The sequence below is a fragment of the Methanoregula sp. genome, from assembly GCF_028712425.1.
GTDB lineage: Archaea > Halobacteriota > Methanomicrobia > Methanomicrobiales > Methanospirillaceae > Methanoregula.
Map to the genome: position 1 here is coordinate 1 of NZ_JAQTQD010000021.1, position 45869 is coordinate 45869.

General features: G+C 53.8%; 43 protein-coding genes, 1 tRNA gene and 2 pseudogenes. 28 read left to right on the top strand and 18 right to left on the bottom strand.

The window, feature by feature from the left end:
• The coding region (locus PHF39_RS10915) for a hypothetical protein (RefSeq protein ID WP_300223869.1) at positions 1–209 on the top strand (209 nt) is incomplete at its 5' end.
• 947 nt (positions 210–1156) lie between these two features.
• Here the strand turns inward: PHF39_RS10915 and PHF39_RS10920 are convergent.
• Positions 1157–1909: a heparan-alpha-glucosaminide N-acetyltransferase gene (locus PHF39_RS10920; RefSeq protein ID WP_300223872.1), complete on the bottom strand. Its 753-nt coding sequence runs from the start codon at positions 1907–1909 to the stop codon at positions 1157–1159.
• 114 nt (positions 1910–2023) lie between these two features.
• Here PHF39_RS10920 and PHF39_RS10925 point away from each other — a divergent pair, with 114 nt between their 5' ends.
• The 7 genes and pseudogenes from PHF39_RS10925 to PHF39_RS10950 all read left to right on the top strand — a co-directional run bounded on the left by PHF39_RS10925 (position 2024) and on the right by PHF39_RS10950 (position 10714).
• Positions 2024–2884: a methanogenesis marker 8 protein gene (locus PHF39_RS10925; RefSeq protein WP_300223875.1), complete on the top strand. Its 861-nt coding sequence runs from the start codon at positions 2024–2026 to the stop codon at positions 2882–2884.
• Between the two features lie 159 nt (positions 2885–3043).
• A pseudogene (locus tag PHF39_RS13975) lies at positions 3044–3118 on the top strand (hypothetical protein); the annotation flags it as partial.
• 7 nt (positions 3119–3125) lie between these two features.
• Positions 3126–3323 carry a hypothetical protein gene (locus PHF39_RS10930; protein WP_300223878.1) on the top strand — a complete coding sequence of 66 codons (198 nt, stop codon included), beginning with the start codon at positions 3126–3128 and terminating at the stop codon, positions 3321–3323.
• 121 nt (positions 3324–3444) lie between these two features.
• Entirely contained in the window at positions 3445–3822 is a 378-nt protein-coding gene (locus PHF39_RS10935) for an MscL family protein (protein ID WP_300223881.1), read from the top strand.
• A 618-nt stretch (positions 3823–4440) separates the two neighbouring features.
• Positions 4441–5958, top strand: coding sequence for a PKD domain-containing protein (locus PHF39_RS10940; protein ID WP_300223885.1), 1518 nt, complete (start codon positions 4441–4443; stop codon positions 5956–5958).
• Between the two features lie 215 nt (positions 5959–6173).
• A complete protein-coding gene (locus PHF39_RS10945; RefSeq protein WP_300223887.1) occupies positions 6174–9995 on the top strand; it encodes a PAS domain S-box protein in 3822 nt (1273 codons plus the stop codon).
• A 233-nt stretch (positions 9996–10228) separates the two neighbouring features.
• Entirely contained in the window at positions 10229–10714 is a 486-nt protein-coding gene (locus PHF39_RS10950; protein WP_300223889.1) for a GNAT family N-acetyltransferase, read from the top strand.
• 194 nt (positions 10715–10908) lie between these two features.
• Here the strand turns inward: PHF39_RS10950 and PHF39_RS10955 are convergent.
• The 3 genes from PHF39_RS10955 to PHF39_RS10965 all read right to left on the bottom strand — a co-directional run bounded on the left by PHF39_RS10955 (position 10909) and on the right by PHF39_RS10965 (position 14792).
• Positions 10909–10993: transfer RNA gene (locus PHF39_RS10955), tRNA-Leu, on the bottom strand.
• 133 nt (positions 10994–11126) lie between these two features.
• Complete coding sequence (locus PHF39_RS10960) at positions 11127–12989, bottom strand: AMP-binding protein (RefSeq protein WP_300223891.1); 1863 nt, start codon at positions 12987–12989, stop codon at positions 11127–11129.
• Between the two features lie 135 nt (positions 12990–13124).
• Positions 13125–14792, bottom strand: coding sequence for an AMP-binding protein (locus tag PHF39_RS10965; RefSeq protein WP_300223894.1), 1668 nt, complete (start codon positions 14790–14792; stop codon positions 13125–13127).
• Between the two features lie 227 nt (positions 14793–15019).
• Here PHF39_RS10965 and PHF39_RS10970 point away from each other — a divergent pair, with 227 nt between their 5' ends.
• Positions 15020–15574, top strand: a complete 555-nt coding sequence (locus tag PHF39_RS10970) for a TATA-box-binding protein (protein ID WP_300223897.1) — start codon at positions 15020–15022, stop codon at positions 15572–15574.
• Between the two features lie 36 nt (positions 15575–15610).
• Here the strand turns inward: PHF39_RS10970 and PHF39_RS10975 are convergent.
• From PHF39_RS10975 to PHF39_RS10995, 5 genes and pseudogenes are all read right to left on the bottom strand, one after another.
• A pseudogene (locus tag PHF39_RS10975) lies at positions 15611–18307 on the bottom strand (DEAD/DEAH box helicase).
• Positions 18294–19049 (bottom strand): metallophosphoesterase, encoded by a 756-nt coding sequence (locus PHF39_RS10980; RefSeq protein WP_300223900.1) that lies wholly within the window; start codon positions 19047–19049, stop codon positions 18294–18296. The pseudogene PHF39_RS10975 and the gene PHF39_RS10980 overlap by 14 nt, the downstream one beginning before the upstream one ends.
• Positions 19046–19816 (bottom strand): hypothetical protein, encoded by a 771-nt coding sequence (locus PHF39_RS10985; RefSeq protein WP_300223903.1) that lies wholly within the window; start codon positions 19814–19816, stop codon positions 19046–19048. The genes PHF39_RS10980 and PHF39_RS10985 overlap by 4 nt, the downstream gene beginning before the upstream one ends.
• Before the next feature lie 107 nt (positions 19817–19923).
• Positions 19924–20475: a tetratricopeptide repeat protein gene (locus tag PHF39_RS10990; RefSeq protein ID WP_300223905.1), complete on the bottom strand. Its 552-nt coding sequence runs from the start codon at positions 20473–20475 to the stop codon at positions 19924–19926.
• 82 nt (positions 20476–20557) lie between these two features.
• Entirely contained in the window at positions 20558–21592 is a 1035-nt protein-coding gene (locus tag PHF39_RS10995) for a DUF3821 domain-containing protein (RefSeq protein ID WP_300223908.1), read from the bottom strand.
• A gap of 148 nt (positions 21593–21740) precedes the next feature.
• On the opposite strand from PHF39_RS10995, the gene PHF39_RS11000 reads away from it, so the two are divergent.
• The 13 genes from PHF39_RS11000 (at position 21741) to PHF39_RS11060 (ending at position 33041) form a co-directional block, all read left to right on the top strand.
• Complete coding sequence (locus tag PHF39_RS11000; protein ID WP_300223911.1) at positions 21741–22709, top strand: replication factor C small subunit; 969 nt, start codon at positions 21741–21743, stop codon at positions 22707–22709.
• A 21-nt stretch (positions 22710–22730) separates the two neighbouring features.
• On the top strand, positions 22731–24842 hold the full coding sequence (locus tag PHF39_RS11005) for a minichromosome maintenance protein MCM (RefSeq protein ID WP_300223913.1): 2112 nt from the start codon (positions 22731–22733) through the stop codon (positions 24840–24842).
• Positions 24843–24851: 9 nt separating this feature from the next.
• Positions 24852–25190: a dihydroneopterin aldolase family protein gene (locus PHF39_RS11010; protein ID WP_300223916.1), complete on the top strand. Its 339-nt coding sequence runs from the start codon at positions 24852–24854 to the stop codon at positions 25188–25190.
• Positions 25177–26007 carry a TatD family hydrolase gene (locus PHF39_RS11015; RefSeq protein WP_300223919.1) on the top strand — a complete coding sequence of 277 codons (831 nt, stop codon included), beginning with the start codon at positions 25177–25179 and terminating at the stop codon, positions 26005–26007. The genes PHF39_RS11010 and PHF39_RS11015 overlap by 14 nt, the downstream gene beginning before the upstream one ends.
• A 43-nt stretch (positions 26008–26050) precedes the next feature.
• Positions 26051–26344: a DUF424 domain-containing protein gene (locus tag PHF39_RS11020; protein WP_300223922.1), complete on the top strand. Its 294-nt coding sequence runs from the start codon at positions 26051–26053 to the stop codon at positions 26342–26344.
• Positions 26341–27381: a 60S ribosomal export protein NMD3 gene (locus tag PHF39_RS11025; protein WP_300223925.1), complete on the top strand. Its 1041-nt coding sequence runs from the start codon at positions 26341–26343 to the stop codon at positions 27379–27381. Before PHF39_RS11020 ends, PHF39_RS11025 begins: the two co-directional genes overlap by 4 nt.
• Before the next feature lie 3 nt (positions 27382–27384).
• The gene (locus PHF39_RS11030) at positions 27385–28263 is read left to right on the top strand and encodes an SAM-dependent methyltransferase (RefSeq protein ID WP_300223928.1); all 879 of its coding nucleotides are present in this window, start codon (positions 27385–27387) and stop codon (positions 28261–28263) included.
• On the top strand, positions 28260–29414 hold the full coding sequence (gene coaBC, locus PHF39_RS11035; RefSeq protein WP_300223930.1) for a bifunctional phosphopantothenoylcysteine decarboxylase/phosphopantothenate--cysteine ligase CoaBC: 1155 nt from the start codon (positions 28260–28262) through the stop codon (positions 29412–29414). The genes PHF39_RS11030 and coaBC overlap by 4 nt, the downstream gene beginning before the upstream one ends.
• A 115-nt stretch (positions 29415–29529) precedes the next feature.
• Positions 29530–30396 carry a pantoate kinase gene (locus PHF39_RS11040; protein WP_300223933.1) on the top strand — a complete coding sequence of 289 codons (867 nt, stop codon included), beginning with the start codon at positions 29530–29532 and terminating at the stop codon, positions 30394–30396.
• Positions 30393–31124, top strand: coding sequence for a 4-phosphopantoate--beta-alanine ligase (locus PHF39_RS11045; RefSeq protein ID WP_300223936.1), 732 nt, complete (start codon positions 30393–30395; stop codon positions 31122–31124). Before PHF39_RS11040 ends, PHF39_RS11045 begins: the two co-directional genes overlap by 4 nt.
• Positions 31111–32106, top strand: coding sequence for an AAA family ATPase (locus PHF39_RS11050; protein ID WP_300223939.1), 996 nt, complete (start codon positions 31111–31113; stop codon positions 32104–32106). Before PHF39_RS11045 ends, PHF39_RS11050 begins: the two co-directional genes overlap by 14 nt.
• Positions 32103–32834, top strand: coding sequence for a methyltransferase domain-containing protein (locus tag PHF39_RS11055; RefSeq protein WP_300223942.1), 732 nt, complete (start codon positions 32103–32105; stop codon positions 32832–32834). Before PHF39_RS11050 ends, PHF39_RS11055 begins: the two co-directional genes overlap by 4 nt.
• Positions 32835–32837: 3 nt before the next feature.
• A complete protein-coding gene (locus PHF39_RS11060; RefSeq protein WP_300223945.1) occupies positions 32838–33041 on the top strand; it encodes a hypothetical protein in 204 nt (67 codons plus the stop codon).
• A gap of 969 nt (positions 33042–34010) precedes the next feature.
• Here the strand turns inward: PHF39_RS11060 and PHF39_RS11065 are convergent.
• Together PHF39_RS11065 and PHF39_RS11070 are read right to left on the bottom strand one after the other, a co-directional pair.
• On the bottom strand, positions 34011–35339 hold the full coding sequence (locus tag PHF39_RS11065; RefSeq protein ID WP_300223948.1) for an AIR synthase-related protein: 1329 nt from the start codon (positions 35337–35339) through the stop codon (positions 34011–34013).
• Positions 35340–35380: 41 nt separating this feature from the next.
• Positions 35381–36337 carry a tetratricopeptide repeat protein gene (locus tag PHF39_RS11070; protein ID WP_300223951.1) on the bottom strand — a complete coding sequence of 319 codons (957 nt, stop codon included), beginning with the start codon at positions 36335–36337 and terminating at the stop codon, positions 35381–35383.
• A gap of 776 nt (positions 36338–37113) precedes the next feature.
• Here PHF39_RS11070 and PHF39_RS11075 point away from each other — a divergent pair.
• On the top strand, positions 37114–37674 hold the full coding sequence (locus PHF39_RS11075; protein WP_300223954.1) for a hypothetical protein: 561 nt from the start codon (positions 37114–37116) through the stop codon (positions 37672–37674).
• Here PHF39_RS11075 and PHF39_RS11080 read toward each other — a convergent pair.
• Entirely contained in the window at positions 37655–37846 is a 192-nt protein-coding gene (locus PHF39_RS11080) for a rubredoxin (RefSeq protein ID WP_300223961.1), read from the bottom strand. The two genes, PHF39_RS11075 and PHF39_RS11080, sit on opposite strands and share 20 nt — an antisense overlap.
• Positions 37847–37917: 71 nt before the next feature.
• The gene (locus PHF39_RS11085) at positions 37918–38511 is read right to left on the bottom strand and encodes a DUF99 family protein (protein ID WP_300223964.1); all 594 of its coding nucleotides are present in this window, start codon (positions 38509–38511) and stop codon (positions 37918–37920) included.
• 38 nt (positions 38512–38549) lie between these two features.
• Between PHF39_RS11085 and aglJ the strand changes: the two genes are divergently transcribed.
• Complete coding sequence (aglJ, locus tag PHF39_RS11090) at positions 38550–39479, top strand: S-layer glycoprotein N-glycosyltransferase AglJ (protein WP_300223967.1); 930 nt, start codon at positions 38550–38552, stop codon at positions 39477–39479.
• 78 nt (positions 39480–39557) lie between these two features.
• On the opposite strand, the gene PHF39_RS11095 is transcribed toward aglJ, so the two are convergent.
• The 5 genes from PHF39_RS11095 to PHF39_RS11115 are packed head-to-tail and all read right to left on the bottom strand — an operon-like array spanning position 39558 to position 43436.
• Positions 39558–40094 (bottom strand): aldolase, encoded by a 537-nt coding sequence (locus tag PHF39_RS11095; RefSeq protein ID WP_300223970.1) that lies wholly within the window; start codon positions 40092–40094, stop codon positions 39558–39560.
• Positions 40095–40152: 58 nt separating this feature from the next.
• A complete protein-coding gene (npdG, locus tag PHF39_RS11100; RefSeq protein WP_300223973.1) occupies positions 40153–40803 on the bottom strand; it encodes an NADPH-dependent F420 reductase in 651 nt (216 codons plus the stop codon).
• 1 nt (position 40804) lies between these two features.
• Complete coding sequence (gene trxA / locus PHF39_RS11105; protein WP_300223976.1) at positions 40805–41077, bottom strand: thioredoxin; 273 nt, start codon at positions 41075–41077, stop codon at positions 40805–40807.
• A gap of 53 nt (positions 41078–41130) precedes the next feature.
• Positions 41131–42588, bottom strand: a complete 1458-nt coding sequence (locus PHF39_RS11110) for a preprotein translocase subunit SecD (protein ID WP_300223979.1) — start codon at positions 42586–42588, stop codon at positions 41131–41133.
• Positions 42585–43436 carry a protein translocase subunit SecF gene (locus PHF39_RS11115; protein WP_300223982.1) on the bottom strand — a complete coding sequence of 284 codons (852 nt, stop codon included), beginning with the start codon at positions 43434–43436 and terminating at the stop codon, positions 42585–42587. The genes PHF39_RS11110 and PHF39_RS11115 overlap by 4 nt, the downstream gene beginning before the upstream one ends.
• 216 nt (positions 43437–43652) lie before the next feature.
• Here PHF39_RS11115 and PHF39_RS11120 point away from each other — a divergent pair, with 216 nt between their 5' ends.
• The 4 genes from PHF39_RS11120 to PHF39_RS11135 form a co-directional block, all read left to right on the top strand.
• The gene (locus tag PHF39_RS11120; RefSeq protein WP_300223985.1) at positions 43653–43964 is read left to right on the top strand and encodes a DUF2551 domain-containing protein; all 312 of its coding nucleotides are present in this window, start codon (positions 43653–43655) and stop codon (positions 43962–43964) included.
• Between the two features lie 122 nt (positions 43965–44086).
• Entirely contained in the window at positions 44087–44302 is a 216-nt protein-coding gene (locus PHF39_RS11125) for a hypothetical protein (protein ID WP_366144236.1), read from the top strand.
• Positions 44302–44709 carry an archease gene (locus PHF39_RS11130; RefSeq protein WP_300223989.1) on the top strand — a complete coding sequence of 136 codons (408 nt, stop codon included), beginning with the start codon at positions 44302–44304 and terminating at the stop codon, positions 44707–44709. Before PHF39_RS11125 ends, PHF39_RS11130 begins: the two co-directional genes overlap by 1 nt.
• Positions 44710–44730: 21 nt before the next feature.
• Positions 44731–45869, top strand: a 1139-nt coding sequence (locus tag PHF39_RS11135; RefSeq protein WP_300223992.1) for an RtcB family protein, incomplete at its 3' end; no start/stop codon positions are given.

Below are 45869 nucleotides of genomic sequence, written 5' to 3' on the forward strand. Positions count from 1 at the left end.
GAGCGGATCTGAAAGCTCGGTTATACCAAATGCAGAGGAAGGAAATCTCTTGCAAGATTATCCTTGCTAACCTTGACAGATTCATTCAATTTATCTTAATTGAGGATTTCTACAGAGCAAAAAATTTCGAGCAAGTTCTGATTGATCCGGATCGCAAAATCAATCACGATCCGGACCGCGCTGAAATTTTTTCAAGCAGGGTCCGATAAAAAATTTTCAATCGAACCCTGCTGCAATTCTCCATCAAGAGTCACGACCAGGACGAGATCCTGGATTGAGGCAGCACCTCGTATTTCACGACATATACTGTCGATACTCCTCCAGAACCCCCCTATATATTAGTGCGTTTCCGGACCAGTCGAAGAACGACATTCGTCGTTCTTCTTCAGTCGGATTTTGCCCTATATTAATAGTGCAAAATCCTCCTCTTCAAAAAAACCCGTCACGGGTCAGTAACCTGTCACGGGTATCTGACCTGTGACAGGTTAGTTGACCCGTATAAGGGAATCCTAAATCTGATGAACTTCTCCCGTCGAAGAAATGAGGACTCATGTTCCCCAAACCCCTTTTCTGGAATGTAACTTCCCATAAAAACTATCTCCCCGTAAATCGCTCCTTTTTCGGATCGGAGCCCAATTTGAAAAACCGACTTTTTGGAAGTCGCATTTTTTCGCGAATTACAGTACACCATTTTTAAAATACGCCCATTGCGTTGATAGTATCCCCATTCAAGACCATATTAGCCTCCAAAAACTACCTAATTGGTGCCTTTTATTTCAACGATCGTCATTTTTTCTGGGCATGAGCACGCGAAATCAACCGGGAGGCGCCGGCGATCCGGGGCACACCGTCGGAGAATGAGATCTCCCATCGTAGACCGTTACCTGAAAAGGGGGGTTTCCCCATATCTCACCATCCACAGCCTGATCCGGCAGGAGATCGGCCAAAAGAATGTGGCTAAAATTTACCTCTGGTTTTCAGACGTGAAAATGGTTGTCGGAACGTGAATTATTCCCCCATTTTTGAGAATTATTCCCTCTGGTTCCGGAAAAGGGAGAAATCCGGGCCCTATACGTGCCCGTATTGGAGCACCTCAAAAAAGGGGATTCCATCCGGGAGCGGATTCCCGAAAAAGGGTATCTCCTGGACAAAATTCTCACAGAACCTTCGTCCCGGTCACCGCAGCAAGCAGTAAAATAATCACCGGCTGGTGGACGAGATAGATCACGAGCGAATGCCGGCCGAGAAACGAAAGGGGCCGGACAAAATATTCCGGCAGGGGTTTCAGGGCAAAATGCCGGGTCCCGCCCGCGTATAAAAATGCCCCGGCCCCCATCCCGATCAGGACAACGCCCAGCCACGGGAAGAGCGGCGTGTAATCGACCGACCAGAACGATGGTGTATGGATCCCAAGCGGCAGGAGGAAGAGCGGAGGCGACGGAAGGCTGATGCGGCTCGTCACGAACCACCCGATGAGGATACACAGAATTCCTGCAGGAATATTCCAGGCCTTAAGCCGCAAGAAGAGCGGCGAGAGCATCACCGAGACGCCGATCAGGTGCAGGATGCCGAAGATGACATAACCTTGGGGAAGATAGAACCAGGTTGCGAGCGTGACCAGCAGGCCGAGCGCAAAAATACCGGCCCCGCGGAGAATAAATTTTTTCGTAAGCGAAAAGCCCGATAATTTCACCGCAGCACGGTCATGGCTGATGACAAGCGAGACCCCGACAATCAGGAGAAAGAGTGTCGCGGTTGCATACGCAAAGTACCGCCAGAACCCGGTCGCGACATCGACCGGGAATATCGCAAAGAACGAGAGGTCGAAGACAGTGTGGAAGACGATCATCATGAGGATCGCGATCCCGCGGGCGCAATCGATCTCCCACAGCCGCGACTGCCTGCCCATGCACAGATATCGTCGTTGTTGCATCATATGTATTGCCATGAACGCGGGCGGGAACCTGCCTGCATGCAATAATCCTATATCCCCTGAAACAAACAGGTGTTGGGAAGATCCATCATGACGCAGGGAAACGACGAGCATGTCATCGAAGCGATCGGCCAGTGCCGGATCGTGATCCACAACGGAAAGGTTGTTGAAGTCGGGGAGCCCCTGATCCGCGACTGCCCGCTTGCGAAAAAATTCGCGTACCCGATCCCGGATATCACGAAAGAGTCGGTGAAAGCAAACATTGAGCACCGGATCAAGGCATTCGGCATGTGCACACCGGACCGGGAGGTCATCGACAACCGGGAGTTTGTCGGGTTCGGGGCATCGGAACTGATCAGTTTCGGGATCCTGGCCGGGCTGCTCGATGCAGCCGTCATTGCCTGCGACGGGGCCGGCACGGTCGTTGCCACAAAACCGGCGCTGGTACAGGGGATCGGGGGGCGGATGTCCGGCCTTGCTTCCACCTGTCCCTACCCGCAGGTGATGGACCGTATCGAGAAGGAAGGTGGATTTGTCCTTGACCGGAAGCTGGCCACCATGGACGCGGTTGCCGGTGTCGCACTTGCCGCATCGAAAGGATTCAAAAAGATCGCCGTCACGGTTGCAGGGCCCGGGGCTGCAATGATGATCCGTAAAATCCACCCGGATTCATTCATCGTCGGCGTCCACGTCACCGGGCTCACAAAACAGGAAGCCCTTGACCTGGTCGCGGCCTCTGATCTGGTAACTTCCTGCGCATCAAAAACGATCCGGGAGGCGGTTGCGCAAAAAGCCCTTGTCCAGGCAGGAGTTGCCATACCGGTCTTTGCCATGACTCCCCGCGGGAAAGAGCTGATCATTGAGAAGATCCGGCAGGGAAAAGAACCGGTCCTCATCAAGCCGACAAAACTTCCGGCGCTTGCGGATCAGCAACCGGGACCACTGGTCTGAATACTCCCCGTTTCCCTCTTTTCACCAAAACTCTTTTCATGCAGCAATTATGAGCATAGATTACGTGCCCTGTTTGAAGGTGTTTCCATCATGGCGGACACCTATTCCGTTCTTTACGTAGACGATGAACCGGATCTCCTCGAACCGGGGAAACTCTTCCTGGAACACGATGGCCTGTTCACGGTATCTACTGCAGAGTCCGGGACCATTGCGCTGGAGATGATGAAAGAGCAGCAATTCGATGCCATCGTTTCCGATTACCAGATGCCCGAGTGCAACGGGCTCCGTTTCCTATGGCATTGTCAGCTCGGAACGGTACAAGGTCCGTGCCCGGCACCAGGATGGGTCCCTGTTTCCCGTCATCATCCATGGATCCCTGGCACGGTACAAGGGTAAGCCGGCGATCATCGGCTCGCTCACCGCAGGCGACAACACCTGATCCTGCATCATCCGTTTTTATTCTGCTTCCTTGCGCTTCATTCGGGGTGATGGTAAGTCTAATGAAGATGCAGGTTCATGATACCACTCAGGGACACGGATGTCCTGACTGGTGTTTCATTATGGTTGACAAAACACTTGGCGATGCCGAGAAAATGATCGGCAGCGGTGTATCAAGCCTGGGCAAAGGAGCCCAGGGATTCAGCAAGGAGTTCATGGACTTTTTGAACAAGTACCAGGTCATAGGGCTTGCGGTTGCGTTTGTCATCGGTTCTGCCGCAACGAAACTGGTCAATTCCACCGTGGCTGACATCATCATGCCCATCATCGCGGTCCTGATCCCCGGCGGGGACTGGCGGATGGCAACCCTGGAGATTGGCCCCCTGAAGTTCCTTGTCGGCGACTATGTCGGTGCCATCATCGACTTCACCATCATCGCACTCGTGATCTTCCTGTTGGTGAAATATATCATGAAAGGAGACACGACACAAAAGATCTGATGAATCCGAGACCTTCATATGAATCCGAATTGTTCTTCAGAACTATGAGGATGAGAAGAACTCATAAGAGTTCTTCGAAGGTCGAGGAAGAGAAGAACCGCAGGTTCTTCGAACCCCTCGCAAGTCGAAGAACGCCTTTTGGCGTTCTTCTCCAACCCGGGGATCGGAGAGGTCGGAGAATCTGAAGGGTTCATCAGAATCCTGAGGATGAGAAGATTTCAACAGAAATCTTCGAATCTCGACGAGCTGAAGGGAGGCATCAGCCGACCTTCAGGTCTTAAGACCCCTCGTTCATCGTAGAAGATTTGAGATTCTTTTTTGCGTTCAGGGACTGACGTCCGCTCATAAAAATCCACACTTATTTTCTCATACCCGGGATTGAAGAGCATACGATTCTTTTGTTTTCCTGGATTCAGCTAACCGCGGGGATCGCAATAATTCATCAGCATGTGCAGCGAACTGTTGGAGAATGAATTAAACGATTCGTCTGCTTTGACAGCCGCGAGAAAGAACCGTGCTGAAGACAATCCCTTTATGATTCCGAAGAGAAAACAAAAACAGATACGAGCTAATCAATCACCTCCACCAGTGTGTACCACTTCAATCGGGTGAACAATCATGCACAACAAACAATTCCTCCTGCTTGTCCTGATCCTTACGGCCGGGCTGCTTACCGTACCCGCTTGTGCGGCAGCAGCCGAGACATCGGGTCCGGGCTACATAACGGTTACCAATCCCCCGGTTGCTGAATTTTTCTCCAGCACCCGGCTTGGCCCGGCGCCGCTTACGGTCAGTTTCGCGGATACATCACGGGGCTTTTCTCCGATGGAGTATCACTGGGACTTTGGCGACGGGTCAACCTCTGACCGGGAGAACCCGACGCACACGTACACTGCAGATGGTGAATATACCGTCCGGCTCACGGTCACCAATATCTACGGCACCGATACCCGGAGTGAACCTGTGTATATTCAGGTCGGGAATCCCCCTGTTGCTGGCTTTTCCGCATTCCCGGTGGAGGGGATTGTCCCGTTAAGCGTATCGTTCTCTGACACCTCGGTAAACCGCCCTGTCGCATGGCAGTGGGAGTTTGGTGACGGCGCAACATCTAAAGAACGGTCCCCGTTGCATTCCTACGCCGTACCCGGGACCTACACAGTCCGGCTCAGGGTATCCAATGCATTTGGCAGCGACACCCTGTCCCGGACAGACCTCATCAGCGCAGGAAGCATTATTCCTGTCGAGTCGGCCAGCGACACCGGGGGACCAGTGCGAAAAGAAGGGATCATCGGCCTGATCCAGGAAGCAAAAGGTCCTGCGGCAACGAACCTTCCGGCATCTGCATACATCCCGGCACAGTTCATGGCGCTTGCCGCAGTCATCACGAGCATTGCGGTTCTCGTCATCCAGGTCATCGTCGCAAACATCGCGTTCATCTGGCAGGTAATCCTGAAGTTCATGAAGTTCTTTGCAGACCTTATCGGGGGGCATGCGATCGAGAAGCTGAGCGAGAAGGAGATTGCTGCACGGAAGATTGCCGCAAGGAAGATGGAGCAGCATTATTTCGGGCTCTCGGCAACGGAAGTCCTTGTCATCGAGATCGCCATCATCGTTGTCGCGCTGGCATTCATGCTTGCGGACCGGGCCGAACTCACCCTTGACATGGTGCTCATTTACATTGCTGTTGGTGCGGTATCCGTGCTGCTCCACGATTTTGCACACCGGTACATTGCCACACAACACGGGCAGGATGCAGACACCCAGTTCTGGGGCCTTGGAACCGTCATCATGTTCGTCACGGCATGGCTCTTTGGCAATGCATTCGGCGCCTCGTACCGGAACCTCGTGAACCGGAACGATGACGAAAACCCCCGGACGATAGGGATCGAGATGGTGGCCGGGCCGGTTGTATCCATCATCCTCACGTTCGTCTTCCTGGCTATGGTGATGGTGGGAGGGATCTGGGCTGTTGCCGGAGGGATCGGGTTTACCATCAACCTTATCACTGCAGTCTACAGCCTGATGCCCATCGAGACCATGGATGGTCTTGCGATCTGGCGCTGGAACAAATCGCTCTATCTCGCGCTCTTCATCCCACTCTTCGCATTCTACTGCGCGGTGTTTTTGCTGATATAGAGTATGTATATGTTGGTATTGGGGTTTCAGACGGAATTTTTTTGATATTTCCCCGGAAAAAGGAGCTGAATCCGTTGGATTGTCTGCATTTGCAGGAAAATACCGACAGATTTTTTCCTTTTTTTACAGAATAAAACCGAGTTGTATATCAGCCCCTGCGAGAAAATGTACATTGTTACAGCCCGGGGCATCGTCTCGTGCCAGGACGCCTGCATATGATTTCAGTCCTCTATGTAGATGATGAAGAAGTGCTCCTTGACATTGGCAAGACGTACCTTGAGCGGACGGGCAAACTCAAAGTCGACATAACAACCTCTGTTTCACGCGCACTCGAACTCCTCTCGACCTCCCACTACGATGTGATCGTATCCGATTACCAGATGCCGGAAATGGATGGCATCGAATTTTTGAAGACCTTACGGAGGCAGTTCCCAAAACTGCCATTCATCATTTTTACCGGCAAAGGACGGGAGGAGGTAGCGGTTGAGGCATTCGAGTACGGTGCGGACTTCTACATGCAGAAGGGGGGGGCTCCCAAGCCCCAGTTCACAGAACTTGCGCGGAAGATCATCACCGCCCACGAGCACCGGCAGGGGGAGTTCCATATCTACCGGCTCAACCGGCTCTACTCCCTCCTGAGTGCAACCAACAAGGCCATCGTGCGGAACACAAAAGTGCCTGACCTGCTCGAGGAGATCTGCAGGATCTCGGTTGAGAGCGGCGGGTTCCGGATGGCATGGGCCGGTATCGCCGGCGGATCCGATACTATTGGTCCCATTGCCTCGTACGGGCACACGGACGGCTTTCTGGAGACCCTGACCATGGCACCCGAAACGGATGATCCCGAAAGCAGCCCGACGATAACTGCATTCCGTTCGGGGAAATGCACGATCTGCAACTCCCTACCTGAAGATCCGGAATCCTGCCCATGGAAAGATGAGGCCATCCGAAGGGGATACCAGGCAATCGCGGCGATCCCCTTTGCACGCGGCACGCGCTATGCCGGCGCCCTCACGCTCTGCGCCCCCGAGACCGGGTTCTTTGATGACCAGATTGTCTCCCTTCTGGAAGAGATGGCCCATGACCTGACCTTTGCCCTCCGTGTCCGTGAAGATGACGAGCGGAGGAAACGGGCAGAGGCTGAACTGCACAGGACAAACGTGGAACTTGCGGCAGCATACGAACAATTGACAGGGCAGGAAGAGGAACTTCGGGCAAACTACGATGAACTGAAACGGAGCGAAGATGCCCTGCGCCAGAGCGAGGAGAAATACCGCAGGATCGTAGAGACAGCAAACGAAGGTATCTGGGCACTGGACAAAGACTTTTCCATCTCCTTCATCAACCGGAAATTCGCCGAGTTCCTCGGGTATTCCGAGCAGGAACTGATCGGGAAGAAGATCACAAGCCTCATGGGTGCGGAACATGCGCGGGATTACGGTGTCAGAAAGAAGAGCTGGAAGGAGGGGAAGAGCGAGCAGTTCGAATGCCGGTTCATCCGTAAAGACGGAAGTACCTGCTGGCTCCTTGTCTCCGGCTCTCCTTCTGTCGACACGACGGGCAATTTCACCGGCTCGTTTGCCATGGTCACGGATATCAGCAACCTCAAGGCTGCCGAGAACAAACTGGCAAGAAACGAGAAGAAGTTCCGGCATATTTTCGATGCCGCACCCTACCTGATCATCTCGGTCAACCGGCAGGGCATTATTGTCGACTGCAACCGCAAGATCCAGGACGTGCTGCAGTACGACAAGAGTGAGATCCTCGGAATGCCGTTTGACTCCCTCCTGCATGACGATGATAGTGCCGAAATGCAGGAACATTTCCGGCAGACACTGACAACCGGTTCAGCAAAAAACCAGACATTTTCCATGCTGAGGAAAGATGGGACAAAGATCGGCGTCAGCCTTAGTTCCAGCGGGCTTAAAGACCAGCACGGGACCTTCTTCCGGGTTGTCTGCATCATCGAGGATATCACCGAACTCCGGGAGATGCAGGATTCGCTGCTCAGGAAGAACGAGGACCTTGCCGCATCCTTTGAGGAACTGACTGCCATCGAGGAGGAACTCCGCCACCACCATGAAATCCTGCTGAAAAACGAGGCTGCCCTCAAGGCAAGCGAGGAGAAGTTCCGACGCATTGTGGAGACGGCAAACGAAGGCATCTGGATGCTTGATTCTGACTTCAACACCACGTTCGTCAACCGGAAACTCACGGAGTTCCTCGGCTATTCAGAAGAGGAGATCCTGGGGGAGAGCATCACCAGGTTCATGGCCGAGGAGCATGCAAAGGACCATGCAATAAGGAGACAGAACCGGATCGCCGGCAAAAGCGAACAGTTCGAATGCCGGTTTATCCGGAAAGACGGGAGCACGTGCTGGTTTTTGGTATCCGGTTCCCCGATCTTCGATGATGCTGGGTGTTTTACCGGTTCATTCGCCATGGTGACGGATATCAGCCGTCTTAAAAATGCTGAAGAGAAACTGGCACGAAACGAGAAAAAGTTCCGGCATATCTTCGATGCCGCACCCTACCTGATCATCTCGGTCAACCGGCAGGGCATCATTGTTGACTGCAACCGCAGGATGAACGACGTCCTCCAATACAACAAGGGCGAAATCCTCGGAAAACCGTTTGTGTCCCTTGTCCACGGGGATTATGCTGATACTGCAAAGGAGTATTTCCAGCAGGCGCTGACTACCGGCTCGTCACGGAACCAGATCTACCGGATGCAAAAGAAAGACGGGACCAGCCTCGATGCCAGTGTCAGTGCAAGCGGGCTCAAAGACCAGCACGGGACCTTCTTCCGTGTTGTCTGCATTGTCGAGGACATTACCGGACTCCGTCAGATGCAGGAATCGCTGCTCAGGAAGAACGAGGACCTTGCAGCGTCCTTTGAAGAACTGACAGCCATCGAAGAGGAACTCCGTCACCACCACGAGGAACTGTTACGAAACGAGGCTGCCCTCAAGGCAAGCGAGGCCCGGTACCGGAATATCTTCGAGAATGCGATCCTGGGTATTTACCGGACTGCTCCGGACGGGACCATCATCGAGATCAACCCGGCCTTTGCACGGATATTCGGCTACACCACTCCCGATGAGATGAAGCAGTCGGTCAAATCCATGCGTGACCTGTATGCCAATCCCCGGGAACGCGATGAGGTCACCGGCAGGATTACACGGGGAGAGGCCATCAGGGCAATGGATGTGGAGTTCGTCAGGAGTGACGGGGAGCATATCTGGCTGACCATAAACACCCGCGGGATACCCGACGAACGCGGCGGGATCGTTACTCTTGAAGGGACAACCGAGGATATCACGGACCGCAGGCTCGCCGAGACAGGGCTTAAGACCGCCCATGCCAAGCTCCAGCTCCTCTCGAGTATAACCCGCCATGATATCCTCAACCAGCTCAATGCACTCCGGGCCTACCATGACCTGGCCCAGGACAACGAGAGCGATTTGGAGAAACTGGAACTCCTGAAAAAACAGATGAAAGTTGTCAATACCATCGAAGAACAGATCACCTTCACCCGGGACTACCAGACCATGGGCATGATAGCGCCGTCGTGGCAGAACATGAACGCACAACTGGTCAAATCCACGCGGGGCCTTGTCTTAAAGGATGTCCGGATCGAGGCAGAACGGACTGATGTTGAGGTGCTGGCTGACCCGCTGCTGACGAAGGTCTTCTATAACCTTGTTGACAACTCCCTCCGCCATGGCGGTAAAACGATGGACAGGATCCAGCTCTCTTTCCATGAGTCCGATGAGTGCCTTACCTGCTTCTATGAAGACAATGGCCAGGGTGTCCCCCAAAAAGACAAGGCTCTTGTCTTTAACCGGGGCTTTGGGAAGAATACCGGCCTTGGTATGTTCCTTGCAAAGGAGATCCTTGCTATTACGGGCATGAGCATCCAGGAGATCGGGGAATCTAGTAAGGGTGCCCGGTTTGCCATAACCATCCCGAAAGGGGCATACCGGTTCGTTGAAGCCGCGGATAGCGTTCCACAACAATCAAAGAAAAAAGCCTGATGCAAGGAGGTTTTCTCATCTTCGATCCTGATAGTTGATGGGATGGAAACCAACAATTTGAAATCTGGAGTTTTCTCTTCGCCTTCCAGAGAAAAAATGGCCAGGAATGGGATGGCGTATGAAAAATTCCGCACGCAATATGGCGAGAATAAATATGGCGAGAATACCTCGTTAGCGATAATCCGGGCGATACGACGGAAAATAAACCTGACAAGTGAGGAAACAACAGAGATATGGTGAAAACCGAAAAAATTCTCAAAAATAAGAAACAGTTCCTTGACTTATTGCTGCTCGCTGACGAGCAGGAAACCATGATTGACAAGTATTTGCCGGGTGGGGACTTGTTTGCTTTATTTGACGATGATTTGAAAAGTGTTTGCGTTGTCGTGCCGAAAGACAGCGAAACCTGCGAGTTGAAGAACATTGCAACATACAAAAAGTATCAGGGTAAAGGATACGGGAGAGCATTGATACAATTTATTTCTGATTTCTACAAAACCGATTTTAAAACAATGCTTGTCGGGACAGGAGAAACGCCGGCTATCCTGTTGTTTTATGAACAGTGTGGATTTGAAATCTCACATCGGGTAAATAATTATTTTACCGACAATTACGACCACCCGATTTTCGAGGGCGATATACAACTTGTTGATATGATTTATCTTAAAAAGAATTTACAGGAACAACGGGATTGTATTACAGACGAAATACAATGCTGAACAAATAAACACTTCCCCCAACAACGGCTTAAACGCTATGCGGTTTTCAGAGGTTTTTCATGCAGCTGTTCCCGCATCATAGTTTTTCCTCGGGGGATACAGGCGCACGTGCAATCCCGGGAAGCATTGAGAACAGTGATGTAATGCGAGAAGAGTTCAAAATACACGAAATACCTGTTACTAAAAAAGCCTGATGCGAGGGATGGGATTCGAACCCAAGAACTCCTGCGAGATCAGGCCCTGAACCTGACGCCGTTGACCTGGCTTGGCTACCCTCGCTCGTGATGCGCACTACGATCTGATGCCGGGATCTTGCCTTAGACCCTGAACCTAACGCCTTTGACCTGGCTCGGCGATCCTCGCGCCTGTATAGATTACCCGCCGGATTAAATAAAGGTAGGGGAAATGAGGATTAGGCTTTCTTCTGGCCGTTCATCTCGTTCTGGAACTTCTTCAGCTCGCGGTCGCGGAGTTCGTTCCTGCGGATCTTGCCGGAGATTGTCTTGGGGAGCGATTCGACAAACTCGATTGCCCGCGGGTACTTGTACGGTGCGGTCACTTTCTTGACATGGTTCTGGATCTCGCGGATGAGCCCTTCGGACGGGGTGTATCCCGGTTTTAAGATGATGAATGCCTTGACGATCAGGCCGCGGATGTCATCCGGGGACCCGACGACCGCGGCTTCCTGGACTGCCGGGTGCTCGATCAGGGCACTCTCAACCTCGAACGGTCCGATCCGGTACCCGGAAGCCTTGATCACATCGTCGTCCCTGCCAATGAACCAGAGGTACCCGTCTTCATCCTTGTAAGCCTTGTCCCCGGTGTAATACCAGTCGCCGATAAAGGACTTTTTGTTCTCCTCAGGGTTGTTCAGGTACTCGCGGAACATTCCCACGGGGCGGGGATTGCAGCGGATCGCAATCTTGCCTTCTTCATGGAACAGGACCGGCTTCCCGTGGTCGTCATGGAGCTCGATCTCCCACCCGGGGGAGGGGCGTCCCATCGAGCCGTACTTCGGCTGCATGCCCGGGAACGTGCCAACACAAAGGATAGTCTCGGTCTGGCCGTAGCCTTCGTAGATGGTCAGGCCTGTCGCGTCCTTCCAGGCCTTAATGACCTCAGGGTTGAGCGGTTCGCCGGCACTGGTGCAGTGCCGGAGCTCGGTGAAGTCAAACTTGTCGAGGTCCGCGAGGATCAGCATCCGGTAGATCGTTGGCGGGACACAGAATGTTGTGATGCCGTATTTCTCCATGAGCGGCAGGATCTCGGTTGCATTGAACCTGCCCCGGATATCGTAGACAAAGATGGCCGAACCCTCGATCCACTGACCATAGAACTTGCCCCAGGCGCTCTTGGCCCATCCCGTGTCGGAAAGCGTGAGATGGAGATCGGTCGAGCGGAGGTCATGCCAGAACCGTGCCGTGACAATATGCCCGAGAGGGTAACTGTGGTCGTGAACCACCATCTTTGGTTCACCCGTGGTGCCGGAGGTGAAGAAGATGACGAGTGGGTCAGTGCTTTTTGTCTTTTTCATTCCCGGAAGGGTGACGAGTTTTGCCGAAACCGGTGCCGGGTAATCGAGCTCCACCGGATAGCTGATCCACCCGTCACGTTTCCCATCGATCAGCATGCGGCAGGTAAGCGACGGGCAGTCTTTCATGATGGAATCAATCGTATCGGCATGTTCGGTGTCGGTAATGACCATCTTGATCTCTGCGATATTGATACGGTATTTCAGGTCTTTTGCCGTCAGCATCGTGGGCGCCGGGCAATAGACAGCACCGCGTTTGATCAGGGCGATGGTGGCGGTCCACCATTCCGGGATACGGGGGAGCATGATCAGGACGCGGTCTCCCTTGTTGACACCGTACTTTATGAACATGTTCGCGATCTGGTTCGAGAGGCGCATCAGGTCCCAGAACGTGAACTTCTTCTCCTCACCTTTCTGGTTCACCCAGATCATCGCAAGCTTGTTCCGGTCCTTCTGTGCCCAGGCATCGATGACATCGAAGCCGAAATTAAAAAAATCAGGGACATCGATCCGGAAGTTCTTTGCCATGGTCTCGTAATCGGGCATGTTATACTGGTCAGGGAAGATGGTTTTTCCGGTGGACGGGAGCGTTGTGGAGCTTACCGTGACTGCACCGGGAGTTGTCGAGAGATGGGCCTCGCACGCTTCGGTAATCCACTCGGATCGTGACAGCCGTTGCTTTTTGGCAGACACATCAATCGTATCAGCAAGGGTATCGTCCATAGTAATGGAGTATCGCACCATACTGATCCATTTAGTGGTGCACTTATTACATGTTTCGTTTTACTATGTGCATCAGATCCTGAAGACGGGCATATCATATCCAAGGAAAAAAGAGAAATAAACGAGAGAGATTGTTACTGCACCACATGTGACAGGTTATTTGCTGTCAAGGTATTTTTTCAGCTCTGCCGCACGAAGCTCATTCCGTTTGATCTTGCCCGAGATGGTCTTGGGGAGTTCGCTGACAAATTCTATCTGCCTCGGGTACTTGTAGGGCGCGGTGGTGCGTTTGACATAGGTCTTGATCTCCCGCACCAGCGATTCCGAGGGTTCGTATCCCTTCTTCAGGACCACAAATGCCTTGACGATCAGTCCGCGGATGCGATCGGGAGATCCGACAACGGCAGCCTCCTGCACGGCAGGGTGTTCCAGAAGGGCACTCTCGACCTCGAACGGACCGATACGGTACCCCGAGCTCTTGATCACGTCATCATCACGCCCGACAAACCAGAAGTACCCCTCGCCATCGCGGTACACCTTGTCGCCGGTGTAATACCAGTTGTTGACAAACGACTTCTTGTTCTCTTCCGGGTTGTCAAGATACTCGACAAAGAGGCCCGGCGGGCGGGGCTTGCAGCTGATGGCAAGCCGGCCTTCCTCGTGGTTTCCCAGTGCCTTGCCGCCATCGTCATGCACCTCGATCTTCCATCCGGGAGAAGGCTTTCCCATGGAACCGGGCCGTGGTTCGACCGTCGGGAACGCGGCAACACAGCAGCAGGTCTCTGTCTGGCCGTACCCTTCGCAGATGGTCAGGCCCGTTCCTTCTTTCCAGACCCGGATCACTTCCGGGTTCAGCGGTTCGCCTGCGCTGGTGCAGTGCCGGAGCGAGGAGAGGTCAAACTTCTCCAGGTCGGCAAGGATAAGCATCCGGTAAATTGTCGGGGGACAGCAGAACGTACTCACCTGGTATTTTTCCAGCAGGGGGAGGACCTCGGTTGCCTGGAACTTTCCGGTGAAATTGTACGCAAAGATGCAGGCGCCTTCGATCCACTGCCCGAAGATCTTGCCCCAGGCACACTTGGCCCACCCGGTGTCGGAGACCGTGAAGTGCAGGTCATTGTGCTTCACGTCCTGCCAGAGCCGGGCAGTCACAATATGTCCCAGCGGGTACCCGTGGTTGTGGAGAACCATCTTGGGTTCCCCGGTGGTGCCGGAAGTGAAGTAGATGAGCATCGGGTCTGTGCTCTTTGTCTTGAGATCATCCGGGATGCTTACCGAGCGGTGGGAGACGGGTGCCGGGTAGAGTAACTCGTAGGGGAAGCTTGCCCATCCCGCAAGTTCGCCGTCCGCGATCATCCGTGAGGTCAGTGTCGGGCACTCGTTGCAGATCTCTTCGACCTTGGACGCGTTCTCAAGGTCGGTAATGATCATACGGAACTTCCCCTTGTTCACCCGGTACTTGATGTCACGGGCCGTGAGCATGGTGGGGCAGGGAGCAAAGACGGCACCAAGCTTGATCAGCGCAATAGAGAAGATCCACCACTCAGGGATCCGCGGAAGCATCACGAGTACGCGGTCGCCCTTGTTGATGCCGTATTTGAGCAGGATGTTTGCAGCCTTGTTGGAGAGGTTCTTTAAATCGAGGAAACTGTATTTCTTCTCCTCTCCCTGCTGGTTCACCCAGATCATCGCAAGCTTGTTCCGGTCCTTCCTCGCCCAGAAATCGATCACGTCAAATCCGAAGTTATAGTATTCCGGCACATCGATAGCGAAACGTTCGCACATCTTATCGTAACTATCCGTGCCATGAACGGTCTTTTTCATAGGATCAGGAAGAATGTTTTCTCCGGTCCGTCTTCAATCTGCCTTTTTACGGTCGATCATCCATTCGTGGAGCAATTCCCCTTGAGGTACCGCAGGAATTGTTTTCCGGAAACGGGTGGATACAATCGTTCCGGAACACCCGGAAATCCGTCGGCACAGGGAGTCGCCGGGACAACATAAAGGTTCTCCATTAGTATTATGATTCAGAGCACAGCATAGTATAGTGGATGGCTGACAAAAAGTACGCGTCATTGAAGATTGAGAATATCGTAGCTTCCGGGGTTATTGCGGATTCCATTGACCTTGCTGATGTCTCAAGTAAGATCAAGAGCTGCGAACTCAATACAAAACGGTTCCCGGGTGCAGTCTACCGTATTGAAAACCCCAAGATTGCATCCCTGATCTTCTCATCGGGTAAGGTTGTGCTGACCGGTATCCGTGACAAGAAAGCACTCGCTGACGGCCTTGGCATCATCATCAAGTCCCTCAAGGCTGCCGGTGTCGACACCTTCAAGGAGCCCAAGGTCGCAATCACCAATATTGTCTGTTCCTACGATATCGGGAAATATATCAACCTCAATAAAGTGGTTATCACCCTGAACCTGGAGAACATCGAGTACGAGCCCGAGCAGTTCCCCGGCCTCGTGTACCGCATCAAGGATCCCAAGATCGTTGCGCTTCTCTTCTCTTCAGGAAAGATTATTCTTACCGGTGGAAAGAACCTCGAAGACATCAAGAAAGGCCTCGACTTCCTCGAGCAGAAGCTCGAGAGCATAATGTAATATCCCCTTTTTTCCCTGTATCCGTGGTTCACTAAATCATGCCCAGTACCGGTGTGTCTGGACAAAAATGCGTTCTGCCTTGAGGATCTCACGGTAGAACGCATCCCCTTCCGCCAGCGTCCCGAGGATCCGGGAGGCAGTATCTGGCCCAACGCCCCGGGCAGAGAGCGCGATAACCGCTTTTTTCCCGCTTGAAAGAACGATGTTTGCGTTTTTTTTGAGCCGCTGCTCAGTTGCGCGTTCTTCGGCATTCTTCCGCTGCTTTTTTACTTGGGCATACTGCTACTCCTCATATGGTTTCAGCGCAGCAACGAGCCTTGCCCCGCATTTCGGGCACCGGGGATGTTCCTCAACACGGGAGACAATCGTCCGGCTCTTCCAGTCACGGCAGTTCATGCAGGCAAGGATGACATCGTCCTGGCTGAGCCGGCGCTTCAGCGTGGCAAGCACAGCACTGTCCATTGTGGGCGGGGGGATCTGGTCGCGGGATGAGAGGAGGCCCCCTGCCCCGATTAGGGAGTGCGGACCGAGCGCCACCTGGATCTTCCCGTTCCGGACAAGGGTAACGATCGCTGCTGCAGTGTCGATATCCATATACTCAGACAGCAGCTCGCGATAGGCTTCCTGCTGGACAACCGTGTTATCAAAGAAGTCGAGGAGGCGCTGGATGCTGATCTTTTCATAATCGGCATCGGGATCAATGGCCCCGAACTTCTTGGCAATCTGGACCAGCTTCCACTTGAAGAGCGCGGTCCGTTTCAGGGCAAGCCGGAGGACGCCGGGCATCGTCGCAGGGTCCAGGGAGAGAAGAAGGTCGCGGACATCTGCTGCCCGGATGGAGGAGGGGAGGCGCAGGAGCATACGGTAGGCATCCAGTTCAAGGCCGACCGTTGTACCGTAGCGGGCGGAGAGCAGGATCGAGAGGACTCTTCCAAGCGCCTCGTTTGCCTTGTGACCGGCACAGACATTGCAGACAACACCGTCATCGGTATTCTCAAGCGTGATAAGGTCGTCAGTCGGGACAAGAGACCTGTTTTTGTCCATTTCCCGGAAGAATGCGGATGCAAAGGCGATCCCGTCGGGTTCTGTGCGGTATTTCGCAAGCGACCGCGTCCTCCGGATGCCGCCAGCTTCCTGTGCAACGGAGTGCGGGACCGGGATCTGCTCGCCTTCCCATGAGGGGAGCTCACCGATTGCCTTCTTTGCAGGTTCCACGGTCAGCTTCCCGTCAGCGATCTCAAGCACGCGCCAGAGCTGCCCCTTGGTGATAAAAACAACCCCGGTGTGGACCCAGCCAACGACAAAGGATTCATCCAGGGTCCCGACTGTGCGCCGGGAGACAATGTCGAAAATGGGTACCTTACGCTCATCATGGATCATTGAGAGGTTCCCTGCAAGGTACCGTCGTGCCCGGGCAGTGGTGACGATCCGGCTCCCGTCAATCCGGATGAGGTGGTGATCTTCCATCTGACGGCAGACCTTTTCTAAGAGTTCGTCACAATCGGGGAACAGGATTGTCCGTTCGCAGATCTCGCGGATTCCCGAACATTCGATCTCCCCGTATTCGACCGCAATCGCCGCTACCTGGTTTGCGAGAACATCTGCTGCATACCGTGGCAGTACCACCGGTTCGATCTCGTTTGCGCCCGCCTTCCGGGCAATGACAAGGGATTCCAGGAGGTCGTCAAATCCCGTGGCAAGAATGGTGCCGCGCGATATGGTATTCAGCTGGTGCCCGGCCCGGCCCACGCGCTGCACCAGGCGTGCAACCTCACGCGGCGAGCCGAACTGGATGACATGATCAACGCGGCCGATATCAATCCCGAGCTCCATGGATGAGGTGCAGATGAGGGTGCGGATCTCCCCTTTCTTGAACCGCTCTTCTGCATCAATCCGTACTTCCTTGGAGAGCGAACCATGGTGCACCTCAACATCACCGTGGCCGAAAAGGGCATGCCCGAGTGCTTCCGCCGTGACCCGTGTATTGACAAAGACAAGGGTCGATCCCTCGCGTTTCAGGTATTTTTTCAGCACTTCGACCTGGTGACGGAAATCGTCGCCCACGAACTGTACCGAAAGGTCCAGCTGTTTGGCTACCGGCACCTGCACCACAGAGCAGGGCCTGACCCCGCACAGGAAGCCTGCTATCTCCCCGGGATTTCCCACGGTTGCCGAGAGGCCGATTCGCTGGAATTCCCCGGCATACACGTGGAGACGCTCGAGCCCGACCGCAAGCTGGGCGCCCCGCTTGCTCCCGGCAAGCTCGTGGATCTCGTCGATGATGACATACCGGACATGGGCCAGGTGCTGCCGGAGCCGTTTTCCCATGAAAAGGGCCTGGAACGTTTCCGGCGTTGTTATCAGCAGATCGGGAGGCGAAAGAGCCTGTTTCCTCCGTTCAGCCATCGGCGTGTCGCCATGCCTTACACCAACGGTAAGGCCAAGCTCACCGCACCACCACTGCATGCGGGAGAGGATATCGCGGTTCAGGGAGCGCAGGGGTGTGATGTAGATGGCCTTGAATCCCCCACCTCCCGGAAGGGGGATGAGGCCATTAAAAACCGGAAACATCGCGCTCTCGGTTTTACCGGTTCCGGTGGGTGCAATGAGGACGATGTTATTCCCATCAAGAATGAGCGGTATCGCCTGTTTCTGTGCATCGGACAGGGATGTAAATCCGCGTTTCCGGATACACGAACGGACCCGCGGATCCAGCCGTTCAACCGTCTTCATCCTGCACCAGTGAACTGAAGGGGCCGATGTATGTCCCATCGGCAAGGATGATCTCGGCGCTTTTGCTGTCCATGCACCGTGACAACGGGGAGAAGGGATCGTTGACGATACGGGAGATATCATAGCCGGCAAGTTCGTTGAAGGCCGGCATGAAAAGCAGCCTTGTCTGTGCCACCTTCGCAGCAGGAACGGAGAGGTCCCCCTTGCCGGCCATCAGCCCGGCCCTGATATAGGCGGGTTCCTGGAGGGCACAGCCTACCTCGTCACGGAGGGCCAGGAGCGGGTGGTGATGCCCGACAACGATGAGATTCCCAAACAGGTCCGGTGCCGGGTTCATATGTCCGTGGAGAAACGCAATCCCGTTGATCAACGCTCCGTCCCGGGGACAGATCTCGGTTTTTTTAGCAAACCGCTCGATCCCGATGTCATGATTGCCGGGAAAGATGAGGAGGGGGAGCCGCGAACGCAGGGTCTCCATAACCCCCGGGAGTTCATGGTACTCCTGCCGGGTCAGGGAGGGAATACTGTGCTTGATATCGCCCAGGAGAATAAGCCGGTCCGGGTCGGTGAGATCGATGACCCGCATCAGCCGCTCCAGGCGTTCTGTACTCCGGCTGGCAAAATGGAGGCCGTGGGCTGCAAGGTCTGCCTCGATACCAAAATGCAGGTCGGACACAACCAGCAGGCGCTCTTCGTTCTCGATAACAAGCGCCGGGCCGGAGCGGATGAATTCCAGTTTCATAAGAGCCTGACGTACCCTTTCCGGGGCTGGTAGCACTCGTCGTCTACGATGAGTGACTCAAGTGCCGCAAGCACGGATTCTTTCCGGATTCCCTTCCTTCCCAGCACCGCGATCACTTCTTCAACCGCAATCCCCTGCGGGCCGGAAGCAGTCCCGACCAGCCCCCGCACTTCAGCAATGATATCTGCTGCAACTTCCGCGGTAACCGGCGCGAGCGGGCGAATCCCCAGGATGACGCGCTCCACCATCTCCAGGATTTCCTGAAGGTCTTTTGTGGTGGTGGCGTAATGCCGGAGCGCCCTCCTGATATTTTCATCAGCGTTCCCACCATTGATCGCAAGGCGCATCTGCCCGATACGCTGAAGCGTGTATTCCGCTGTTGAGAGATAGATCTGGTCGCGGGTGGCCCGGTCAATAGGCAGTATCTGTTCCGGGCGCATGGTGGGGGAACCAGGCCTCCTGTTCTGGTTCATCTGGGCAAGACCGGTTACCGTCACAAAGGAAGGTATCGGGATCGTAGTGATGGCATCCTTCAGCGCTCCTTTTCTCCAGGAGATGAGATCGAAGGCCCCGGTAGGATCCGCCACACGGCAGCGTGCCATGTCACCGGATTCATCGGCTTCTGTTAAAACCCCGGCAAAAAATACCTGCCGGCAGCAGGCACCGGTAGGTGTAACGATCCCTCCCGGAGCACTGCTTTCCCCGGACGGTTCAACGAGCGTTGACCGGGAAAACTCCCCGGCAAATACCCTGGCTGCACCTTCCATGATCCTTACTACTATGGTCCAGAGTAACTATTCAAGATATAGCCCGTTACAAACCGGCCAACACCATTCATGGAAATAATTGATACAAAAAAGAAAGGGGATGATTCCTATTGACTGCAACGAGCCCTGTAGCAAACCAGTGCTACCAGTATTGAAACGATGATGATACCGGGATGAAAAGGACTTTTCGTGGCAGACGGATGTGCAGTTCCCGCGGTTTTGTCGGTAACCATTGAGGGGGGGACAAGGCTGCTGTCCAGGCTGTATGCCTGTGTATAGGCATCTGCTGCCTCGTTCACCCGGCCAAGCGCCCGCAGAGCATCACCTTTACTGTAATAAGCAGCCGCATAGGCATTGGGAAGATCGGTTGCATTGACGGAGACAACGCGATCCGCAGCAACAATCGCGTCTTCATACCGTCCCAGCTGCACAAGGATTCCTGCCTGGTTGGCCCATGCCAGCGGCATGCTCTCGTTCAGGGAGAGTGCCTTCTCGTTTGCCGCAAGAGCAGCAGAGAACTGGCCGGCATTTGCCAGGTCTACGGCCTGGTTGTACCAGTACCAGGGATTGTCTTCAGCAGGTGTATTTTCCGCCGAGAGTGCCGGCGTGATGATCAGGAGGCTTGCGACAATGACCAACAGTCCTGTTCTGATGTCCATAAAACCACTTCAGATAGAATATGTGGCCGTAATCGTTAATAACGTGGCCAGGATTGATGAGAAAAAGGGATTTTTTAGCGTATCAATGCCGGTATCGCGCGAGAAGAATTCCGGCACCCAGGAGACCAAGAACCACTGCCCACGGCGGAAGGGGGGAGTAGGTCACTTTTGCTGGGGGTTCCTCGATTGTTGTTGCCGGAACGGTAACAATGACGTGCGTCACAGTACTGGTCGGGATGATTGTTTCAGGAACGCTGGTGACTGGCTCCGATGGCACGGCAGTCGTCTGCATTGCTGGAGATTCTGGAGGAAGGAACGTGACACTGGCCGAAGAGGTGGTCCTGCCATTGCGTGATTCTGTACTGGTATAGGAGTTTTTCATGCCATTCAGGTCCTGGACAACCGTGAACGTGTAGGTACCTGTCGGGTAAAGATAGCCTCCCGTTGTATCACGCGAGAGCCGGTTCCATGCTTCGAGGTTCCTGCCATAATAGGTCGGGCTTGTCATGAAGGGAGTGCTGTCGAATTCGAGGATCTGGGTTGTTGGGGATCCGACACTCCCGGTATAGATATTTTTCATGTCCTTTCCCGAAGGACTGGTTAACGTGACTGTAAAAAAACCGTCAGCTGGCGTGAGTTCGGTGCGGTCAGTGTAACTGAGGACTTTGTACAGGTTCGTATCGATCCGGTAGGTGATATTTGTCGTAACGGGAACGGCTTTCCCGGTGATATCCTCGTCTTTGTCAAGGTCCCGGACACGGATGGAGATCTCCGGTTCATGAACATTCAGGACAACGAATGTGGGCTTCTTGTCTTCGCAATACCAGTTCCCAAGATGCCCGCGGAAAAGATCCGGGCTGATATTGAAGTGGTTGACCGGAAGGATCACCTCATTCACCAGTTTTATCGTGATATTCTTTGCAGCCGGGCCGGACATATCTGCTCCTTCGGGCCACCAGGCAATCACCTTGCAGTCGCGGATTGAGGAACTGATATCAAGATCGCTCTCCCCGATAAATACCGGTGCGCCAGTCGCAATCTTTTTTGTACTGGCTGCGGCGGGAGAACAGACCAGGAAAATGACAATAAGGGCGCAGAAAATATATTTTATTTGCATGGAAAGTAATTTCAAAACCCTTATGATAAACGTTATGACATTCATTACACACAGCACGCTGTTCCGGTTACCTGTACAATAATTTTCAAGGAACGCCAGCGCATAGTGATAAGATACCAGAACAATTTTCCTGCAAAGATGATCGAATATGGATGAGTCCCACACGATCTGGATAGAGAAATACCGCCCGCAGAAACTTGCCGATATCGTAGGACAGGACGAGATTGTCGAGAGGCTGTCATCCTACGTCAGGAGCGGGAACCTCCCCCACCTCCTCTTCACGGGCAGCGCGGGCGTGGGAAAGACCACTGCTGCAGTAACGCTGGCACGGGAATTTTTCCAGGACTCGTGGCAGATGAACTTCCGCGAACTGAATGCATCGGATGAGCGGGGAATCGATGTGGTAAGGAACCAGATCAAGCAGTTCGCCCGCACCACACCCCTTGGTGAGGCCACGTTCAAGGTCCTCTTCCTTGACGAAGCCGATGCCCTCACTACAGACGCCCAGGCTGCCCTCCGCCGCACGATGGAGAGTTATGCGCAGACCTGCCGGTTCATCCTTTCCTGCAACTACTCCTCAAAGATTATCGATCCCATCCAGAGCCGGTGTGCCATCTATCGTTTCAAACCGCTCGGGCCGGAAGCAGTACGGGAAGAGGTGCGCCGTATAGCGAGCCGCGAGGGATTGACAATCACCGGAGGGGCGATGGATGCGATCGTCTATATCGCGCAGGGGGATATGAGAAAGGCCATTAACGCATTGCAGGGAGCAGCTATCATTAATCCGGCTATTGACGAAAAACGGGTCTATTCCATCACGTCAACAGCCCGCCCCGAAGAGATCGGGGAACTGCTCACTCTCTCGCTGAACGGAGACTTCGATGGCGCAGAATCGCTCCTTGCCCAGCTCCTCCATGAGCGGGGTATTGCACCCAACGAACTGATCAACCAGATGTACCGGGCACTCCTGAAACGCGAGATGCCCCGGGAGTTGAAGGTAAAACTCATTGACCACCTCGGAGAGGCTGATTTCCGGCTTTCGGAAGGTGCAAACAGTGATATCCAGATGGAGGCACTGGTTGCACGGTTCGTCCTCTCCTCCCAGGCAGGGCACTGAGGCATAAAGAGGGAGCTGGAAATGGAGAAACAACCGGATCTCCACGAAGGTGACAGGACTGGCGACTGGACCCGCCTCCTGAAGACGAAGTACAAAAAACAACTCGGGGAGTTGTCGCGCGAGTACCCCCACAAGAGATCACTCTCGATAAATTACCGCGATGTGGAACGGTTCGGCAAACCGGGTATCGCGATGGCTGATGAGCTCCTCGAGAATCCCGGAAAAGTTCTCGAAGATGTCTGGGATGCCATAAAGAACGGTCAGCTCGTCCGCACCAAGGATGGAAAGGATCCCAGAGAGATCAATATCCGGTTTACCAACCTGCCTCGAAAGACCCTCATACGCAACATCCGCTCCGACGATATCAACCGGTACATTTCAGTCGAGGGGATCCTCAGAAAGACAACGGAAGTCCGGCCCCGTGTCGTGGAAGCAGTGTTTCGCTGCCCGGCGGGTCATTTCACGGTAAAACAGCAGAAGTACGGGAAATTCATTGAGCCGGACGGATGTGCAACGGACGGGTGCACGTTCAAGAAACTTGAACTGCTTCCCAAACGCTCGAAGTTCGTGGATTCCCAGAAACTCCGGATCCAGGAATCGCCGGAAGGCCTCCGCGGGGGCGAGCAGCCGCAGACGCTCGACATCGATGTTACCGATGACCTCTCCGGTATCGTATCACCGGGCGACCGGATCATCATCAACGGCATCCTGCGTTCCATGCAGCGGGTGGTCAGGGGAGAGAAGAGTACGGTCTTTGATATCTTCCTTGAATGCAACTCCATCGAGGTTGCCGAAAAGGAGTTCGAGGAAGTCGAGATTGATGAGAAAGCCGAGGACGAGATCAACCGGCTCAGTAAAGACCCGATGATTTACCGGATGATCACGCACTCTGTCGCTCCAACGATCTATGGGAGCGAGGATGTGAAGCAGGCAATCGCGCTCCAGCTGTTCGGCGGGATTGCAAAAGAGATGCCGGACGGGAGCAGGCTCCGGGGCGACATCCACGTCCTCCTCATCGGGGACCCGGGTATCGCAAAGAGCCAGCTGCTCCGGTACGTGGTCAAGCTCTCTCCCCGGGCTATCTACACGAGCGGGCAGTCTTCAACGGCCGCAGGACTGACAGCAACTGCCGTGAAAGACGAGTTCGGAGAAGGTCGCTGGACTCTTGAAGCCGGTGCCCTCGTGCTCGCTGATATGGGTGTCGCCGCTGTTGATGAGATGGACAAGATGGAGAAAGGCGACCGCTCCGCCCTCCACGAAGCCATGGAACAACAGTCCATCAGCGTTGCAAAGGCCGGCATAACGGCAACGCTCAAGTCACGGTGTGCCCTCCTGGGGGCAGCCAACCCCAAATACGGCCGGTTCGACATGTTCGGCGATCTTTCAGACCAGATCAACATGCCCCCTTCCCTGCTCTCCCGGTTCGACCTGATCTTCATCATGACCGACCAGCCCGAGCAGAAACGCGACATGGCTATCGCCGAGCATATCCTCAAGGCACACAGTACCGGGGAACTGATTGCCCAGCATAAAAAGACTCCCATTCCGGGAGTAACAGACGAGTACATCCAGCAGCAGCTCAAGCCGGTGATGCCGGATATCGAACCGGGGCTCTTCCGGAAATATGTTGCCTATTCAAAACGTACGTGTTTCCCGCTGCTCTCGCCGGAAGCCCGGGATGCACTGGTAGCGTATTACCTGAAACTCAGGGGGATTGCCGAACCGAACAAACCTGTCCCGGTAACCGCCCGTCAGCTCGAAGCCCTTGTCCGGCTTGCCGAGGCGAGTGCACGTATCCGCCTCTCGAACACGATCGATACCAGCGATGCGGAGCGGGTGATCCATATTGTTGACGCGTGCCTGCGGCAGATCGCGTATGACGCAAAGACCGGAACGTTCGATATTGATAAAATTGTTACTGGAATCTCCAAGGAGAAACGTGATATCGTACGGGTTATCAAGGATGCAATCCGCGATATTGGCGGTGATGGACGGCGCGCCGGTATCGACCAGGTCATTGATGCTGTCAGCGCAAAAGGGTTCCCCCGGGACAAGGTGCGCGAGGGTATCGAGATGCTCCTACGGACCGGGGAAGCAATGGAGCCCAAGAACGGTTTAATTCAGTTGATCTGAGGTGCTTATTTGACCAGCGACAGGGAACAGGCAGTATTTGAAGCGGGGATCAAACTCGGGGCGCTGTACCACCAGTGGGTAGGAACTCCCATCTCCCGCATCTCCGCGGCAAGTGTTGAGAAGGCGATCGAGCAGGCAGTGATCCTCCAGCCCTTTGTCGAAGAGATCACGGTCCGGCTCGACCGCTCGCTTATGAACGAGAACCGGTTCGGGTACAGCGAGCTCTCCGGCATGATGTTCGATGTCGAGATCATCACCCGTGTCGGCTTCACGTACTGCCGGGCCCGGCTTTCACCCGAGACCGGGTACCCGCTGATGAAGATCGTGGAATGCCATGAAATCTCCTGAGTTCCCGGTCACGGACGACCACATCCACTTCGACCCGGTGAATGGACGGGGTGTTGAGGCGGCCAAAGATTTTTTCCGGGCAGGGGGCACCCATGTCTTCCTTGTCTCAAAACCTTCGTGGTCCCTTTCCGTCCACCCGGTTTCCGGCGCGGATTATACCCGGGTCTTTGATGAGACGCTGCGTGTTGGAAGACTGGTTGCCGAAACGGGCATTATTGTCTTTCCCGTTCTTGGCGTTCACCCGGCTGAGATTACCCGGCTCTTGGAACGGATGACCCTTCCGGAAGCAGTAGCCACGATGAAGGGTGGGATCGACTGTGCAGCGGATTACGTGCGGGAAGAAAGAGCCGTTGCTCTCAAAAGCGGCCGTCCCCATTATGAGACAACTCCGGAACTGATGGCCGCATCGAATGATGTCCTCATGCATGCGCTCACGGTTGCAGCAGACCTCGGGTGCGCCCTCCAGATCCACGCCGAGACCGGTCCCTGCAGTGACATTGCTTCAATGGCACGGGATGCCGGAATTCCTGTTGAAAAGGTAGTCAAGCATTACGGATCACCGGACACGCCTCTCCACCCTTCGCTTATCGCAAAGCATAAAGGAATACCCGCGCTCGTACAATCCGGACGACCGTTCACCATGGAGAGCGATTACATGGATGAGAACTCACGGCCGGGTGCAGTGATCGGCCCCAAATCCGTGCCCCGGTATACCAGGCAGCTCCTTGCATCCGGTGTGATTACTATTGAAGATTGTTTCCGCATCCATGGAGAGACGATTGAAAATGTCTATGGTGTGACCGTCACCATTCCCTGAGACCAACTCACCTTTTTTATTCCTGACCGCCAATGAATGATCAATGTTCCTGAAGATTCACCGTTCTCCCGAAACGGGGGATGTCGTGGCAATCTGTGATCGCGAACTCCTGAATACGACGATCAGCAACGATTCGATCACTGTTACCATAAGTGAAGCATTCTATGGCAGCAGTGCTGCCACGGAAGATGAAGTAAGAAAGGCCCTGTCGTGTGCTGCCAATGCAAACCTTATGGGTGAGCGGACAATAGCAATTGCCATCGATATGGGTCTTGTCACCCGGGCCGGCTGCATCATGATCGGCAGCGTGCCGCATGCACAGATCTACCAGCTATGAGTATCCGGGATACCTTCTGCCCGAAATGCGGAAAACCAACCGATAACGGGGGATTCTGCAGGGAATGCCGCATCGGCAATACCCCCTGGTATACCTGCGATTCCCGGGTTATGAGTACCCAGTGTCCCAGTTGCGGGGCGATAAAACAGGTCAATACCTGGTCTGACAGCGAACTGACAAAGGATGAGCTGGGGCCTGCTTTGGCACGTTCCGCTGTCCACTTTCATCACGATGTCAGGAAACCCTCTGTCACGGCCCGGATCGAGGACGTGACCGTGAACCGGTCCAGGGCATTCCTCACTATTCACGGAACGTTCTATAATGCACCGGTTGAAGCGGCGTGTACGGTCGAGATCATCTGGAACAAGGAGCAGTGCGACCGGTGTAACCGGATCAGCGGGAGCTATTACGAGGGTGTCGTCCAGGTACGGGCCGAAGGAAGGAGCCCCAGTACATTCGAGATCCAGATGGCTTCCTCCATTGCCCAGAATATTGAGGATAATCTCCAGGCCGGAGGAGAACGGCTTTCGTTTATTTCGGACATGAACGAGATCCATGATGGTATCGATATCATCATCGGTTCACAGCATATCGGGCTCATGATTGCACAGGCCATTGTTGCCCAGCTGGGTGGCAGGTATACAACACACCCGAAACTGGTGGGCGAGAAGAACGGCAGGCAGCTCTACCGGATCACCTATTCGGTCCGCCTCCCCCGGTTCCAGAAGCATGACATCATCGTCTCCAGGAAGAGGTACTATGAAGTTGACCGGGTGGAAGCGCACCACGTCCGGGTGACCGACCTCATGGATGGGACGACAAAATCCATCCGGGATGATGATGTTGAGCGGATCGCGGGGAATTCCCGGAATGCAATCCCTGCGCTTGCTGCATTTGTTGACGGCTCAATGGTCGGCATCATCGACCCGGAAACCAGCAAATCCATGGATGTTGCAAAACCGAAATGGATAGAGATCCGTGCCGGCGACCATGTCAGCATCATCAGGGACAACGAGAACCTCATCATTGTCAGGTAGATAATGCGGGCAAGGAAGATATCCCGGGAGGATCTGCCAAAGGTCCTCAACGAAGAGTGGGTGGATTCCTCGCGCAGTCCATTTGTAGAAGGGGATACCGCATGGGTCCCGGTTCGGATGGGAGAGCCATACGATACTGAAATTCCCGAACGTTCCCGTTACCAGGGCAGGGGCTATTACATGACAGGAGATGTCGCCATCGTCCATGGCGAACTTCCGTCACCTGCCGAGATCGAATCCATTGTCGCGTTTCGTCACCCGCGCGGCATTGTCTGGATCGAATCGCTCGATGGTGCGACCCGGACGCCACGGACCAGACTGATCTGGGGAGAGGCCGGAGAAGTCCGCCACAAAGAGGATGGTTACACATTCATCCTTGATCCGCAGAAGGTGATGTTCTCGATGGGCAACCGTATGGAGAAGAGGCGGATCTCTGCACTGGTCCGTTCCAGCCGGAATCCTGAACGGGTGGCGGATATGTTTGCCGGAATCGGGTATTTCACGATACCCCTTGCCGGTGCGGAGGCATGTGTGCATGCCATGGAGATTAACCCTGTGGCATACGGGTATCTTGAGCGGAACATTCAGGAGAACCAGCTCACCGACAACGTCACCCTGTCGCTCGGGGACTGCCGCAACCAGCTCGAAGGGACATACCAGCGGATCGTCATGGGGCATTTTGCGGCAATCTCCATGCTCCCGGAAGCGCTTGCCCATGCAGAAGCCGGTACGGTACTCCATATCCACAGCATCGGGCCGATGGTGGAGCAGGTCAGGCAGATTGCGGAAGGCGCAGGTTTTTCTTCTTCCATCGAGGTACATACAGTAAAGAAATACCGCCCCCATGCATGGCATGTAGTGCATGATGTGACACTCGCATGACAACCGTTCAGACGCTTGCAGGAAAAGAGATCGTTCTTGCTGTAACGGGGAGCATTGCAGCCGTCGAGTGTGTCAGGCTTATCCATGCATTCCGGAGGAAAGGGGCATCCGTCCAGGTGGTCATGAGTGGCGCCGCAGCGGGGATTGTCACTCCCGATGTCCTGACGTATGCCTGTGGCAGGCCAGCCATCACCAGGATCTCCGGGATGGTTGAGCATGTGACCTTTTGCGGAGATGGCGGAAGTGCCCATCTCCTGGTAATCGCCCCCTGCACCGCAAACACCATCAGCAAGATAGCATGCGCGATCGATGACACGCCTGTCACCACGTTTGCCACTACCGCGATCGGCAGTGGCATGCCGGTACTTATCGTCCCTGCAATGCATCACAGCATGTTCCGCCACCCGGGCCTGACGGAAAATATCGAGAAACTGGAAGAATGGGGGATCAGGATCCTGTCGCCCCGCATCGAAGAGGGCAAGGCGAAGATCGCGGATATCGATGAGATTGTCCTTGAAGCCGAGCGCGCTGTCATGGGAAAGCCGCTTGCCGGAAAACGGGTGCTCATCACGAGCGGCCCCTGCCGTGAACTGGTCGACGATGTGCGAATCCTGACAACCCGTTCAAGCGGAACGATGGGAAAGGAGCTGGCCCTTCAGGCGTTCCGGCTCGGTGCCGAGGTGACCATCGTTCATGGGGACACGATCCCCTGCGTGACAAATATTCATGCCGGGTCTGCCGGAGAGATGCGGGATGCTGTCATGAATGAGATGGCAATACGCGGGGGAACCGATATCTACATCAGCGCAGCGGCCATCTCCGATTTTGCACCGGAGAGGACAAGCGGCAAGATCCGGAGCGGCAAGCCTGCAATAATCCATCTCAATCCGCTGAAAAAGCTGATCGATGAAGTCATGCAGGAATATTCACCCTTTACGGTTGCATTCAAGATCGATCAAAAGCCGGAAGGACCGGCACGTGCAATGCTGAAGAAGGGCATCGCGATGGTCCTGATGAACCACCCGGATACCATGGGCAGCAGAGATGGTGAATACAATCTGCTCACTTCTAGGGGATCAAAGAAGCTTTCCGGTTCAAAAGAAGAGATAGCAAAAGACGTCTGGAAGTCGATACTCGGCATATTTCCCTAACCGTTTCCATGGATTTTGTATAACAGTACTTCTTCTGAGGGAAACGCATCCCATTACAGTGTCCATAATCCCTTAAAGGCTGAAACACCTACCAGTACATACCAAGCGGAACGTCATGAAAGCAACAACGGTCACTGCATTCTGCCCGGGCCATATCTCCGGCTATTTCAAACGGGTTAATGGCGCTACACCGGCCTCCACCGGGAGTCTCGGGGCCGGAATTGTCATCGACAGCGGAGTCACCGCAACCGTGACCCGGTCAAACAAGATCACAGTTCACATCCGCCGTAAGAACAGGGATGGGACCATCCGTGAACAGCTGGTGGGGTCACCACTCATAGAATCGGTTATGAAAAAACTCGGCCAGACGGTATCGATTATCACGCAGTGCAGCTTGCCCATCGGTGCGGGATTTGGCCTCTCTGCCGCAGCGCTGCTCTCCACGCTGACAGCAGTAAACCGGTTGCATAACCTCAACCTTTCCAATCATGATATTGCTGTTCTCGCCCATGAAGCCGAGGTTCGGTACCAGACCGGCCTTGGCGATGTTGCTGCATGCCAGGCCGGGGGATGGGTTGTCCGGGACGGGCCCGGGATCGATGCGCCAATTCACCGGCGCTATGATCTGACAAAACCAATCTATGCCGTGAGTTTTGGTCCCATCCACACACCCTCCGTCCTTGCTTCCCCACAACAGATGGAACGGGTAGCCTCGGCGTTTCCGCACCATGCGCCGCGCAATGGCGAGGACCTCTTTTCTGTCTCGCAACACTTCACGCTCAAAAGCGGCCTTGCAACAGAGGAGATCCTTGAAGTGATCCGGTTGTGTAATGCAAGGAAAATACCGGCCAGCATGACCATGCTCGGCAACGGAGTCTTTGCGTACGGTGAGTCTGCAAAGGAAATTCTCGCTCCCTACGGAGAGGTTTACGAATGCCGGATTGCCAAGGGCGGCCCCCGAATCACGGGAGTGAGCCTATGATTCCTCCAGACCACCCGCGCTACCGTTCCCTCATTACCCGTGAGCGTCTTGCACGGTGTGCACAGGGCGGAATTGTTGCCATGGAAGGTCTCGCCGCGCATGGCCGGGGAGAGGCATTCGATTACCTCCTTGGTGAAAAAACCACGAAAAGTGCCTTCCTTGCAGAACAGACCGCTGCCGCCATGCTCCTTTCCGCCAGTTACCCGGTTATCTCGGTAAACGGAAACACCGCAGCACTGGCAGCAAAGGAAATCGCAGAACTGCAGAAGGCCTGCGGTGCAGTTGTCGAGGTCAACCTCTTCCACCGTACCGAGGCACGGGTGGCACAGATCGAGAAGATCCTCCGCGATGCCGGTGCAGAAGTCTTTTCGGGACCTGCCGAGCAGCTGCTTCCCCTCTCCCATGACCGTGCATGGTGCCGGAGGGAGGGTATGTATACAGCAGATGTCGTCCTTGTTCCGCTCGAGGATGGGGATCGCTGCGAAGCGCTGGTCGGCATGGGAAAAAAGGTGATAGCAATCGACCTCAACCCGCTCTCCCGTACAGCAAGGAAAGCAACGCTGACGGTAGTTGATGAAGTGACCCGTGCCCTTCCTGCAATTGCCAGGGCCTGCCAGGATCTTTCCGATGAAGAGAAAAGCCGTCTTCTTTCAACGCTTGACAACCATTATCTTTTGTCGGAAGCAATACGTGAGATAACTGCGAGGTTATCCCATGCTCTGGATTGAGAAATACCGCCCTGCAACATTTCCGGAGATCGTGGGACAGGATGCTGTTATCCACCACCTTGTTTCGTTTGCCACCACGAAGACCTCTCCTCACCTAATTCTCACCGGGCCGCACGGCACAGGGAAGAGTGCTGCGGTTGAATGTTTTGCCAGGGCACTGTATGGCGAGAACTGGGAGCAGAATACCTCCATCTTCCAGACTTCCGATATCTTCCACCAGGGAAAAGCATTGCTCGAACAGGATGAGCGGTATACCCATATTTACCAGAAGAACCTCTCGCTGATAGCCAATTTCAAGTACATCATCAAGTGGTACGCATCACTTAGGCCTCTCGATGCAGAGTTCAAGATCCTTGTCTTTGAGGACGCGCACACCCTGACCCGCGATGCCCAGCAGGCGCTCCGCAGGATCATGGAGCAGACCAGCAGAACCTGCCGTTTTATCTTTACCACAACCAATTCGAGCGCAATCATCCCCGCGATTGCTTCCCGCTGCCTTCCGCTCTTTTTTTCCCCGGTCGACCAGGATATCATGCTCCTGCACCTGAAACAAATTCTCAAAAAAGAGTCTTTGCAGGACTCGCCCTGCTCTGATGATGATCTGGACCTTATCGTCCAGGCATCAGGGGGCGATTTGCGGCAGGCAATCCTGCTGCTCCAGGTTGCCCTTGCCACCGGCAAATGCCAGAAGATCCTTGAAGTTGCGCAACCGGAAACCACGACAATTGCGGGTTCTGCGATCACAATCCTCAAAGAAGGCGATACCCGGGGAGCGATGAGACGGCTCGAATCGCTGGTGATCGATTACGGGCTCTCGGGAAGCGAAGTCCTTTCCGAGATCCGCACGGTTATAAAACGCGAGTACAATGACCCGAGACTGGCAATCTGCCTTGCTGATGCCGAGTCCCGTATGCGGAACTCCAATAACGAATTTATCCAGATAGGGGCACTCACTACCGGGATGCGGGAGATCTTCACATGAACCGGGTACAACAGGAGAAGATCCAGGAGCACTATGATTCCGTTGCCTGCACGTACGACAACCATTACGATCACCTTACCCGGGGCCGGCCGTACCATGACCACCTGAGCGACCACCTTATCAAAGCCCTCCCGGAGAAGGGTGATCTGCTCGATATTGGTTGCGGAACTGCGCTCTTCGCGGAGAAATACCTGCGGAACGGGGGAACAGCAACAGGTCTTGACATCAGCGGGAAGATGCTCGCCAGGGCACGCGAGCGGTGTCCCGGCTGCACATTCGTTGTCGGGAAAGGCGAGACGCTCCCGTTCCGGGACGGGTCATTCGATGCCATCTCAAGCCTTCTTGTCTTCAGCTATGTGAAAACTCCTGACACAATGCTTGCTGAAGCCAACCGCGTCCTCCGGCCCGGGGGCAGCATTGCTGTCTGCACCCTGGGAAAGAAACTCATCACAAAGGGGATTCCGGCACTCTATCATATCAGTGAAAAAGTAAAATTCCAGCACGTGGTGATGAAGAACTTTGGGGAACGATACTATAACGAAGAGGAGATGATTCACCTTTTCTCTGATGCGGGATTCACGGATATCACCGTTAAATGGTGCTCTTTTGCCCACATCGACATGATCGACCCGCTCTTCTCCCTGGCGTCGAAACTCGAACCATTTGTCGAGAAGCGCGTACCCCAGCTGGCCTTTAACATATTCGTTTCTGCAAAAAAACGCAGGTGACACATGGAAGCTGCTCCCCTGGAAGAAGGCTATCCCCCTGCCAGAAAAGAAGGCTCCATCAAAGATTACTCTTCAGAGGAGTGCCCTCATCCCCTGAAAACCTTTATTCAAATTGGGACTATTTTTGTAATCAGAGGTCATTTTGAACCCCTTTGTTTTGGCCGTTTTTTCACGGGAGCCGCGAAGTTGACTTATTCGACCGGATAACCTGACATAAACTTCCGTAAACGTTCATTTTGGCCTCCGATTTTAAGGATTTTACGACGGCAGGCCCAAATTGCGCTAATAGAACCCTAACAGATCGCAAAAGTCACCTGCGATCGGGCTCCAGAAAGGGGGTTCTGGGGGCCGGATCGCCGGATCCGGAGGCCCGGGGGATTTCTGTCACTAATACCTGGAACCCGGGAATCTGTCTCGGGCATCCCCCGGTTTTTTTCTGATGGAACGTTTTGGCAATAACGTTCTATTGAGGATCTTCAAACCAAGACACGATAAGAATCTGAAACGTTCTTTAAGTTAAGGATTCGAAATTGGAAATTTCATCAGAACTTTGATAATGAGAAAATAGACATAAACCGATCTTCGAAAAACGCATCCGCGTTCATCTCATCGTCTTGGTTTTCAAACCAGCCAGAGGCGCAAGGATGGCAATTATCTGAAGGGATCTTTTCTACTGAACGGTAGATGAGTGAGAATCGTGTCAGAGAATATTCCTGCCATTTTTTCGCTATTTGGATTTATTATGTTCCTTTGACTCAAGAGATCTCCTACTCACAACGCACTCAGTGGAATTACGAGAGTGGCCCCCACTCTCATCGAAGAACGCTGATGCATTCAGGAGAAGGTCAACGACCTTCTCCTGCCGCAGGTCTGACGACCTGTGGCATTCTGCAACCTCCCTACGGTCGGTCCCCCAGAGGGGGAGTCCGAATGGTCCATCAGGACCATGAGGAAGGAGAAGAACCCAAAAGGTTCTTCGAGGGCGAGAAGATGCCGCGCATCTTCTCGTCTCGCAGTCCAATGACTGTGAAGACAGCCCAAGGGGGCAAGCTCCCTTGACCCCCAGTTTTCAATTTTATTGAAATCCGCGTACGGCTTTGTTCCACGGGGCGAGGGTCGGAAGACCCCGAGCGCCCGTGGCTCCATCCCAATCTAACGCTATCCCATACAAATTTTCTACAGAGCAGTTTTTTTCAGGTTAGCAAGCACGCGTTCCTTTTTCCGGATCGCCGCTTCCGAAGCCCGCACAACCCCGTTTTTCATCTCCTCGAAATCGCGGGCTTCCGTGTCAGCAACCTTCTTGACCGGCGTGTACGCGGACTCGCGGAACCGTGGCGAGAAGTCATGGTCCCTGCCATCCCTGCGGAGTACAGCTTCAGATTTCCCGGCCTCGACATGACCAATCTGCTTCATGGTTACTCCTGCAGAGCCGATGGCCCGGATAATTTCCGCTGCCACATCCTTTGGGGCAACCACCAGCAGGGAGTCCAGCGAAACGCCGAGATAATCGATCCGGAGTTTCTCAAGCATCTCTTTTACCTGCGGCTGGACAAGGCTGCCAATCTCCGTCTCATCAATGACAATCCGGCAGCCGGCAGTCTCGGCCATCTCGAATGCATCCCCGCGGAGGCCGCCATTGGTAACATCGGTCATTGCGTGAATGCGGGAAAAGACAGGATGTTTCATCAGCGACTCGCAGGCAAAGAGGAAATTTAAGTTTATTGTCTGCTCGACAACCTCGGGGAATCCGGAGTAGATTGCAGCAGTCGCAATTGTGCCACCGCCTGCTCCCTCTGTCATAAGAAGGACATCTCCCGGCCGTGTGGATTTTCTTGCAGTGAGGTGCTCTGCGACCCCTACTGCGCCGACGCAGCCGGTGAGCCGGTTGCCAAGCACCATATCCCCGCCGATCCGCAGCGTTGAGCCGGTGACCAGCGGGACGTTCATCGCTTCCCCGACAGTTGTGATCCCGGCAGTATAGTCAAAGATCTTTGCCACATCGCCATCATCAGCAACATGGATATCGGAGAAGAGCATGACGGGCTTTGCACCCATAACATAAGCATCCCTGAGCGTGGCCCGGGTCACATGGAATCCTGCAAGGAAGGGGAAATCGGAGAGACGGGAATGCATACCATCAACCGTACAGACGATGTACTGGCCGCCGGCCTTCACCGCGCCGGCATCATCCATCTCGTCAACCCCGACAGATGCAGAAGTCTTGCCGATGATGCGGGCGATCTGGCGGTGCGCAAAAAAGTCCCCTTTCCCCCGGGAGCCCACGCCAAACTCACCCATGCAGACACCTGCAGGTTCAAACTCGAAGAGATCTCCCGAGAGTCCACCGGAGTTTTTTGCCTCCTCGATCACTGCCTGTGCGAAAGCTGATGCATACGAGGGATTACACCCTTTCATCCGGACAATATGATCAGCGAGGCTTTCAATGAGGGCGCTCTCGTTCCTGCCTTCGGCAAGACCCCTGCGGGCATACTCCTCAACATCCATGTATTCCGGTTCGTGGAGCGGACATAAAAATGCGGAGTATCCTACCGCAGGAGAATCCCCAGGACTTCAGAAAAAGCGTGGAACGCATCGTCGACATTCCCGTTTTTCAAAAGTGCCAGGCCTTTCACAAGACCCGTGCGGACATCCTTTACATCGATGTAATACGCTTTGTCGAAAGCGCGGGCCGATTCTTCGAGCCGGCCGGTGAGGAAACAGGAGTTGCTCAAGACAACCCAGGCATCAGCGTTAGAAGGATCGATCCCGAGCGCCTTTTCAAGAACCGGGATCGCTTCATCATGACGGCCCATGAGCGAGAGCGCAAGCCCTTTCCGGTATAATGCTTTTGCATGCGCAGGTTCAAGGGAGAGAGCACGGTCAAGGCTCTCAATGCCGTCACGGTATTCTTTCAGGTGGATGTGCGCAATACCCTTGTTGACAAGAGCCGAGAGAAAGAACGGGAAGATCTTCAGGGCGCGATCATAGCACGCGATCTCCTCTTCATAGCGTTTCAGTTTCCCGAGCGCAAATCCCTTGTTCACCCACGCTGAGAGGTAACGGGGCCGCACGGCAAGTGCGCGATCGCAACAATGGATCTCTCCCTCATGTCTGCCGAGCATCCCCAATGCAACACCCTTGTTGTTCCATGCCGTTGCATTCTCCGGATCGATTGCAAGGGCCTGATCGCAGCAGGAGATCTTCTCCTCAAACCGGGCCAGCATCCCGCAGGCAAATCCGCGGTTGTTCCATGCATCGATATTCCTGGGATCGAGCTCGATAGCTTTCTTACAGCATTCGATCTCCTCTTCGTAGCGCCCCAGTTTGCCAAGGGCAAAACCACGGCCCACCCATGCGGGGGCAAATGAGGGATCAGCATCAATGGCACGGGTGAACGCCTCAAGTGCCTCTTTGTGCTGCCTGCTGCGCCCAAGCGCAAGGCCCCGGGTATGGTAATTCCTGCATTCTTCCCTGGATCCGGAATGAGAATTTTGTATTGACATGAGCGACTCGATAATTCGGGAAATACTCTTGGGCTTTTACCAGAAATAGGTTCACGGCATATTTATTATCAGCAGGTAGGGGATCGGGGACCTGATTGCCGGCCATTGCCCAGTGACACCGTCCTGACTTCTGAACGTGAGGGAGATTTTCAGCGGGAAATCCCCCGGCCCCCCAAATTGCCCGATCGGGCCGCCGGAACACCCCCCCATAGCCCGATCGCAGGTGACTTTCGCGATCTATTAGGGTCCTATTAGCGCAATTTGAGCGTACCGTCGTAAAACACCCAAAATCGGAGGCTGAAATGGGCTCTTTTGGAAGTTTATGTCAGGTGATCCAATCAAATAAGTCAATTTCACGGTTCCTGTAAAAAACAGCCGGAACAAATGGGGTCAAAATGACCTCTGATTTGAAAAAGGGGCCCGATTTGAAAAAGTGGTTTTCAGGGGGCGGGGGGACTCCGGGAAGGATCATTCTCCGACGTGCAACAGCTCATCCAACCTGGAGCGTGAGGAGAGTCCGGAAGATTCTTCGAATGAGAAACGGATCCTTGGGATAGTGATCTCCTCAACCGCGGGCAGCGTCCGGGTTCTCAAGAATCCAAAGTATATGGAGGAACATTGAGAGAAATACTGAACACAGGTATTTCCAGGAAGCAAAGTAAACCAGTTACCGCATCAATCCCCTGAATGGCTGATATGGTAAAAGAGTCTCTGAGAAAAAAATTTATGAGTTATAATTGATAAAAATTATTAATAATTATTGTAAATATTAAATTGTGGTAACTGAACGAGAACGGGCATCATCCGCAATTCACGGGTGTATTTTCCTCGTCGCAATAACGATTATTCTTTCCTCACTGGTTTTGCTCATGACGCCAAATCTTCCTTTATTTTCATCAGATGAAATCCCGGTAATTTTTGAGATCGTATCAATGAAATATACCAAAACCGGGAGCTGGAAATATGAGAACAAACTGGTTGTGAAAAACTCCGGGCCGATAGCATATGATAACCGGAAACTCTCAGCCATCACCTACCGGAACGGAGAGCCTCTTGCCTGTAAAATACCCTATATCAATTTCCAGTATTATATCAATAACAAACCGCTGGGAATCCAGAGAATCGGGGGAATGGGGACCGATGATTTGTCCTGGGTCCCGGAAGCTACGATATTTATCGATTACTCCCAGGGGACATTCCGTCCCGGGGATACGATCCGGTTCGAGGTCTATGACAGGGAGACCAACAGGATCATTTCAAGCGACACATACCCACACAAAGAAAAAACAGGAGAGGAAAAAATGATGGAAGAGTATCTCAGTCGTCCAGGCGCCTGAAGACACCCTTCTTTGCTTTCAGGATTTTACATTCAGGACAACGCCAGGTATCAGGGACCTTTTCCCAGGGGGTTCCTGCCGGGACTCCATTCTTCGGGTCGCCTTTTACCGGATCATAGATATAGTGACATTCAAGACAGACCCAGCGTGCAAGTTTTTCATCCTTAACCATGGGATACAACTCCGTACAAGAATCGTGAATTGATATCAATCATTTTTCTTTTGGTTACTTGAAGTCACCTCTCAGGGCAAAATGTCCTGCTCGCCGATAGGTTTTTGGTATGTGAGTGATGAGCGTGAACGGGCGCAGAGACGGGCTACCCGCAGGGGTTCCGGAATCCCGCCTTCATGAGTAAAATCATTGCAGAGCCGGCCTGCATCTTCCAGCGAGATTTCCCAGGCCCTGATAAAAATTGTCTGGCCGGTATGCAACGGGACAGGGATTCTTTTCCCCAGGTTCCGGTATGCCAGGAGCCTTTTTTCATCATGAGGAAAATGGTGCCGTATCTCGTTCTCGAGCCCGTCCGATTCCTCATAGGTAACGCAGATAACCGGAACACCGGAGACTTCTGCAATCCGCCCGGGATCGATTACATTAAACCAGGAGATGACACAGCCGGAGAGGAGGATGACATTCAGGTCTCTTCGCTCAAGAGACTGGACCATACCTGTTATGGATTCTGTCGCATCCATACCTCCAACCGTCACGGTCCCAAAGCAGAACCCGTCAATCCGGAGGTCCTTTCTCATCACGACCCCGGCAAGTGTCGAAAAGGTCCTTCCGGAATAGCTTTCTGCAATCCCCAGCGCTCTCAGCCCTTTCTTGGGCAGATGCATAGAAGCACTTATGACACCGGATTAAAAATACTATACCGATGAAATTCAACAAAGATGAGGTCTGCATTTTAATTCCCACCCTCAATGAGGGTCCGACCATTGGCGGCATGGTCAAGGAATTCAAGGCACTTGGCTACAACCACATCCTTGTCATGGATGGCAGGAGCACGGACAATACGGTCAAGGTTGCCCGTGAGGCTGGTGCAAATGTCCGGACGCAGTCCGGGAAAGGGAAAGGAAATGCAATCATTGAGGCATTTGAGGTCATCGAACAGCCCTACATCCTCATGCTTGATGGCGACGGCACCTACTCTGCAAGGGATGCGGAAAAGATGCTGACGCCCCTGTTCCTCGGTTTTGACCAGGTCATCGGGGACCGCCTCATCAATGCCGAAGAAGGTGCGTTTTCGCGGATGAACCTCTTTGGCAACCACATGCTCAACATGCTTTTCAAGATCGCCCACAGCCGGGATCTTCATGACATCCTGTCGGGATACCGGGCATTCACGAAACTTGCCATCCACCAGATGCACTTAAAGGAGAAGGGCTTTGAGATCGAGACCGAGATCTCGGTGGAGGCCGTGCGGAACGGTCACCGGATCATGGTCGTGCCGGTGAAATATTCCCGCCGTCCCGGCACCGCAACAAAACTCTCCCCATTCCATGATGGCATGAAAATTGTCAGCACCATTTACCGGCTCGCGCGGGTCAACAACCCCATGTTTTATTTTGGCATGATGGGGCTGTTCACAACCCTGCTCGGCCTGCTCACAGGGCTTTATGTCCTGCTTGAATGGTTACAACCCGGCCATATCGAGCATATCCCGCTCACGATCCTCACAGTGCTCCTCATTGTTGTGGGAATTGAAATCTTCATGTTCGGCATCATCAGCGATATGCTGCTCGTCTTCCACAGGGAAATTGTCCGGGAGATCCAGCTCCTCCAGCCTCCAAAGCCCCCAAAGTAATTTTTATTTCCTTATTCTGCTTTTTGGCTGTCAACAGATTTTTTTATTGAAAAACAGCGGCGACCAGGGCGGAATCCCTTACCGGAATACCTGTTTTATTGCGAGCACCCGGCACGAGTGTTCTGCAAGCGATGTGAACTGGTATGCTTCGTCAAGATTCTTCCCTGCCGCAAATGTCCCATGTCCCCGCACGATAACCAGTTTTGTTGATTTGAGTGCGCATGCGACATTATCAGCAAGTTCCTGCGTGCCCGGTGCCCCATCAACAACAGGTATTTTCGGGCAGAACATCCTGCCCTCACTATCTTCAGGCAGGACTTCATCCATCACCAGCGATGCGGCTATTGCAGCCTGGGGATGAGCGTGAACGATGGCCTGGTAGTCCGCGTTCTTGTATATCGCACGATGGACGCGGTACTCGCTGGAAGCGTTTTTTGGGACGGTCCCTTCAAGAGGGACGAAGACCAGTTCATGGACTTCATCCAGGTAATCTCCGGTCCGCTTGATAAAAAAACCCTCATCTCCGTTACGGACACTGATATTACCGAAGTTGCCACCGACGAGATGCTCGGCAAAGAGCCGTTTTCCAATCCTCTCGAATTCGCGGACAGGCATAGTGTGTTACTCCACTTCAGGTACTATCGGAGGTTATCGTTGATAAAAAGGGGAGTGATTACCGGAACTGGATCCCGACATCCCGCATCTTGTTATACCGGGCAATGTTGAGCAGGAGCGGGGTAAGGGACTCCACCATGCAGGACACGGTAAGGGGGCCGGCGTCAAATGCCCTGAGCCGGGATACCTTGTTTACTATCTCCATCACGGTCTTCTTTGCTTCGGCATCATCTCCACAGACCGGTACGGAGTATTCGAGCTCCTCGTCCAGTGCTTTCCACTTGTTTGCCGCGATTGTGTTGAACGCGGTACAGAGCCGGGCTTCTTTTGGCAGGATGCTGCGGATCATGAGTGCGGCCGACCCCTCCGGCGGTGGAACGAAAACAAAATGATCGGTCTTTTCCATCGGGTTGACCGGGCTGACAACGATCTTGTTCTCGAACCCGTGGAGCGTTGCAAGCGTGGATGCGGCATGCTTGAACGGGATTGCAAGGATGACCACGTCCGCAGCGTCCACAGCATCCTGGTTTGTCACGCCTTTCATCGAGCAGGGCTTTCCACGCTTTGCCATCTGTTCCCTGCCCATGGTGCAGGTCGCTTCTGCCTTGTCCTGTTCCCGGGATCCGACAATCACATCATAATAAGGGGAGAGCCGCATGGCCATACCCTCGCCGATATCCCCGGTCCCGCCGACTATTCCAATCTTCATGTTATCCCACCAGAGGTCTTAACAGGTTTTCCAGGGTGGGGAGATCTGTTACCCCCTCCAATGACTGGACGACCCTGTCGTCTTTCTCGATGATGAGGGTGGGAACAACCCGGATCCCGTATTTTTCCGCCAGGTCCATGTGGGCGTCCACGTCAATTTTCCGGATCTCAACTGCATCTCCCATCTTTTTTGCCAGTTCCTCGATGATGGGGGTCTGCATCTTGCAGGGGCCGCACCATGTGGCAAAGAAATCAAACAATACCGGTTTGCTCATTAAATTTACCCGATATGGTTGTCGATGAAAAAAAAGATAAATCTATGGTATTGTTACTTGGAGAGGATCTGCATGATGATCCTGCCATACGCAGGACGCGTGACGATAACCCCGACCAGCACACCAAGGATGGTGATGATGGCAAAACCCTTCAGGGTTGAAAGGTCCATCAGGGCCAGCGGAATCATCGCGATTACCACGGTCGCTGCTGCGGCAACGATGATACCGAGTGCCCGGGCAAGCCGTTTGAGATAGAGGTTCGGTGAAGGTACTTTTCCCTCATGCAGGATCTCATCCGTGATGATGACCAGCTGGTCAATACCGGTTCCCAGGACCGCGATCAGACCCGCTATTGTGGGAAGGTCCATCTGGAACTTGATGGCTGCAATGAAACCAAGCAATATGACGACTTCCGAGGCATTGATGAGCACCATCGGCAGTACAATGCCGGGCTCGCGATACCGGTAATACACTGCACAACCTACAGCAATAAGTGCGCAGATACCGGCAAGGATACACATCATTTTGTAGCGTTCGCCAAGGGGCGCGGATGTGCTTCCCGAACCTGCAACGGCAACATCAACCGGGAGGGCTCCGGCACGCAGGTGGATCTCCAGGTTCGTTGCCTGGTCGGATCCGGCATTGCCGGTACCGGTAGATGCAACCATGCGCCGTGTGGACGTTGTCTTCAACGATGAGGCGAGATCCGAACTCAGTGGCGCCGAGTACACAGTCTTGTTATCGAGGATCATTGCCAGGTAGTGGTTATCCGGATCATCGGTTGCACCGTACCTGATTGCAGCGTCCTGGAATGCCTGTGCCCCTGCTTCGCTTAAGGTAAATTCAACGCCCCAGGAATTTGTCTGGAGATCTTTCTGGGGTCTCTGGACACTCGTGATCACATCGCCGAAGAGCACATGTTCAGTCTGGTTGCCGATCGTCTGGACTCGTATCTCGAACTTCCCCTGCTTGCCGACAATCTCCTGTGCTTCCGTCATGTCGACACCGGCAAGCTCGACACGGATATACCGTACCACGTTGTTCAGTCCGGCCAGGGTATTGACTTTTGCATCCTTGGTGCCCAGACTGTTGATCTTGGTCTCAAGAATGGTCTTTACATGGCTGCCGGTATCCTTGGAAACTCCCTGCTGGTAGCTGGTCAGTTTCCCGCCTGCTTCGGCAAACTTCTGTTCCAGTTCAGCCTGGGTGAAGTACTTCCGGATCTCGATATGGTTCTCGTCGATGAGTTCGACATCCGCATCAAGGCTGTCTGAAAGTTTCGTGACGAATTCCTGGAGAGGCTCGTCCGTCGTGAACCCGACCACCTCTGCCCGGAGCTCAAGCTGGATCCATGCTCCCTGCTGGAGGTCAAGGCCGTACTGGAGGTTTGTTGCAAGCTTTCCGTTCTCATCGATATGAGGGGCGATTGCGACCAGGGAAAGGATGACAAGGATAATGAGCGTAGCGACACGCCAGTCCGTCAGGATCGCTTTGATTTCTGCGGAGTTCATCGGACACCTCCCTTCTGAACGTACCATTTCAGGATAGCTGCATTGGTCAGCCACGTATTGATGACATCAAAGAGAAGCCCGATGAGAAGCACTGCAGAGATCTCCATGAGGATCTGGATTGAGCCAAACCAGGAAACAATAAAGAGGGCGGTGATAGCGGCAAAGGTGGTTGAGGTCATGACAATCCCCGTGTGGAATGCACCCGCAAGTTTGTCATGCAGTTTTCCCTGACGTTTCAGTACGCGATTTGTGAGGAGGATGTCGCTATCCACGGAGTAACCAATCAGCATGAGAAGAGCTGCGGTTGTTCCCAGGGTCAAAGAAATGCCAATAAGGTTCATTGCTGCCGCGGTCATGACGATATCCGCGAACGCAGATAATACAATGGCAACACTGGGAACAAACGTCCGGAACGTGAGAAAAACAACAATTGCCATACCGATGAACGAGAAGATCAGGGCAATGAAAGCCTGGTATTGCAGCGATTTCCCGAAGGTCTCGCTGATCTGGCTGATGCTCGCATCGGGATATTTCTGGCCGACAAAGGTTACAAGGGACTTTGACTGTGCATCGTCCATGGTCCCGAATTTCAGGAATTTCGCATCGTTCATGTCGCTGATCTCAGAGAGGGGATACCCGGCAAAGACGGTCCGCAGATCGTCCTGTGTATCGGTTGTCCTGATAGTAACCGCGGTGCCTCCCGAGAAATCAAGACCGGGCGTGACCGGCATTCCTATCGACATCATGGTAAAGCCGACAAAGAGGAGAGAGAGAACAAGAAGCACAAGCGGGATGACTACCAACTGTTTGGGAGAATATTTCTCTATGTTATAGTTGATCAATCCCATGTCTTACTCATCTGTTGATGAACGATTAAATAGTTATCAGGTTATCCCGGTGAAAGGAAAGTGTATCACCAGAGTATACGGTTTCGCGCGGGAGGGCAATTTCATGATTGCGCAGAAAATTTTTGTTTCTTTTTTAATTGGCGGAATTTGCTAATAGGGTTTCAAAATCGCGCAAAATCAAAAATTATATATAGAGCGACCGGTGACACTAGATGTATGAGATCTCCCTCCGAGATCAAGAGAGTCATTGAGGGCCGGCTCCGGTCATACCTGTCCCGCGACAGGACCGGGATCCGGCGCGAAGTCCTCAGGCTCTTTGTAAAGTCAAAAGCGATCACCATCGCTGAACTGGTGGCCATACTCCAGAAACAGTTCACGGTCACCTTTCATGCGATTGCTTCAATGGTCGGGATCATCGCTTCCCGCATCGGGATCCTGCGTTCAACGCGGAATCCCGATGGAGTGAACAGCTACGAGCTCAAGGAAAAGTATACCGACATCGTAACCAGGATTGTCAACACTGCATGAGCAGGTACTTTTCCGATCCATAACCGTTTTTACCCGGCCATTCCTATGCTATGAGCATAATGTATTCTCATGGCCGGCCTGATTTACACGACATCAGTATTGATCCGGAAGTCATCGAATTCATGGATAAGCGCGATTCTGATTTCCGGATCTGCACTTCCTGTGGTGGCCCGATACTATTGCCGGTCCGCATCAAGCCACCGAAGAAAACCGATCTCCTGGTAAAAGCCGGTAACCATACCATCTATGTCTCCATCCACCAGGCACGTTTTCTCAATTGCATCCAGATGGAGATGGTTCCGTTCTTTGACGATGATTCCTACGGGTACGACCACTGATGAGTTTTGAGGAAATATCGCACACGGCAGATGTGAAAATCCAGGTGTCGGCATCCACCCTTGAAGCGCTTTTCTCTGACGCATTCGACGCACTGATGCAGGTAATGTACGGAAAGAACCGGAGAGGCGGGACACGGCGCGAATTCACCCTGCATGCAGACAATAATGAAACGCTCCTTGTGGATTTCCTGTCTGAGGTCCTGTTCATCTCCGATGTTGACGGGCTGGTCTTCTCCCGTGCCGGCATCACCATCAACCGGGAAGAGTTAACTGCCGTGCTTGATGGCGAAGCATTTGATCCTTCACGACATGCGGGGGGTACCGAAGTCAAGGGCATCTCCTATTCCGGCCTCTCAATTACGCACGATACGAACGGATATATGCTGGACGTCCTACTTGATGTATAACGGGACAAGGAGGGCGATGAGATGATCGAAGGTGTTGTGCGGATCGCGGAAAATGAATGGGAAGTCCCATGCGGGTACATTCCCGGTATGCGGGTACCCGGGAAGTTCTTCCTCTCTGAATCTCTCGGGCGTACCCTCGAGCCGGGGGCCATTTCTCAGCTTGCCAATGTCGCGACCCTGCCCGGAATCGTAAAACACGCTCTTGCCATGCCGGATATTCACTGGGGATATGGTTTTCCCATTGGCGGGGTTGCCGCATTCTCGCTGGAAGACGGGGTCATCTCTCCCGGAGGGGTAGGATTCGATATCAACTGTGGTGTCCGACTCCTGACCACCCCGATATCGATGCAGGATATCAACAACCGCAAGAAGGACCTGATCGATCAACTCTTCCATGTCGTCCCCACAGGTGTCGGGGCAAAAAGCTCCCAGAAACTTCCCTCGCGTGCACTCGATGATATGATGATAAAAGGTGCCCGCTGGGCAGTGGAGAATGGTTATGGCAACGAACGGGATCTTGTCAGGTGCGAAGAAGCCGGTGGCATGAAGGGTGCCTCGGTAAAAACTGTATCCGCAAAGGCACGCCAGCGGGGCATCCCGCAGGGTGGCACCCTGGGGTCCGGCAACCACTTCCTGGAGATCCAGGTTGTCCGGGAGATCTTTGATCCGGTTGCAGCCAGGGCATTCGGCCTCCACGAGGGGCAGGTCTGCTGCATGATCCATTGCGGCTCACGCGGGCTGGGGCACCAGGTGTGCACGGATCACTTGAAACTCCTTGAAACAGCGACAAAAAAGTACCAGATCAGGCTCCCTGACCGCCAGCTCGCCTGTGCACCGATCAGTTCGCCGGAAGGGAGAGACTACTTCAGCGCCATGGCCTCTTCGGCGAATTATGCCTGGGCCAACCGCCAGTTAATCACGCATGCAGTCCGTGAAGTCCTGGCAAAGATGTTTGGGGTCGGCCACGATGAGATGCCCCTTGTGTATGACGTTGCCCACAATGTGGCGAAGATTGAAGAGCATTGCGTTGATGGCAAACGGATGCAGGTCTGTGTCCACCGGAAGGGAGCAACGCGGGCATTCGATCCCGGATCGGCGGATCTTCCATCAGACCTCTCAACAATCGGCCAGCCGGTTATCATTCCCGGCAGCATGGGCAC

Excerpts from the sequence above, each read along its gene's own strand:
- PHF39_RS10920 (WP_300223872.1), bottom strand. The coding sequence starts at position 1,909 with ATGGGCAGGCAGTCGCGGCTGTGGGAGATCGATTGCGCCCGCGGGATC.
- PHF39_RS10925 (WP_300223875.1), top strand. The coding sequence starts at position 2,024 with ATGACGCAGGGAAACGACGAGCATGTCATCGAAGCGATCGGCCAGTGC.
- PHF39_RS10930 (WP_300223878.1), top strand. The coding sequence starts at position 3,126 with ATGCCATCGTTTCCGATTACCAGATGCCCGAGTGCAACGGGCTCCGTT.
- PHF39_RS10935 (WP_300223881.1), top strand. The coding sequence starts at position 3,445 with ATGGTTGACAAAACACTTGGCGATGCCGAGAAAATGATCGGCAGCGGT.
- PHF39_RS10940 (WP_300223885.1), top strand. The coding sequence starts at position 4,441 with ATGCACAACAAACAATTCCTCCTGCTTGTCCTGATCCTTACGGCCGGG.
- PHF39_RS10945 (WP_300223887.1), top strand. The coding sequence starts at position 6,174 with ATGATTTCAGTCCTCTATGTAGATGATGAAGAAGTGCTCCTTGACATT.
- PHF39_RS10950 (WP_300223889.1), top strand. The coding sequence starts at position 10,229 with ATGGTGAAAACCGAAAAAATTCTCAAAAATAAGAAACAGTTCCTTGAC.
- PHF39_RS10960 (WP_300223891.1), bottom strand. The coding sequence starts at position 12,989 with ATGGTGCGATACTCCATTACTATGGACGATACCCTTGCTGATACGATT.
- PHF39_RS10965 (WP_300223894.1), bottom strand. The coding sequence starts at position 14,792 with ATGAAAAAGACCGTTCATGGCACGGATAGTTACGATAAGATGTGCGAA.
- PHF39_RS10970 (WP_300223897.1), top strand. The coding sequence starts at position 15,020 with ATGGCTGACAAAAAGTACGCGTCATTGAAGATTGAGAATATCGTAGCT.
- PHF39_RS10980 (WP_300223900.1), bottom strand. The coding sequence starts at position 19,049 with ATGAAACTGGAATTCATCCGCTCCGGCCCGGCGCTTGTTATCGAGAAC.
- PHF39_RS10985 (WP_300223903.1), bottom strand. The coding sequence starts at position 19,816 with ATGGAAGGTGCAGCCAGGGTATTTGCCGGGGAGTTTTCCCGGTCAACG.
- PHF39_RS10990 (WP_300223905.1), bottom strand. The coding sequence starts at position 20,475 with ATGGACATCAGAACAGGACTGTTGGTCATTGTCGCAAGCCTCCTGATC.
- PHF39_RS10995 (WP_300223908.1), bottom strand. The coding sequence starts at position 21,592 with ATGCAAATAAAATATATTTTCTGCGCCCTTATTGTCATTTTCCTGGTC.
- PHF39_RS11000 (WP_300223911.1), top strand. The coding sequence starts at position 21,741 with ATGGATGAGTCCCACACGATCTGGATAGAGAAATACCGCCCGCAGAAA.
- PHF39_RS11005 (WP_300223913.1), top strand. The coding sequence starts at position 22,731 with ATGGAGAAACAACCGGATCTCCACGAAGGTGACAGGACTGGCGACTGG.
- PHF39_RS11015 (WP_300223919.1), top strand. The coding sequence starts at position 25,177 with ATGAAATCTCCTGAGTTCCCGGTCACGGACGACCACATCCACTTCGAC.
- PHF39_RS11020 (WP_300223922.1), top strand. The coding sequence starts at position 26,051 with ATGTTCCTGAAGATTCACCGTTCTCCCGAAACGGGGGATGTCGTGGCA.
- PHF39_RS11025 (WP_300223925.1), top strand. The coding sequence starts at position 26,341 with ATGAGTATCCGGGATACCTTCTGCCCGAAATGCGGAAAACCAACCGAT.
- PHF39_RS11030 (WP_300223928.1), top strand. The coding sequence starts at position 27,385 with ATGCGGGCAAGGAAGATATCCCGGGAGGATCTGCCAAAGGTCCTCAAC.
- coaBC (WP_300223930.1), top strand. The coding sequence starts at position 28,260 with ATGACAACCGTTCAGACGCTTGCAGGAAAAGAGATCGTTCTTGCTGTA.
- PHF39_RS11040 (WP_300223933.1), top strand. The coding sequence starts at position 29,530 with ATGAAAGCAACAACGGTCACTGCATTCTGCCCGGGCCATATCTCCGGC.
- PHF39_RS11045 (WP_300223936.1), top strand. The coding sequence starts at position 30,393 with ATGATTCCTCCAGACCACCCGCGCTACCGTTCCCTCATTACCCGTGAG.
- PHF39_RS11050 (WP_300223939.1), top strand. The coding sequence starts at position 31,111 with ATGCTCTGGATTGAGAAATACCGCCCTGCAACATTTCCGGAGATCGTG.
- PHF39_RS11055 (WP_300223942.1), top strand. The coding sequence starts at position 32,103 with ATGAACCGGGTACAACAGGAGAAGATCCAGGAGCACTATGATTCCGTT.
- PHF39_RS11060 (WP_300223945.1), top strand. The coding sequence starts at position 32,838 with ATGGAAGCTGCTCCCCTGGAAGAAGGCTATCCCCCTGCCAGAAAAGAA.
- PHF39_RS11065 (WP_300223948.1), bottom strand. The coding sequence starts at position 35,339 with ATGGATGTTGAGGAGTATGCCCGCAGGGGTCTTGCCGAAGGCAGGAAC.
- PHF39_RS11070 (WP_300223951.1), bottom strand. The coding sequence starts at position 36,337 with ATGTCAATACAAAATTCTCATTCCGGATCCAGGGAAGAATGCAGGAAT.
- PHF39_RS11080 (WP_300223961.1), bottom strand. The coding sequence starts at position 37,846 with ATGGTTAAGGATGAAAAACTTGCACGCTGGGTCTGTCTTGAATGTCAC.
- PHF39_RS11085 (WP_300223964.1), bottom strand. The coding sequence starts at position 38,511 with ATGCATCTGCCCAAGAAAGGGCTGAGAGCGCTGGGGATTGCAGAAAGC.
- aglJ (WP_300223967.1), top strand. The coding sequence starts at position 38,550 with ATGAAATTCAACAAAGATGAGGTCTGCATTTTAATTCCCACCCTCAAT.
- PHF39_RS11095 (WP_300223970.1), bottom strand. The coding sequence starts at position 40,094 with ATGCCTGTCCGCGAATTCGAGAGGATTGGAAAACGGCTCTTTGCCGAG.
- npdG (WP_300223973.1), bottom strand. The coding sequence starts at position 40,803 with ATGAAGATTGGAATAGTCGGCGGGACCGGGGATATCGGCGAGGGTATG.
- trxA (WP_300223976.1), bottom strand. The coding sequence starts at position 41,077 with ATGAGCAAACCGGTATTGTTTGATTTCTTTGCCACATGGTGCGGCCCC.
- PHF39_RS11110 (WP_300223979.1), bottom strand. The coding sequence starts at position 42,588 with ATGAACTCCGCAGAAATCAAAGCGATCCTGACGGACTGGCGTGTCGCT.
- PHF39_RS11115 (WP_300223982.1), bottom strand. The coding sequence starts at position 43,436 with ATGGGATTGATCAACTATAACATAGAGAAATATTCTCCCAAACAGTTG.
- PHF39_RS11120 (WP_300223985.1), top strand. The coding sequence starts at position 43,653 with ATGAGATCTCCCTCCGAGATCAAGAGAGTCATTGAGGGCCGGCTCCGG.
- PHF39_RS11125 (WP_366144236.1), top strand. The coding sequence starts at position 44,087 with ATGGATAAGCGCGATTCTGATTTCCGGATCTGCACTTCCTGTGGTGGC.
- PHF39_RS11130 (WP_300223989.1), top strand. The coding sequence starts at position 44,302 with ATGAGTTTTGAGGAAATATCGCACACGGCAGATGTGAAAATCCAGGTG.